This window comes from Pseudomonas profundi, assembly GCF_008638305.1.
In the GTDB taxonomy this organism is placed as follows: domain Bacteria; phylum Pseudomonadota; class Gammaproteobacteria; order Pseudomonadales; family Pseudomonadaceae; genus Halopseudomonas; species Halopseudomonas profundi.
The window spans coordinates 286,691-344,361 of record NZ_VTPZ01000003.1 but is presented as its reverse complement, the minus strand read 5'-3'; the positions used below and the strand labels follow the sequence as shown (position 1 = coordinate 344,361).

At 58.4% G+C, this 57,671-nt stretch carries 51 protein-coding genes and 1 tRNA gene (1 of these 52 cut by a window edge); 20 read left to right on the top strand and 32 right to left on the bottom strand.

Going from position 1 to position 57,671, the window contains the following annotated elements; translation table 11 throughout:
- Window positions 1–257 precede the first annotated feature (257 nt).
- A tRNA-Arg gene (locus tag FZE95_RS06615) sits at window positions 258–334 on the top strand.
- Between the two features lie 154 nt (window positions 335–488).
- Window positions 489–1,148: a lysoplasmalogenase gene (locus FZE95_RS06610; protein WP_150300043.1), complete on the top strand. Its 660-nt coding sequence runs from the start codon at window positions 489–491 to the stop codon at window positions 1,146–1,148.
- 141 nt (window positions 1,149–1,289) lie between these two features.
- Here FZE95_RS06610 and FZE95_RS06605 read toward each other — a convergent pair whose 3' ends face one another.
- On the bottom strand, window positions 1,290–4,421 hold the full coding sequence (locus tag FZE95_RS06605; protein WP_150300085.1) for a DEAD/DEAH box helicase: 3,132 nt from the start codon (window positions 4,419–4,421) through the stop codon (window positions 1,290–1,292).
- A 422-nt stretch (window positions 4,422–4,843) separates the two neighbouring features.
- On the opposite strand from FZE95_RS06605, the gene FZE95_RS06600 reads away from it, so the two are divergent.
- The 3 genes from FZE95_RS06600 (at window position 4,844) to FZE95_RS06590 (ending at window position 8,625) form a co-directional block, all read left to right on the top strand.
- Window positions 4,844–6,580 carry a S8/S53 family peptidase gene (locus FZE95_RS06600; protein ID WP_150300084.1) on the top strand — a complete coding sequence of 579 codons (1,737 nt, stop codon included), beginning with the start codon at window positions 4,844–4,846 and terminating at the stop codon, window positions 6,578–6,580.
- A 191-nt stretch (window positions 6,581–6,771) separates the two neighbouring features.
- Window positions 6,772–8,241, top strand: coding sequence for an ATPase domain-containing protein (locus FZE95_RS06595; RefSeq protein ID WP_150300042.1), 1,470 nt, complete (start codon window positions 6,772–6,774; stop codon window positions 8,239–8,241).
- Window positions 8,242–8,625 carry a response regulator gene (locus FZE95_RS06590; protein WP_150300041.1) on the top strand — a complete coding sequence of 128 codons (384 nt, stop codon included), beginning with the start codon at window positions 8,242–8,244 and terminating at the stop codon, window positions 8,623–8,625.
- Between the two features lie 110 nt (window positions 8,626–8,735).
- Here the strand turns inward: FZE95_RS06590 and FZE95_RS06585 are convergent, their stop codons facing one another.
- From FZE95_RS06585 to FZE95_RS06550, 8 genes are all read right to left on the bottom strand, one after another.
- Complete coding sequence (locus tag FZE95_RS06585) at window positions 8,736–8,939, bottom strand: hypothetical protein (protein ID WP_150300040.1); 204 nt, start codon at window positions 8,937–8,939, stop codon at window positions 8,736–8,738.
- 200 nt (window positions 8,940–9,139) lie between these two features.
- Window positions 9,140–10,018 carry a metallophosphoesterase family protein gene (locus FZE95_RS06580; protein ID WP_150300039.1) on the bottom strand — a complete coding sequence of 293 codons (879 nt, stop codon included), beginning with the start codon at window positions 10,016–10,018 and terminating at the stop codon, window positions 9,140–9,142.
- A 180-nt stretch (window positions 10,019–10,198) separates the two neighbouring features.
- Window positions 10,199–12,184, bottom strand: coding sequence for a PhoX family protein (locus tag FZE95_RS06575; protein ID WP_150300038.1), 1,986 nt, complete (start codon window positions 12,182–12,184; stop codon window positions 10,199–10,201).
- Window positions 12,185–12,194: 10 nt separating this feature from the next.
- Complete coding sequence (locus FZE95_RS06570) at window positions 12,195–13,010, bottom strand: energy transducer TonB (RefSeq protein ID WP_150300037.1); 816 nt, start codon at window positions 13,008–13,010, stop codon at window positions 12,195–12,197.
- Between the two features lie 3 nt (window positions 13,011–13,013).
- Complete coding sequence (gene tolR, locus FZE95_RS06565) at window positions 13,014–13,454, bottom strand: protein TolR (RefSeq protein WP_150300036.1); 441 nt, start codon at window positions 13,452–13,454, stop codon at window positions 13,014–13,016.
- A gap of 3 nt (window positions 13,455–13,457) precedes the next feature.
- Window positions 13,458–14,144 (bottom strand): protein TolQ, encoded by a 687-nt coding sequence (gene tolQ, locus FZE95_RS06560; protein ID WP_223824988.1) that lies wholly within the window; start codon window positions 14,142–14,144, stop codon window positions 13,458–13,460.
- An 11-nt stretch (window positions 14,145–14,155) separates the two neighbouring features.
- Window positions 14,156–16,120: a phytase gene (locus tag FZE95_RS06555; RefSeq protein ID WP_397387102.1), complete on the bottom strand. Its 1,965-nt coding sequence runs from the start codon at window positions 16,118–16,120 to the stop codon at window positions 14,156–14,158.
- Between the two features lie 64 nt (window positions 16,121–16,184).
- The gene (locus tag FZE95_RS06550) at window positions 16,185–18,710 is read right to left on the bottom strand and encodes a TonB-dependent receptor (protein ID WP_150300034.1); all 2,526 of its coding nucleotides are present in this window, start codon (window positions 18,708–18,710) and stop codon (window positions 16,185–16,187) included.
- Between the two features lie 363 nt (window positions 18,711–19,073).
- On the opposite strand from FZE95_RS06550, the gene FZE95_RS06545 reads away from it, so the two are divergent.
- From FZE95_RS06545 to FZE95_RS19595, 3 genes are all read left to right on the top strand, one after another.
- Window positions 19,074–19,994 carry a GGDEF domain-containing protein gene (locus FZE95_RS06545; RefSeq protein ID WP_150300082.1) on the top strand — a complete coding sequence of 307 codons (921 nt, stop codon included), beginning with the start codon at window positions 19,074–19,076 and terminating at the stop codon, window positions 19,992–19,994.
- A complete protein-coding gene (locus FZE95_RS06540; protein WP_150300033.1) occupies window positions 19,991–21,019 on the top strand; it encodes an AraC family transcriptional regulator ligand-binding domain-containing protein in 1,029 nt (342 codons plus the stop codon). Before FZE95_RS06545 ends, FZE95_RS06540 begins: the two co-directional genes overlap by 4 nt.
- Before the next feature lie 242 nt (window positions 21,020–21,261).
- Window positions 21,262–21,435 carry a hypothetical protein gene (locus FZE95_RS19595; RefSeq protein ID WP_163982061.1) on the top strand — a complete coding sequence of 58 codons (174 nt, stop codon included), beginning with the start codon at window positions 21,262–21,264 and terminating at the stop codon, window positions 21,433–21,435.
- A gap of 92 nt (window positions 21,436–21,527) precedes the next feature.
- Here FZE95_RS19595 and FZE95_RS06535 read toward each other — a convergent pair whose 3' ends face one another.
- The 3 genes from FZE95_RS06535 to FZE95_RS06525 are packed head-to-tail and all read right to left on the bottom strand — an operon-like array spanning window position 21,528 to window position 25,634.
- Window positions 21,528–23,402, bottom strand: coding sequence for a glycosyl hydrolase family 79 C-terminal domain-containing protein (locus FZE95_RS06535; protein ID WP_150300032.1), 1,875 nt, complete (start codon window positions 23,400–23,402; stop codon window positions 21,528–21,530).
- Between the two features lie 28 nt (window positions 23,403–23,430).
- Window positions 23,431–24,999 carry a phospholipase D family protein gene (locus tag FZE95_RS06530; RefSeq protein ID WP_150300031.1) on the bottom strand — a complete coding sequence of 523 codons (1,569 nt, stop codon included), beginning with the start codon at window positions 24,997–24,999 and terminating at the stop codon, window positions 23,431–23,433.
- Window positions 24,999–25,634, bottom strand: a complete 636-nt coding sequence (locus FZE95_RS06525; protein ID WP_150300030.1) for a TetR family transcriptional regulator — start codon at window positions 25,632–25,634, stop codon at window positions 24,999–25,001. Before FZE95_RS06525 ends, FZE95_RS06530 begins: the two co-directional genes overlap by 1 nt.
- A gap of 186 nt (window positions 25,635–25,820) precedes the next feature.
- Between FZE95_RS06525 and FZE95_RS06520 the strand changes: the two genes are divergently transcribed.
- From FZE95_RS06520 to adeC, 3 genes are read left to right on the top strand one after another with little or no spacing between them, the layout of a single operon-like run.
- Window positions 25,821–26,963, top strand: a complete 1,143-nt coding sequence (locus tag FZE95_RS06520; protein WP_150300029.1) for an efflux RND transporter periplasmic adaptor subunit — start codon at window positions 25,821–25,823, stop codon at window positions 26,961–26,963.
- A gap of 6 nt (window positions 26,964–26,969) precedes the next feature.
- A complete protein-coding gene (locus FZE95_RS06515; protein WP_150300028.1) occupies window positions 26,970–30,122 on the top strand; it encodes an efflux RND transporter permease subunit in 3,153 nt (1,050 codons plus the stop codon).
- Entirely contained in the window at window positions 30,119–31,531 is a 1,413-nt protein-coding gene (adeC, locus tag FZE95_RS06510) for an AdeC/AdeK/OprM family multidrug efflux complex outer membrane factor (RefSeq protein WP_150300027.1), read from the top strand. Before FZE95_RS06515 ends, adeC begins: the two co-directional genes overlap by 4 nt.
- A gap of 68 nt (window positions 31,532–31,599) precedes the next feature.
- Here adeC and FZE95_RS06505 read toward each other — a convergent pair whose 3' ends face one another.
- Window positions 31,600–32,295: a tellurite resistance TerB family protein gene (locus tag FZE95_RS06505; protein WP_150300026.1), complete on the bottom strand. Its 696-nt coding sequence runs from the start codon at window positions 32,293–32,295 to the stop codon at window positions 31,600–31,602.
- Between the two features lie 138 nt (window positions 32,296–32,433).
- On the opposite strand from FZE95_RS06505, the gene FZE95_RS06500 reads away from it, so the two are divergent.
- The 3 genes from FZE95_RS06500 to FZE95_RS06490 all read left to right on the top strand — a co-directional run bounded on the left by FZE95_RS06500 (window position 32,434) and on the right by FZE95_RS06490 (window position 35,043).
- On the top strand, window positions 32,434–33,066 hold the full coding sequence (locus tag FZE95_RS06500) for a tetratricopeptide repeat protein (RefSeq protein WP_190324512.1): 633 nt from the start codon (window positions 32,434–32,436) through the stop codon (window positions 33,064–33,066).
- Window positions 33,032–33,274 carry a histidine kinase gene (locus tag FZE95_RS06495; protein WP_150300024.1) on the top strand — a complete coding sequence of 81 codons (243 nt, stop codon included), beginning with the start codon at window positions 33,032–33,034 and terminating at the stop codon, window positions 33,272–33,274. Before FZE95_RS06500 ends, FZE95_RS06495 begins: the two co-directional genes overlap by 35 nt.
- Window positions 33,275–33,384: 110 nt before the next feature.
- Window positions 33,385–35,043: a long-chain-fatty-acid--CoA ligase gene (locus FZE95_RS06490; RefSeq protein ID WP_150300023.1), complete on the top strand. Its 1,659-nt coding sequence runs from the start codon at window positions 33,385–33,387 to the stop codon at window positions 35,041–35,043.
- A gap of 114 nt (window positions 35,044–35,157) precedes the next feature.
- Here FZE95_RS06490 and arsB read toward each other — a convergent pair whose 3' ends face one another.
- Window positions 35,158–36,219, bottom strand: coding sequence for an ACR3 family arsenite efflux transporter (arsB, locus tag FZE95_RS06485; RefSeq protein ID WP_150300022.1), 1,062 nt, complete (start codon window positions 36,217–36,219; stop codon window positions 35,158–35,160).
- Window positions 36,212–36,571 (bottom strand): ArsR/SmtB family transcription factor, encoded by a 360-nt coding sequence (locus FZE95_RS06480; protein WP_150300021.1) that lies wholly within the window; start codon window positions 36,569–36,571, stop codon window positions 36,212–36,214. The genes arsB and FZE95_RS06480 overlap by 8 nt, the downstream gene beginning before the upstream one ends.
- Window positions 36,572–36,789: 218 nt before the next feature.
- Here FZE95_RS06480 and FZE95_RS06475 point away from each other — a divergent pair, with 218 nt between their 5' ends.
- From FZE95_RS06475 to FZE95_RS06455, 5 genes are all read left to right on the top strand, one after another.
- Window positions 36,790–37,722, top strand: a complete 933-nt coding sequence (locus tag FZE95_RS06475) for an alpha/beta fold hydrolase (protein ID WP_150300020.1) — start codon at window positions 36,790–36,792, stop codon at window positions 37,720–37,722.
- A complete protein-coding gene (gene tsaA / locus FZE95_RS06470) occupies window positions 37,722–38,420 on the top strand; it encodes a tRNA (N6-threonylcarbamoyladenosine(37)-N6)-methyltransferase TrmO (RefSeq protein WP_150300019.1) in 699 nt (232 codons plus the stop codon). The genes FZE95_RS06475 and tsaA overlap by 1 nt, the downstream gene beginning before the upstream one ends.
- Before the next feature lie 68 nt (window positions 38,421–38,488).
- Entirely contained in the window at window positions 38,489–38,851 is a 363-nt protein-coding gene (locus tag FZE95_RS06465; RefSeq protein ID WP_150300018.1) for a DUF3301 domain-containing protein, read from the top strand.
- 187 nt (window positions 38,852–39,038) lie between these two features.
- A complete protein-coding gene (locus FZE95_RS06460; RefSeq protein WP_150300017.1) occupies window positions 39,039–40,010 on the top strand; it encodes a CobW family GTP-binding protein in 972 nt (323 codons plus the stop codon).
- A 29-nt stretch (window positions 40,011–40,039) separates the two neighbouring features.
- Window positions 40,040–40,405: an NADH:ubiquinone oxidoreductase gene (locus FZE95_RS06455; protein WP_150300016.1), complete on the top strand. Its 366-nt coding sequence runs from the start codon at window positions 40,040–40,042 to the stop codon at window positions 40,403–40,405.
- A 31-nt stretch (window positions 40,406–40,436) separates the two neighbouring features.
- Here FZE95_RS06455 and FZE95_RS06450 read toward each other — a convergent pair whose 3' ends face one another.
- From FZE95_RS06450 to mnmG, 17 genes are all read right to left on the bottom strand, one after another.
- Window positions 40,437–40,898 (bottom strand): DUF192 domain-containing protein, encoded by a 462-nt coding sequence (locus FZE95_RS06450; protein ID WP_150300015.1) that lies wholly within the window; start codon window positions 40,896–40,898, stop codon window positions 40,437–40,439.
- 20 nt (window positions 40,899–40,918) lie between these two features.
- Window positions 40,919–41,188, bottom strand: a complete 270-nt coding sequence (locus FZE95_RS06445) for a PilZ domain-containing protein (protein WP_150300014.1) — start codon at window positions 41,186–41,188, stop codon at window positions 40,919–40,921.
- A 244-nt stretch (window positions 41,189–41,432) separates the two neighbouring features.
- Window positions 41,433–42,617 (bottom strand): C17 cyclopropane fatty acid synthase CfaB, encoded by a 1,185-nt coding sequence (gene cfaB, locus FZE95_RS06440; RefSeq protein ID WP_150300013.1) that lies wholly within the window; start codon window positions 42,615–42,617, stop codon window positions 41,433–41,435.
- 248 nt (window positions 42,618–42,865) lie between these two features.
- Complete coding sequence (glmU, locus tag FZE95_RS06435) at window positions 42,866–44,230, bottom strand: bifunctional UDP-N-acetylglucosamine diphosphorylase/glucosamine-1-phosphate N-acetyltransferase GlmU (RefSeq protein WP_150300012.1); 1,365 nt, start codon at window positions 44,228–44,230, stop codon at window positions 42,866–42,868.
- Between the two features lie 189 nt (window positions 44,231–44,419).
- On the bottom strand, window positions 44,420–44,863 hold the full coding sequence (locus FZE95_RS06430) for a F0F1 ATP synthase subunit epsilon (protein WP_150300011.1): 444 nt from the start codon (window positions 44,861–44,863) through the stop codon (window positions 44,420–44,422).
- A 42-nt stretch (window positions 44,864–44,905) separates the two neighbouring features.
- Window positions 44,906–46,282: a F0F1 ATP synthase subunit beta gene (gene atpD, locus FZE95_RS06425; protein ID WP_150300010.1), complete on the bottom strand. Its 1,377-nt coding sequence runs from the start codon at window positions 46,280–46,282 to the stop codon at window positions 44,906–44,908.
- A gap of 50 nt (window positions 46,283–46,332) precedes the next feature.
- On the bottom strand, window positions 46,333–47,193 hold the full coding sequence (gene atpG / locus FZE95_RS06420) for a F0F1 ATP synthase subunit gamma (RefSeq protein WP_150300009.1): 861 nt from the start codon (window positions 47,191–47,193) through the stop codon (window positions 46,333–46,335).
- Window positions 47,194–47,268: 75 nt separating this feature from the next.
- Window positions 47,269–48,813, bottom strand: coding sequence for a F0F1 ATP synthase subunit alpha (gene atpA, locus FZE95_RS06415; protein WP_150300008.1), 1,545 nt, complete (start codon window positions 48,811–48,813; stop codon window positions 47,269–47,271).
- A gap of 15 nt (window positions 48,814–48,828) precedes the next feature.
- Window positions 48,829–49,365, bottom strand: a complete 537-nt coding sequence (locus FZE95_RS06410) for a F0F1 ATP synthase subunit delta (protein ID WP_150300007.1) — start codon at window positions 49,363–49,365, stop codon at window positions 48,829–48,831.
- Between the two features lie 12 nt (window positions 49,366–49,377).
- Window positions 49,378–49,848, bottom strand: coding sequence for a F0F1 ATP synthase subunit B (locus tag FZE95_RS06405; protein WP_150300006.1), 471 nt, complete (start codon window positions 49,846–49,848; stop codon window positions 49,378–49,380).
- Window positions 49,849–49,939: 91 nt separating this feature from the next.
- A complete protein-coding gene (atpE, locus tag FZE95_RS06400) occupies window positions 49,940–50,179 on the bottom strand; it encodes a F0F1 ATP synthase subunit C (RefSeq protein ID WP_150300005.1) in 240 nt (79 codons plus the stop codon).
- Window positions 50,180–50,242: 63 nt separating this feature from the next.
- Window positions 50,243–51,097 carry a F0F1 ATP synthase subunit A gene (gene atpB / locus FZE95_RS06395; protein WP_150300004.1) on the bottom strand — a complete coding sequence of 285 codons (855 nt, stop codon included), beginning with the start codon at window positions 51,095–51,097 and terminating at the stop codon, window positions 50,243–50,245.
- A 14-nt stretch (window positions 51,098–51,111) separates the two neighbouring features.
- The gene (locus tag FZE95_RS06390; RefSeq protein WP_150300003.1) at window positions 51,112–51,516 is read right to left on the bottom strand and encodes a F0F1 ATP synthase subunit I; all 405 of its coding nucleotides are present in this window, start codon (window positions 51,514–51,516) and stop codon (window positions 51,112–51,114) included.
- 201 nt (window positions 51,517–51,717) lie between these two features.
- Window positions 51,718–52,578: a ParB/RepB/Spo0J family partition protein gene (locus FZE95_RS06385; protein WP_150300002.1), complete on the bottom strand. Its 861-nt coding sequence runs from the start codon at window positions 52,576–52,578 to the stop codon at window positions 51,718–51,720.
- A 21-nt stretch (window positions 52,579–52,599) separates the two neighbouring features.
- Window positions 52,600–53,403 (bottom strand): ParA family protein, encoded by an 804-nt coding sequence (locus tag FZE95_RS06380; protein WP_150300001.1) that lies wholly within the window; start codon window positions 53,401–53,403, stop codon window positions 52,600–52,602.
- Window positions 53,404–53,427: 24 nt separating this feature from the next.
- Window positions 53,428–54,072 (bottom strand): 16S rRNA (guanine(527)-N(7))-methyltransferase RsmG, encoded by a 645-nt coding sequence (gene rsmG / locus FZE95_RS06375; RefSeq protein ID WP_150300000.1) that lies wholly within the window; start codon window positions 54,070–54,072, stop codon window positions 53,428–53,430.
- A gap of 4 nt (window positions 54,073–54,076) precedes the next feature.
- Entirely contained in the window at window positions 54,077–55,975 is a 1,899-nt protein-coding gene (mnmG, locus tag FZE95_RS06370) for a tRNA uridine-5-carboxymethylaminomethyl(34) synthesis enzyme MnmG (protein ID WP_150299999.1), read from the bottom strand.
- A 503-nt stretch (window positions 55,976–56,478) separates the two neighbouring features.
- On the opposite strand from mnmG, the gene FZE95_RS06365 reads away from it, so the two are divergent.
- Window positions 56,479–57,671: the 5' portion of an amidohydrolase gene (locus tag FZE95_RS06365; RefSeq protein WP_150299998.1), read on the top strand. The gene runs 142 nt beyond the window's last position; 1,193 of the gene's 1,335 nt are visible here — the first part of the coding sequence; the start codon lies at window positions 56,479–56,481; the stop codon falls past the right edge of the window.

Below are 57,671 nucleotides of genomic sequence, written 5' to 3'. Positions count from 1 at the left end.
CATTGCCGGCGGTCAGAGCAAGCATGGCCGCAGTGGCCGCCAGAAGTTGTTTCAGAGTCGTCACCTTATACATCCTCATCATGACCATAGGTTCAGCCCAAGTACCATGCCCGGACAATGTGCGCGAGTATACCGGTAAACCCCCGGCCGTTAAAATAGCCTCCGCACAATAGGGACAATGCGTCGCGCCCGCAAAAGAGCTTGCCGCAGGGCATGGACGCCGGACGCATCAATGCGTATTATTGCGACCCTGCAACGCACCCGTAGCTCAGCTGGATAGAGTACTGCCCTCCGAAGGCAGGGGTCACAGGTTCGAATCCTGTCGGGTGCGCCATTTCCTCTCGTTGTAATCACTTTCTCAGCCACACCTCCAGCTGCTCCCTGTGCTCATATCAAGCGTTGTAGGCGAACTGCGGCCGACGACTTGACCGCCCGTGCATCAGGCGCGAGCATGCAGGCATAACAAGAACAGTTTCAGGGAATCATTCATGTCCGCCTTCGAGCGCCGGTGTTTTGCCGTGGCCGTTGTACTGGGGCTCATTTACCTCGCCTTACTTCCACTCCAACCCTACCCGCTCAGCTGGCTGCTCAAGCCAATCCCCATGCTGTTGTTTGCTGTGCTCGCCTGGCGCGCATATCCCGGCAAGATCGGCGCATGTCTGGGCGTGGGATTTGTTGCCGCAGCGGCGGGAGACTTCTTTCTCGACTATGGTGCCCGGGACGGCCTGTTTATTCAGGCGCTGAGTGCGTTTCTGATCAACCAGCTGGCATTTATCGCTGGCTTTGCGCTGATGGCCAGAGGCAAGCCCTGGCTGCGCTGGCGCATGCTACCCGTCACGCTGTACAGCCTGCTGCTCGTCCTGTGGCTGGTTCCCGCCGCTGGGGCCTACCAGATACCGGTAGCAATCTATCTATTGTGCCTTTACACCATGGCACTCATGGCCTGCCGGGTGGAAGACAAGGTAGGTATGCTCTGGCTTGGCGCCATGCTGTTCGTGATTGCCGATTCGTTGATTGGGGTAAACAAATTTGCCCAGCCCTTCACCTATGCCATCCCGGTAATCGTGATCTGTTACTTCACAGGGCAAACGTTGATTGTTTTGGGGGTGTTGCGGGTGAAAAGACGAGGTAACGCTATTTGCAGGTGAGGTAGCTGGGGCTAGCGCACCCCGGCCGCTAGACCGGCTATGTTGACCTACTGCGGAAGCCAGTTCTCTTGGGCCTGCTCGAAGGTTAGGAATTGATACTGGGCGGAGAACTGTTGGGCGTGTTTGTTGAGAAGACGACTGTCATGCTACCGCCAGTTTTGCAGCCTGTTGCCACATAAAACTCGGCATTGGCGTGCGGAGTTCCCAGGTGATGCTCATGGGTTGCGAACCGGTGTGCGACACATAGTAGACCTCGCCGTAGTTCACAAACCCCATCGTGCGAACGTGCTGGTCTTTGGTTTGCTCCCTTACGAACAGGAAAAGCCGTTTTCTGATGGACTCGTGCTGAATGTAGTTTTTCCCTCGGCCGCGTTCCGGGCGGGCGCTGTTTTGCGATTGCCAGTGGAACAGCTGCTCATTTATGGCGTAGTCGTGATACATGGTGGTCGGGGAAAACTGCTTTTCATTTTTGTCCAAGGTGACAAATAGCAGCTCGATGTTCTGATCCTGGATGACATAAACGCCTTCTCTGGAGGCCGGCTGGTGGTCGAAAGTTATCGCACCAAACCCCACCAGAATCTGCTCTCGGGAATAGCGAGCATGCAGGCGCAGTGGTACTTCCTGCAACTCCGGCATAGAGGGCTGCGCATGCTTGGTTTGCGCTAACTTCCAATCAAGTACGTCAATTAGCTCCTGAGTAATTTCCAACTTGTTGAGCTCCGCCAAGCTCTGAGAAAGCGACTCAAACTCCAGATCCGGCCCTGCTTTTTGCCAGAAATCATAATGGCACATCAGCGCCCGACGATTATCTGCCTGACCCCAAACAAAGCCTGCCTGGCACAGCTCTTTAAGGAACAGCAGGTACTGGTGATCGTCACAAATCAAGATTCGATTGTAGACTGCCTTCTTTGCCATTTTGAACGGCGAGCCATCAGCAACGACCTCATCTTTAGCTTTGCTAACCAGCTCCGACCAGCTGACGCGCCTATAGAGCTCATTGAGGTCAATGTGAGGATGCTGTACCAGAAAGTTTCTCAGGGTCAGTGGCTGCGTTGAATGCTGAGGAAACTGGCGAACCAGAGATACAAGGCGTTTCATCGTCAGGGTCGCCTGCCGTATGTTGCTCAGCACCATTTCCTGAGTTTTCCTGGTGAGTTCAATCCGGCAACCCAGCGGCGCATGGGGAAAGCCTTGTTTCAGTTCCTCTGTAATCGATCGTTCAGACTTGCCAACCAGCGCCCTGAATTTGCTCGCAAAGTCGTATTCAGGTCGTGAGTTGCCCACGAAATCCAACACTGTGCAGCAATCTTTGCCATCTGAAAGGCGAAGACCACGGCCAAGTTGCTGCAAGAAAATGGTCAAGCTCTCCGTTGGGCGCAAGAATAACAAGGTATCCACTTCTGGAATATCAATGCCTTCGTTGAAAATATCGACCACACACAAGACATTGATCTGCCCTGAGCGAATGGCTTGCTGCTTCTGCTGCCGCTCATGACTGTTGTCGCTGGTCAGCACATCAGCATTAATACCGTGTAGCAGGAACTGCTGCACCATGAAGTTTGCATGGTCACGGCTCACACAGAAGGCCAAGGCTTTCATGTTTCCTATATCGGTGACAATTTCCAGTAAGTTACGCGTTATATTTTTCACACGGCCGTGGTTGTGCGTGTACAGGTTCGTCAGCTGAGCAATATCGTAACGACCACGACTCCACGGAATACTGCGCAGGTCGGTGTCGTCATCAATTCCGAAGTATTGAAACGGGCACAGGTGCCGACGGTTGATTGCTTCCGGCAACCTAAGTTCAGCGGCTATGACGCCGCCGAAGTCACTGAGAATATCTCCACCGTCATGCCGTTCCGGCGTAGCCGTCAGTCCCAACAGTATCGAAGGCGAGAAGTGCCGAAGCACCGCTCGGTAACTTGAGGCGGCGATGTGGTGCACTTCATCGATCACGATGTAGTCGTAGTAGTCCGGTGTCAGATTCAGTTTATCAAGCTGGTTGTTTAAGGTCTGGATAGACACAAACAACTGGCGGTAATGATCAGGTAGCTGGCCACCAACCCAAAGCTCACCGAAGGCATTGTTTCTCAGTACGCCTCGATACGCTTCGCGAGCCTGCTTCAGAATTTCTTCTCGATGGGCAACGAATAGAAAATTGGCGTTAGGTGACGTCTTCAAGAACTCGTGAAAATCAAAGGCGGAGATAAGTGTCTTGCCGGTGCCGGTGGCGGCCACCACGAGGTTTCGAAAACGCTGGTGTATATCCCTCTCAACAGAGAGCTGCTCCAGAATATCCTTCTGATGTGGGAAGGGTGTGATATCAAAAAAGTACGATGTTCCGGTGTAGTCCCACCCCATCTGCTGTTTTAGGGCTCGCTTGAGTTTCTCTACACTTTTCGTTTGACCATCAAATCGCTCGAAGTCGTCTGATGCCCAGTAGGTTTCAAAGGTACTAAGTGACTTGCTGATGATGTGTGGAATTTCCTGAGAGGTGATCTTCAAGTTCCATTCAAGGCCGTTGGTCAACGCTGAACGAGAGAGATTTGATGATCCGATATAGCCGGTGTGAAAACCCGAATTCCGAAGGAATAAATAGCTTTTGGCATGCAACCGCTCGCGCTCGGTGTTGTAGCTCAGCATCACTTCAGCGTTCGGCAGGCTGGCCAGATACTCGACAGCCTTGGCGTCCGTCGCACCCATATAGGATGTGGTGATGATTTTGAGCTCGCGGCCACTGGAGGCAAACGTTTCCAGCTCTTTCCGGAAAATACGAATCCCAGCCCACTTGATGAAGGACACCAGCCAGTAAATTTTGTCTGCGGAAAGGATTTCGCGCTTCAGCTCAGACTCCAGCGACAGACCGGCGTTACTGCCTGAGAACAACTCGCTCTGGGTGAGCCCGGTGAGAGGAAATATCTCTTCGACGTATTGCTTTAGGTTAGCTGCAACAGGGTTTTCCAGATCGTATAGGGCGGTGAGGATCCTACCCTGGCTATCAAGAAGATTGTCTTCTAAAAATCCATTGTCCTGGATCTGCCCCTTCAGCCACATTAGCAATTGGTTAGATAACTCAATTTGGCCTTGTAGCCGGTCGTCACCCGCGGGCACTGACTCAATGGCAAACTGGAGAACATTCGACAGAAACCGAGATAACCAAACAGATGCTTCTGCACCGCCAAGTTGTCGCTCGCCGATATAAAAGTGATCCCGATCCAAGCGACTTTCGATGAGTTTTGTAATCAACTGCTCATAAATACCGATCTGCCGCATCATTCGAATTCCATGTTTCGCTAAATTGCTAGGACCTATAAGGTTTAGCGCTCGAGATGTCGCCTATCCGGAAGATGGTCTCCAAGAAACTTGGAATCGCATTCATCCCTCCCTTGATGGGTTGTCGCATTATGCATGCTTTACCCGACCAGAGCAGGCTCGTCTCATGCGCTACGCATTCGATGCAGCCGAGCCACNCTCGTCTCATGCGCTACGCATTCGATGCAGCCGAGCCACGGTAATCGCAACGATATTGCATACACGATCCTACTTTTTCGCTCCCCCCCCACAGCCCATCGGCTCACCCCCCCCAAAAAAAACGAAACCTCCTCCCTTTTCCAGGTCATACAAAGGCAAGCGGCGGCGTTGGGTCGCCAGCAGTATTGCCAGAGAGCGTGATAGTGAAGCGTACCAAGTCCCATATTCCGGTTTTCCTGGCTGCGGCGTGTTTGTTTGCCGCTTCCGTTGTTGCGGCCGAGCCGCTGCGTATTACCCAGCTGCAGCGCTGCGGGGATGTGCTGGACACTCAGCAGCCGACGTTCTGCCTGCAGGCCAGCGGTTTAAGCGGGGGTGACTGGCAGGCCAGGTTGAACGGTGCGCGGATCGAGCAGCGTAGCGGTGCCGACGGGTTGATTCGGTTTCAGCTGAGCGCGGATGATGTCGAAAGCGGTCCGCTGTGGCTGGAGCAGAACGGTGAGACCAGCAACCCGGTATGGCTGAGTCTCGGTTCGAGCTATGTGCTGGCAGCTGGCGACGATGAAGTCGCTGACAATTCCGATGGGCTGACCACCTATCTGAATCTGGTCAGCGTGATTATCGAGGAACAGCACGACGGGGCTGAAGAGGCGCGCCGACTGGCAGATAAATACGACGCCGAGGTAGTCGGCGCAATCCCGCCGCTGAACACCTATCAGCTTCGGTTACCGGCCGGCAATCTGGATGAGCGTGACGCTATGGTGCTGCGCCTTGGGAACGAGGTGAGCGTGGACGCGGTTGTGATCGAAGAGTCCGGGGCGGAGAAAAGTATTGAGCGCGACACGGATACCGCTTCTGCGAAGGAAAATGAGGAGTGGGCATCCAATCGGTTCATGGATGCAGTGAACTTCTATCAGCGTCGGCTGAAGGCGCGCGATGGCAGGATCAAGACTCACCCGGTCCGCCTGGGTGTGATCGAGCGGGATGTGGATTTCGATACCCCGGACTTTGCCGGTTACTCCGGCGATTGCCGCAAGAACACAACCCGCACCTGCGTATATGCCCGCGATGCAGGCAAAGCCGATGGCCACGGCACTACGGTGGCCGGCGTTCTTGCAGCCGGGTGGGACGATGGCGGAAACAGCGGCTTTCTGAGCGCGCTGGACAAGGTCGGGCCGGGCTTTGATGTGATCGTTGATCGCGGGTCGGATGCGGGAATCACTGCCAATATCGCTGCGTCGGTCAATCTGGTGCAGGACGGTGCGCGTGTTCTGAACTGGAGCTGGGGCATTCATCGTGTAGGCGCGATTGATGTTAACGGTGACCCGATTGATTCACTGGTCCGCTCCGGAATTGCCATGAGCGGCTATGAAGAACTGCTCGAAGAATTCTTCCTGTGGCTGCGCAGCGAGCACCCTGGTGTCGTGGTGGTGAACTCCGCGGGGAATGGATCATCCTTTTCCGGGCGCGATGAATACCGGCTGCCCTCGTCCTTTATTACCGACCAGCTGTTTGTCGTGGGCGGTCACCAGCGCAGTGACGAGGATGTCAACGTAGAGGACCCGCAGTACGCCACTCGCCGCAAGGCCTCAAACATCGATATGCGGGTCGATATTACCGCTGCAGCCTGCGTTCAGGGCTCTACTTCAACGCCCCACGAAGAAGGCGCCGAGCACTGCGGTACGTCCTACGCCACGCCATTGGTCGCCGGGTTGCTAGCGGCGATGCTGTCCATCAACCCCGATCTTGAGCCGGACCAGTTACGCATGTTGCTGCGGCGCAGCGCCATGACGATCGGTGAAGAACACGATTTCGAACCGATGGAAGCTGACGACCTGACCGCGCCGATTCTGCCCTCCGAGCGTGGCAATGATTTGAACAATCCTGAGGTAGGCCACTCGGCCAGGCTTGATATGTATAAAGCACTGGATCTTGCGGTGCAGAGTCTGGATAGTGTGCGGTGAATTTGAACGAACGGCCGAGCAGATCTGGAACCCGTGAAGCATTTCGGGCTTTCCAATTGGTATTGTCGAGACCTGTCCCGTGTACGCGACAGACGCTTTGAACCTATCGCGGGATCATCCACTCGAAAACCCGGGCACATAGCTCCCTCGGCCAGCACTTTACGCCACTATTTTTGCCTTCAGGAACACCCATGAGCGAATCAGCCCCTCGCAAATCCCCTCGCCCCCGTTTCACCACTGGTGTAATAGGCCTGGACACTGTTTTGCGTGGAGGCATGATCCCCGCTGCCGTCTATATCGTTCAGGGCTCCCCTGGCGCAGGCAAGACGATCCTGGCGAACCAGGTGTGCTTTCATCGGGCGACTCTCGGCGAGCATTCTCTGTATGTGACCTTACTTGCCGAGTCCCACGACCGCATGGTTGAACACCTGAGCGGGTTGAGCTACTTCGATGAAGATCAGGTGCCAGCGTCGGTCTACTATGAAAGCGCATTCAGCGTGCTGGAACAGGAAGGGCTCGACGGGATACTTCGGCTACTGAGTCGCGAACGCAAAGCCCGCAGCGCGTCGCTGATCGTCCTCGATGGGCTGTTCGTGCTGGAAGAGAGCGTCCACACGGAAAGCGACTTTCGCAAATTCGTCAATAACCTCTCGACCTTTGCCAACCTCACCGACACCACCATCCTGTTGTTGACCAACAGTGCGCGCGGGCCGCATAGCCCCGAATACACCATGGTCGATGGCTGGTTCGAACTCGGCAGGCAGCAGATTGACTACCACAGCCACCGTTATTTTCAGGTGCACAAGTTCCGGGGTAGCGGCTTTATTTCAGGCAACCACATGGCAAGTATTTCCGACGAAGGGATACGTGTGTTTCCTCGACTCGAAAGCAGCCTGGGGCGCGTGCGCGGGCCGGTAACCGACAGAACGAATCTTTCAACGGGTATCCCCAGCCTGGACCGGATGATGGGCGGCGGCGTTCGAACAGGATCTGCCACGCTACTTGTAGGTCCGTCCGGAATCGGTAAAACAACGCTCGGGCTGCAATTCATCGCGCAGTCCGCACCGCACGAGCCGGGATTGATCTTCAGCTTCTATGAAAGCAAAGATGACCTGATCGACAAGGCGCAGTCCCTCGGTATTGAACTCGAGGCCCTGATCCGCGACGGTATTGTTGAGGTGGTCTGGCAACCGGCTACCGAAAATACGCTTGATGAACTCGGCTATCGATTGCTGGAGGCCGTACGTCGGCGCAACGTCAAACGCCTTTTTGTCGACGGCATCAATGCGTTCCAACAGTCTGTGGCATACCCCGATCGGATCGGACGCTATCTGGCCGCATTAACCAACGTTCTCCATACGGAAGGCGTTACCGTGGCCTGGACCATGGAAACCGAGGAGCTGATGGGCGGAGAAATTCGCTTGAAGTTCGGGTCTATTTCGGCGGCAGCTCAGAACATCCTGTTGCTGCGCTACCTTGAACTCGACAGCTCGACCCGGCGCTCGATCTCCGTGGTGAAAGTACGTTCCAATGCCTTTGATCCGGCCATTCGCGAATTCTTCATTACTGAGGAGGGTGTCGTTATTGACGAGCGGTTCCGGCGAATCGACGACGTCCATACCGAGCATGGGCATCCACGCCGGATCCAAGGCGACAAATAGATGAGCCACTCTCAGCTCACCGAAAACACCCCATGCATTCTGCTCGTTGATGACGAACCCAGCATCCTTTTCACGCTAGCGATATTGCTGGAGGAAGAAGGGTATCGGGTAATCAGTGCCGACCATGGGCGCGATGCGCTGAGTCGTCTGGCAGAAGAGCTACCCGACCTCATTATCACTGACTTCATGATGCCCTACCTGACTGGAGCGGAGCTGATCGAGGCGGTGCGCGCTGAGCCGAAATATGCGGGCATTCCGATTCTGATCATGAGTGCTGCGTTACCCGCCGGCATCGACCCTCACGAAATCGCCGATGCCTATTTGCAGAAGCCTGCCGACCTTGACGAGCTGCTCAGCGTTATCAAGCGATTGCTCCAGGCCTGAGGCACCCCGGGCTCAGTACTGCAAAATGCCTTTTCCCGATCGGGCTAATCTGCTGTTGCTTGACATCAACTCAGCGTCAAATATCAACCTTCTCTTTTACAACCCGGTTCTCAGACTTCTATAACGACGGCATCAATCGGCCAGAAATTCAGGCCTTCGCTGATGAGCACACCGTTACTCAACGTATGAAGTTTGCCGTGGTGGATAATCTTGAGCGGTTTACGACCCAGTATGACCGCGCCCGAAGCGATCATCTGGTCGACATAGGCACGCATCTTGGGGTCCTGCCGGCGCTCGGCCCTGGCTCTGGTCATGCTTGATTCCCTGGATCTGGATGAAGACGTAATATTGGCGATATCAGTTCGCCACTATATATCCAAGCATTAACCGTGCCAGTGCTTTTCAACGAAAACCACCAAGCCACTGATGCGCTTCGTTAAACGACGCGTCAGGTGTAGGGCATTCCACAACACGCTCAGCTGCGTACGCAGCGGCCACTGCATTGACGCGACGGTCACTCTTGCAATGTGCGGCTCAGCTCAAACCGATAATCATGCCGCTCCAGCGGTCCGTCCAGGCCAACCTGGTAAGTATCGACTATCACCTGGTCATCATCCATCACCGTCAGCAACCGGAACATCGGCACGTGGTGGTCTTCGTTCGGAATCTTGGTGCGTTCCAGCGCGGGGATATGCAGGTGGTGCACGCCATCGAGCTGTTTGGAGTGGTCGGTGCGGTCCATATCCATGTGCAAATCGCCTGAAATCATGGCGATCAGGTTGGGCTGGGCGCTGATCTCGGCGAAGCCGGGGTGGTGGATGCCCTTGTCTTGGTTTTCCGGGAAGGTGCCGGCGGGGGCGCCGTGGGCCACTAACAATACCGGCTTGGGATGCAACTTCTGGATCTGCTGTTTGACCCAGGCCACGCCCTCATCGTTGAAGTCTCGACCTTCATCCGGTGACGCCATGACCAGCGCCAGTTGTTCGAATTCCATCACGTAGCTTGGACCCTCGATCTCTACCTTGCCTTCATTCCAACGCTGGGCGTATCCCATATAACGTTCGACGGTGGAGCCATGCTCTTCATTGCCCATGATCGGGTAGAACGGCAGGGTCAGGCGTTGCAGGACCGGGGTGACGGCTTCGTACTGCAGCTCGGTGCCTTTGTGGGCTATGTCACCGACGCCGATCACGAAGTCCAGATCAAGGGTATCGCTGAGGTGATTGACGTGGCCGACCGCGGCAGCGAGGCCGGGGAATTCAGCCTTGGGCTTGGGTTCGGCGTCGCCAAGAATGGCGAAGCGCAGTATCGGTTCAGCGGCGCTGGCCTGCGCCGGGGCTAATGCGCTGCTGGCGAGCAGCACGCAGGCGGGAATCAGGGTGCGGAGTTTCATGGTGGTTCCTTATCAAGTGGATAATCAAGCGTGTGGTTTTGAGGCCGTTCATCGAGCTGGTGCTCGACGTTCCCAGGAGTTGCCCCGCGGGTCCCTTGGGCGTTCAGCGTTCCTGGGGGGATCGAGCACCACGGGCCGCGATCGGACTCGACTATTCGGTGCCGGGTACAGCGCCGGATTTCAGCTGCCGATCACCTTGCCCTGGTCATGGGTAATGACAACGGTGGTGGACCGGGGACGGCTGTGGCCGTCGCTGGCGGGATAGCTGATATCGGGATGCTGGACGTTGACCCATAGGGTGCGGTAGTCAGGTGTCCAGGTGATGCCGGTGATTTCCGCCCCCCGCGGACCGACCAGGAAGCGGCGCACTTCCCGGGTCTGTGGGTCGGCGCAGAGCAGTTGATTGCATCCAGTGTTGACCGTGTGCGCCGCCTCTTCATCGGAATCGGTCTGGATCCACAGCCGCCCGGCGCTATCGAAGGCCAGGCCGTCGGGGGAAGAAAAGATGTCGCCGTTAATATTGCCGATCAGATTATCCGGTAGCGGCTGGCCGTCAGCGTCCGTTGCGCCGGGCCGGTCGCCGGCGAGCAGAAACACATCCCACTCGAAATGCGTGGCGGCGGGGTCGGCATTGGCTTCCCGCCAGCGCAGTATCTGTCCGTGCTGGTTATCTGAACGGGGGTTAGCGGCGTCGAGTGGAAAGCGTTCGCCCCGCTCGCTGTTGTTGGTCAAGGTGACGTAGACCTCACGGCTCTCCGGATGCACCGCGACCCATTCCGGGCGATCCATGGGCGTGGCGCCCAATACGTCAGCAGCGCCCCGTGCGTTCAGCAGCACCGCCTGTTGGTCGGCAAAACCATTGTCAGGCGTCAGTCCGTTCGAGCCCCACATCAGCGGCAGCCACTGGCCCTGCCCGTTTGCATCAAAGCGCGCGGCATACAGAGTGCCGCTATCGAGAAGCTGGCGACTGGCTTTGGGATTGGCCGCATCGTGGCGGCCATCGGGTACGAATTTCCACACGTACTCACCGCGGGCATCATCCCCGGAATAGATCGCCATGCGTCCGTCGTCGCCCAGCGAGACGACCGAACATTCACGCCCCAGCCGGCCCATGGCAGTGCGCTTGATCGGTGTACTGTCGGGATCGAAGGGGTCGATTTCCACTACCCAGCCGAAGCGGTTTGGCTCGTTCACATGGCCTAGATAGTTCTGCGCTGGATCCGGTGTCGCATCGAAGCGCGGATCCACCGACTCCCAGGCGTAGTAGGCACTGCTCTGGCCCCGGCCGATGCCGTAGCGCTGATGGGTTGGGCGGGCGGCATGGTCTGCGGCGTCGCGGTTAACGAAGTAGTTATGAAAGTTCTCTTCGCAGGTCAGGTAGGTGCCCCAGGGCGTGACGCCCATGGAGCAGTTATTCAGCGTGCCCGACACCTGCATACCGCTGGGATCACTGGCGGTGCGCATACGCAGATCGCCAGCCAGTGGGCCGCTGATGGCCATGGGTGTCATGGCGCTAATACGGCGGTGCAGGCGCGAGCCAGGCACCCGCTGCCATTGGCCGTCGGCGGCGCGGTGGATTTCCAGCACGCTGACACCGTGGGCAGCCTGCTCCTTGCGCACCTGATCGACCGGGCGCTGACGGCGACCGTCATCCAACTGAGTGAAAGTCAGGCCATCTGTATGCAGGGTGGGGTTGATGTATTCATGATTGATTACCAGCAGGCCATGCTCGTTGGGCGCATCCTCGAAGGGGAAGAAGTGCATGCCGTCGTGGTTATCGCCCGCTTGTAGCAATTGCGCCTGCCAATCCTGGGAGGCGTCGTCCAGCCATTCGGGTGCAGCATCCAGCACCGCATCGCCCCAGCTGAAGAAAGGTCGCGCGCTGTAACCCTCGGCCACCAGAATCTGATCGAACGCCGGCGAGGTCTGCGCGGCGACGCCGGTAAAGCCCAGCAGCGGGCCGGCCAGCTGCACACCGGCGCTGCGCTGGCAACCCAGCAGGCTACCGCCAAACAGCCCAAAGGCAGCTAGCGCCAGTCCGCCCTTGAGCACCTGCCGCCGGCTGCGGCTGATGATGGTATGCAGATCCGCAGCCTCGCTCGGGTTAAGCCGGCGGTCGTCAACCGCCTGCAGGTCGGCGTGATAGTGCTGATGTCCCTGTCTCATGTTATGTCCGTCATTGAATGCGATAGCGAAAGGTGTTGCGTACATCGGATACGGCAACCGCCTGGCCATTGATGATGCGTGGCTGGTAGCGGAAGGACTTGGCTGCGGCCAGCGATGGGCGAATAAACATCGGATCATCGCAGGCGCCCTCCACCACCTGGGGGTCGCTGACCCGGCCCGAACGGGTAACCGTGTAGGACACGGTGCAATCCCCTTCCAGTGCCTGGTCGAGCGCGCGACGCGGATAGGCTGGCGGCTTCTTGCTGATCGGCTGGTACTGGGCGATCTCCGCCGCTTCAGCAGCGCGGCGGGCTGCTTCGGCTTCTGCCAGGGCATTGGCTTCGGCCTGGGCGGCGAGGCGCTGCTGCTCTTCACGGGCGCGTTGCTCGGCCAGCTCACGCTCCTGTTGTTCGCGGCGGGCCTGCTCTTCCCTTTTTTGCTCTTCCCGCTCCTGTTCACGGCGTTGTTCAGCCAGACGCTGTTGCTCCTCCCGCTCACGCTGCTGTTTTTCTAGCCGCTTGCGAGCAATCTCGGCTTGGTCTATCTGCGGCTCGGGGGCGGGTGCTTCGGCGACGACTGGCTCGGGCTCCGGTTCGGGTAGCTGTTCTGGCAACGGGGCAGGCGGCTCGGGTGCCGGACTGGGCATGGTGATCAATTGTGTGACCATGACCGGTTGCGCGGCGCTGGCCGGAGCCTGCGGTGACCAGCTGTTCCACAGCATCAGCAACGCAGCGGCATGCAGCAGACTTGTGCCCAGCGCCGGAACCAGCCAGCGCTCCCCCCGGCGAGACGGGCGTGAAGGGGTGGTGTGTATCGGCTCATTCATTCTTCAGGGCGCCTCGGTTATCAGGCCCAGTCGACTGACACCACCCTGCTGCAGGGCGGCCATGCCCTCTACCACCAGGCCATAGTCGGCATGCTGGTCGGCGCGGATGAACACCTGGGTGTCCGGCCGAGCGACGACCAGCGCGCTGATGCGTTGGCGCATTTCGTCCAGGGACTCGCTGCTGTCGGTGTATTCCTCAGTGTTGACCGTATCGTCTTCATTCCAATGGTAGTGGCCTTGCTCATCAATCGACAGGGTGACTATGTTCAGCGGGTCGTCGCTGGGCAGCGCCTCACTGGCAACCTTCGGCAGTTCGAGCTGAATGCCCTGGGTCAGCATGGGTGCGGTGACCATGAAGATCACCAGCAACACCAGCATGACGTCGATATAGGGCACCACGTTCATATCCGAGTTGAGCCGCGCCTTTTTACGAACCGGGCGCATGGCTCAGCTCCCCTTCCGGTTGTGCATCCGGCGATGCAGGATGGTAGAGAACTCCTCAGCGAAGGTGTAGTAGCGGTTGATCAGACCTTCGCTGCAGGCGGCGAAGCGGTTGTAGGCAATCACCGCCGGAATCGCTGCAAACAGGCCTATGGCCGTGGCGATCAGTGCTTCGGCAATGCCCGGTGCGACCGTGGCCAACGTCGCCTGCTCAGTCTGCGACAGGCCGATAAAGGCATTCATGATGCCCCACACGGTGCCGAACAGACCGATATAGGGGCTGACCGAACCGACCGTGGCGAGGAACGGCAGATGTTTTTCCAGTCGTTCCTCCTCCCGTGCGATGGCGATGCGCATGGCTCGCTGCACGCCCTCCATTACCGCTTCCGGTTCGGTTTCCTGGTGGCTGAGCTGGGCAAATTCGCGGTAGCCGACATGGAAGATCCCCTCCACGCCGGGACTCTCTGTTTCCTGGGCACGGTACAGCTGGCCCAGATCGGTCCCCTTGGTCCAGAAGCTGCTCTCGAACCGCGCCAGCGAGCGGCGCGCCGTGCCCATCAGGCCGCTGCGCTGAACGATGAGATACCAGGAAGCGAGCGAGGCGAGGACCAGAATCAGCATGACCAGCTGTACCAGCAGGCTGGCATCAGTGATCAGGGCCCAAGGTGTCATGGTGTGACCGGTAGTTGGCATAGGTATTTCCCTCAGTCCAGTTGCAGTGCGGCGGCGATGTCCTGCCACGGCACGTATTTGTAGTTCTGGTTGGTTTCCGGCATGCGTTTGCGGCCGTCCTGCACCACCAGCATGCCCTGGCTCCATTGGCCACCGAGGTTGGCCGAGGTCACTTCCAGGCCGTCCGTCTCGGATACGCCGTCGATACCCAGCTGGCTGTTGAGACCCAGGCGGAAGCTGCCACGCAGCGCAAAGGGCGGCTCGGCATCCAGCACCACATAGCTGTCGTTACCCTGGCTGGAGATCACCAGATAGGGATGCTCGGGATGCTGATAGAGGGCCAGGCCTTCGATGTCGGCCTTGATCGGCGCGTCGACGCCGATCACTCGGGTCATCTCGGTGGAGGCATCCTCCCCTGCATCCAGGGCCCATACCGCTGCGCCCTCCTCGCCAACGAACAGGCGCTGGCGCTGATCGTCCATCACGCAGCCCTCCGGCTGGCTGGCCACGGCAAATTCGCGGACCAGTTCGCCGCTGATCTCGCCGCTGCGGCCATCCAGGCGGTATTGCAGGAAGCGCCCATCCTTGTCGTTGGGAATGGCATACAGCGTGCCGTTCGGACCCTGGCCCATGCACAGGCCGTAGATTTCCTGCAATGGCGTCGCAATCTGACCCAGGTCGCGCAATTCGCCCTGCTCGGGATCGATGGCAAACAGATGCAGGCTGTTGTGATCGCGGTTGCTGGCCACTGCCAGGTCAACACGCTGTTCACCCAGCTGGAAACCGCCGCGCACATCGACATTATTCAGGCGACCAACCGACAGATACTGCAATTGCTTGCCGTCCAGGTCGTACACCGCCAGGCCGTTGCGCTTGTCGGTACCCAGTACCCGTGAGGCGCCAGGATTGCTCGGATGCAACCAGATGGCCGGATCATCGGCAGCGTCGCCGACACTGGGGATGGGGTCGGTCTGCACGCTGGGCAGCAGTACCGGCACCGGAGTTTCGGCGGGCCGGGCTGCCAAGGGCGAGTCAATAACGCTCTGGTAGAACGTGCCGTCATCACCGTCGACCATCAGCAGTTGAGCCTGGCCGTCCTGAACGCGCGCAGTCAGTCGCTCCGGCTCGATCACACCTTGCAGCGCAATCGGTGCCAGGCTATTCCAGCCGTCGTCACTCAATTGATAGCTATGCAGCTGGCGGGCGTCCGGGTCCAGCGCCAGCAGTCCACCGGGTATCACCGCCAGACCGGCAACCATGTCCTGAAGGCCGCCGAAGGGCGCAACCATATCCACCGGCTGGCGGCTCAGTTCGGCCTCGGGGTGGGCACCATAGGCCCAGATGCCGACGCTCTCCTCGCTGACATACAGCAGGTGCTGCTGGTCATCCACCGCGCAATGCTCGCTTTTCGGCGGCAGACGCAGGCTACGCACATGGGCGGCAGAACCCAGCAAGCCGTTGACGCTGCCGACCAGCCACTGATCGCCCATGCCTTCTTCACCCACGATGAACAGGTGCAGATTCTGCGACTCATCCTGGTACAGGCACAGGTTCTCGATGCGGTAGTCACTGCTGGGCAACACCAGCTGGCGCTGCACGACCAGGCTGCCGGCATCGGTTTGCAGCAGGTTTGGCTGCTGGCTGGCGGCCTCCGTGGTGGCGATCAGCAGCTGATTGTTCTGGTGGCGGACATCCAGGGTGGTGAAGTTGCCGGGGTGCTGCGCCAGGCGCTCGCCGCTGGCGTCCAACAGCGAGATGCCATCGGCGTCGGCTGCAAGCCGGTTGGCGGGTAGGCCCCCCTCGGTCGCAAACAGATGCCAGGACTCGGCGCGGGCAGCGTTGCCGGGTGCCCAGTGTTCGAGTGCCATGCCAGCTTGGTCTACAGCGATGTGAGTAGGCGCCGCATCGCTACTGTCGCCGGTAGCTGCGGAGCAGCCCACCAGCAGACTGGACAGGGCCAGCGCTGCGAGGGGCTTCAAATGAAATCCTTGGTACATATGCAATCCCGTGCTGTGAGGATGGGGCAGCGCCAGCATGATGCAGGCCGGCGCTGGCGCCGATTCAGAAGTGGGTAAGGGTCAGGCCAATCTTGTAGCTGGGGCCGTATTCCTCGTACTGGCTGTTATAGCGAGGCGAGCCGGTGTAAACGTAATAGGACTCGTCAGTAAGGTTCTGCGCCTCGAAGAACACTTGCAGGTTGTCGCGCAGGAAGTAGCTGGCGCTGAAGTCCAGGAACATCTGGTCATCGACTTCGGCGTCGTAGCGTGCATCCAGCACATCACCCACCTCATACAGGTAGTCGGACTTGTAGTTGGCCGACAGCCGCAGGCTGGTGCGGTCGTTCTCCCAGCCCAGCGTCAGATTGCCGGTGACATCGGATTGGCCGGGCAGGCTGATGCTGCGGCCGCGCATGGCGCCGAGATCCTGGTCAAACTGTTCGATATCCGCGTCCGAACTAGTGAAGGTGGTGTTGGCATTCACCAACAGGCCGTTCCAGGGTGCGGACAACCAGTCGAACTTCTGCGAGTAAGCCAGCTCCAGCCCGTAGACCTTGGCGCTGTCGCCATTTACCGAGGTAATGGCCTCGCTGAATCCGGTGTATTCCCCGGTGCCAGCAATATCGGCGGTGTAGACGAAGTTTTCGATGTCCTTGTAGAACACAAAGGCAGACACAGCTCCGGCGCGGCCCAGGTAGTGCTCAATACCCAGGTCGAAGTTGGCCGACTCCATGGGGTTGAGGTCGGGATTACCGAACTCGGCCTCATCGTCATCCAGCACGAAGCCGGGGAATAGCTGACCAAAGGTCGGGCGCACGACACTGTTGGTCCAGGCGGCGCGGACCTGGGTTTTGTCGTTGAGCTGGTAGATGGCATGCAGACCCGGCAGCCAGTGGTCGTAGGTGTTGCTGGTGTCGTTGGCGACAAACTCACCCTGGTCCAGACCGGTGCCGCGTGCGGTCAGCTCCGTACCCTCGTAGCGCAAACCAGCGATGATGCGCAGGTTGTCGATATCCAGCGTATTCATCAGATAGGCGGCGTTGATGTCCTCTTCGATGGTGAAGTCGTTGATGCGCGACTCCTCCTCATCGTAGAAGTCAGCCCGATCGAGGCCACTGATCAGATCCTTGACCGCGCGGTCGGAGATCTGCGGCCCAAAGCGACCCAGACCGTAGTCGGTAGTGCCGCGGGTAAAGCTGGACAGGTTCAGTTGCTCATCACTGAAGCCCTGCTCGTCGAAGTCCTCGTAGATCCAGACTTCCAGATCATTATCCTTCTCCCGGCGGCTGAGCTTGCCGCCGAAGGCAAGCTGCGAGGGCAGGCCGCTCAGATAGAAGTCGCGGGTCAGGTCGAGCTTGATGTTCCGCTCGGTATCGGTCGTGCGGGTCTTCTCCCACTCCACTTCGTCCAGCGTGAAGTTGTTCGGATCATGGATGTCCTGCCCGGCTTGTAGCCGCGGTTTGCGCCTACCGCCGAAGCCGATATCACTGAAATCGTCATTCCCTGCGAAGGCAGCATTGGCAATCCCGCCGGGACTTTCTTCTCCGGCCTTGCTGTAGCCGGCCTGGGCGCTGAGACCCCAGTCACCTAGCTGGCGTTTGCCGCCGAGCACGAAGCTCTCGACCTCCTGGGTATCTGTCCGCGCCTTGAGTTCACGGCTGAGCTCGGCATCCCCCAGCTCACCAGCCAATTGCGGGTCGGCAAACTCGGTCACCATCCCTTGGCGAACTTCATCGTCCTTGAAGCGGCTATAGAGGCTGCGAAACCAGATCTCGCTGTTTTCATCGGGGCGGTAGTCCAGGTTCAGGCCCAGGCCGGTGCGCTCACGGGTGATGTCGTAGCGGCGTTGCTCCAGTTCTTCCAGCCGGTCACCGTCATCGAAGTCCCAGGCGCCGCCGGTTTCGACGTTGTCTGAACCAAATTCGCGTTCCTGCCAGCTCAGCGCAGCGGCGACGCCGAAGTTATCGACCCCATCACCAATGCTGAAGCGGTTGCTGAAGGCGCCCGACAGTTTGGGACTATTCTCGCCGGTGTTCTCGTCGTGACTGCCTTCAGCACTGAGGCTGTAGAACTGCCCGTCATGGTCGAAGGCCGAGAGGCTTTCGACTTCAATGGTGCCACCCAGCGAGTTGGCGTCCATGTCCGGGGTCAGTGTCTTGACCACCGACAGCGACTGGATCAGTTCGCTGGGCAGCACGTCCATGGCCACCGCGCGGCGGTCATCCTCAGGTGCCGGCACCAGCGTGCCGTTAATGGTCACGCTGTTAAGGTCCGAGCTCAATCCCCGCACCCGCACGAAGCGACCTTCACCCTGGTCTCGTTCCACTGACAGGCCGGGAATGCGCTGCAGCGCCTCGGCCGCATTGTCGTCCGGCAGCTGGCCGATGCCGTCGGCATGCACCACGCTCTTTATAGTGTTGGCGCGGCGCTGGTCGTCCAGTGCCTGTTCGAGCTGAGCCGCCTGGCCAATGACTTCAACCACCTCCGGCTGCCGCTCCTGGGCAACCAGCGGTGCGCTTACAGCGATGGCCAACGCCAGCGCGCTGAGGCGAAATCCGGTACTGCGAGTCGTAACGTTTTGCACAGACATGGTTGGTCCTCCCCTGGAAAAGAATGCGACCGCAGCCGGGCCGTCCTGGAGCTGCACGTTAGGTGGACCAGATGTCAGTTATGTGACGGTTGCGGGGCGAATAGTGGCAAACAGAGCCGATCTTGGGGATAAACGTCAGGGTTTGAGCTGATTTGACCTTGGCGGCGGAGCGGAACCCCCAAGACCAGCGCTGCACAGCTCCCGGTTTACCCAAGGCGCAATGACCATCGCGGCGCCGGGTAGTGCGCAATACGCTGCCAGCATCCCACTACCCTGAGCTGATATGACTCCCCTCCCTGCCACCGGATTGTCATATTCAGCTGGTTAGCTGGCGCCCAAGGAAGGGAGATCACCGTGAAATCCATGTTTGCAACTCACCGCGTCAAGCTCACTGCACTGCTGGTCGCAGCCAATGCGGGTCTGATCCTGCATCTACTGGTGGGGGAGATAAAGCCTGTCTTGGCGTGGGATTGGCTGGATATTGCCGGCGAAGGTGGCTCGGCGCTGCTCCTGCTGTTGTGGACCTGTCTGCTGTTGAAGAGCCGACCGGCAGGTCACGTAACCAACCTGTTGTTCCTGGGCCTGGCGTGTCTGTTCTTCAGTCTGTTCATGGACAGCGTGGATGAATTCGTTGCCCTGCCCGATGTAATAACCTGGGACGGCTGGCTGGAATCAGGCCCGATGCCCATCGGCTTTGTCCTGCTGACCATGGGTATTTTTCACTGGCACCGTGAACAACTGGCAATCAACGAACAGATGCGCAACCGCGAGCGGGTTTTTCGCGAGCATCGGCAGTTCGACAAGGTCACCCCGCTGGGCGACGCCACCTACCTGCGCACACAGTTGCAGTTGGCGCTTAGCGAGGCCGCAGAAGAACACCAGCCTTTATCCCTGATCATGCTGGATATGGACGGCTTTTCCCGGGTGAATCACGGCTACGGCTACGCCGAGGGAGACCGCTTGTTGCAGGTGCTGACGCAACTGATGCTGCTCAACCTGCGCCAGCATGACCTGCTGTGCCGGCTGGCCGGCGACCGCTTCGTGATAGTCCTCCCGCAAACTGGAGAGCGACAGGCGCAGGTGCTGGCCGCCGAACTGAGCGAGGCCGTGCGCAGCCTGGCCTATAAAAGCAGCCGTCACGGCGAGCGCATCAACCTGAGCGCCACTGTAGTGGCGTTGATGGCTCGTGAGGAGCACTCCGAAGCGCTGCTGCAACGCTTGAATCTCACCATGGCCCGGACCAAGCAGAGCCTGACCATGCACAGTGGACGGCAGACCGGATGAACAGCTGGCTGGAGTGCGACACGCGGTTCATCCCGGCACACTTTCAGCCCGCCAGTCTTATCGACCTGGCGCTGGGCCGGGGCGTGAATGTGCATCGGCTGATGCAGGGCACCGGCCTTTTCCATGACGATATTCTTGCCGGCAATCGACTGATCAGCCCGCAGCAGTTTTTACAGCTGATCGCCAACCTACAGCAGCAGATGCAGGCCGACGACACCAGCTTCCTGCTCGGAGAACAGTGGTTACCTGGGCATTACGGGGCGGCCAGCCACGCCCTGCGCCACGCAACCAATCTGCATGAGGCACTGGAGCGGCTGGTACGCCTGCAACCGCTGCTATGGCCGTTACTGCGCCTGCGCCTTCGAGTCGACGAGCATCATCTCTGGCTGGATTGGGGCGACAGTTTCGGAGCCGGCAAGCAGAGCGTATTTTTGATCGAGGCAGGGATGGCCGCGGTGACCGGCATGAGCCAGTGGCTGTCCGGCCAGCGTCTGCCCTGGACGTTCCACATGGCCCATGCACAGCCGCGCTATATCGAGCAGTACTGGGTGCATCTTGGTGAGCAACTGCGCTTTAACAGCCCGCTGAATCAGATGTGCCTGCCACGAGCCCATCTGCACCAGCCCTGGAGAAGCGCTTCGGCCACCGCCGGGCAAGTCGCCGAACGCGAGGGCCAGACCATGGTGGCGGGGCTACCAGCACCACGGAGTCTGCTGGATGCTCTGCATGATCACTTCGTAGCGCAGGTTCGCCAGCCACTGCGCCTGGAAAGCGTGGCCGAGGCCTTCGACATGAGCCCGGCAACCTTGAAACGCAAGCTGCAAAAGCATGGCACGCATTTTCAGCAGCAGCTTGACCACGCTCGCTCCAGCGTCGCCCTGGAGCTGTACCTGAGCCGTGGGTATTCAAGCGAAGAGGTCGCTGACTATCTCAATTTCAATGACCGGGCCAATTTTCGCCGCTCGCTACGTCGGTGGACTGGGCTATTACCGGGTGAGCTAAAGGATTGGTTGAGCAGGGCATAACCGAAATACGCGGAATCCAACGGAGTGCTGGCGATAGATCTGGACGAGCTACAAACAGAAGGGTGCTATAGGCCGAGCGGCCGGCAGCCCTAGATCAGCCAACCTCGGTACCCTGTCGCTATCGTTGCGCTTGCTTCATACTTCGAGTTCGTGGCCCGTTCATATCGGCTGATATTTCAACGATCAATAGCGCCCTGTACAGCCAATCGGCTCGATGGGTAGCGCGTCAGGAAGTACGTTTAATGGATATTCTGTTTTTCTGGCCGACGTTCGCCATTTTCATGCTGGGGTTCATTCTGATCGGCATTGGCTTCAGCCTGAGAGAGAAACCGGCCGGTATTGCGCTGCTGTGGATGGGTACGCTGTGCATGCTGGCGCTGGTGTTTTATCACGTGAGTAACGCGGTGGCTCTCTGAAACAGTCCCGCCGGCAACGGAACTGATCGGTCAGATGTAGCCGTACTACCACATAGCAGCAGACGCCCACTCGGGCACACCTTATGCGGCCGTTATCTATTCAGGGTCAGCAGCACCGCACTGGCAGGGCCTACAGCGACAGTAAAAGTACCGTCCTGTGCTTCGATCAGCTCTCGATACTCAGTGCCCACCGGGCGGCCGTCGGGGCTGCCGTCAAAGGTTTGCCCGCCGAGAGTGATGCCCTGCTGTGCTTCGAAGGACGGCGCCAGCAGGCGCTTCACTTCGCCGATGGCGTAACCGGGGATGGTTACCCGAACTGGACCTGACGCGGCTGGGTCCTTGTTGATCAGCGCGAGTGAGATCCGGTTGGTGTCAGGATCGCGGGTAGCCCAGGCCTTTACGTTTACATCACTGGCCAGCGAGATCGGCAACATTTCTGCCTGGTTGCTTGCCACTTCGGCGAAAAACAACATGCCGTAATATACCGGCAGCACTTTTCTCAGCGCGTAACCGGTCGGGAATCGCGCATCAGCAGGCGGCTGAGCCTCGGTGTCGGATGCCTGATATTGCGCCTCGGGAACATCAAACAGAAACGCGCCATACAGATCCCAGCTATGCGTGGTGTTCCAGGTATTGCTGTGCACATTGACCCCGTTGATGCCTGCATAGGCGTATTCAAACAGGGCGTCTGCGGCCCACAACGTAGCTTCGAAGGCGTCGCTGACGCCCGGCTCGCCCGCGCAGGTGATCGAGTTCATCTCGGTCAGGCGGTACGGCTTGGCCATCTTGGTAGCGACCTTGATGTAAGGCTCGGCGGCCTCGCGGTTGTCAGTAACGGCATCAGGCTGCAACAGGAACCCCGGCTGGGGATCGCCACCGCAGGCAGAGCTGCCGCCGTTATAGGCGTGCTGACTGACGATGCCGATGGTCTGATGCTCCTGGGTGAGCAGTCGCTCCAGCTCCAATGGCGTACCGAAATCCGATGCCTCAACGAGGGGAAACGGCGCGCTACCGGCGAATCCGGCCATCGATGGAGCCATCAGGGGCGGGCCGCCGGGAATGTTGCTCATGATCTGGCGGGCAAAGAAGCGGAACTCGCCCATGTAATCTTCAAAATCATAGCCACTATCGCGATGGTCGTTGTGCACGAACAAATCAGGCTGGTTGCCCAGCTCGAGTGCCTCGATCGAGCCGACCGGCATCTCCTGCACATAGGTTCGCGCCTGCAGCGCTGCCAGCCCGGGCACACCGGCACCCATGTTAAGCCCCATGAAAAAGGATACGCCCTCCCCCGCAGCATTCAGGTCGCGCGCAAGCTGCGCCATGGGGGTGACGGTGTTCGGCGCCGGTTCGCCAGTACGGTCGGTACTGCTGCCGCCGATACGCAGCGATAACGGACTGCCGCTGCGCTCGATCAGGTTGGTCAGCAATTGACGATAGATGGGGTTGGTCCCGATTGCCGGGTCGCCCATCATCATCTGCGCCTGCCCCCATTCATGGGACAAGCCGAGGAATCCCTCGGGAATACGTGGCCCGGTCTGTTCAGGATCAATCGAGACATTCGCCAGTACGCTGGGGCCTTCGTCGACGTTGACGGTCACCTCATATTCAACGGGCTCGCCCTGCGCGTTAATGGCAGACAAGGTATAAGTCGTGGTCTGCGCTGGCGCAACGATCGCAGAGGATTCGGGGGTAGCGGTCAGTTCACCCAGCTTCACAGACTGAACATTGCCAAGCTCCCAGGCGAGCTCGGTCGTCTGACCTGCGGTAATGGATGTTGGCGATGCGGTGAACTGCTGAATGGCGCCGACCGTTTCAGCCGGGGCATCCGGCCCGCTGGCGGCGCATCCGGCCAGCAACATCGCACAGCAGGCCGACATGGCTATCTGCAGTGTTGAGCCTGTCTGGCGAGATGCGCCAACTGTTGCCTGGCCGCGCAGCAAGTCCCGTGTGCCAGTCTCGTCCATAGTCCTTAACCCCTTGGGAATATAAAAATCACAATAACCACTCGATCGGCAGTATGGAGAGTATCAACACGCCAACGCGTCTTAATAAACCGGTGTGCGGTTCGCTGTCATAGCGCCGCAGCTGATCGCCCCGCTGTTCTATCCAGACGAGTTGGCCATCATCGTCCAGCTGAACGACATAGGCATTGGCGGGAATACTGGTATCGAAGGCGCGGCTTATCTGCCTGGCCATCGTTGGGCTATCAATGACAAAGCCTAGCTCAGTATTCAGGTTTGCCGAACGCGGATCAAAATTGAACGATCCAACGAATATACGATCACGGTCTACTGAAAAAGTTTTCGCATGCAAACTGGAAGCAGAACTGCCGAAGGGCCCAACGCTTTCGTTACGTTCCGCTTGCGGCGACATCCGGCGCATTTCAAACAGCTCTATTCCGGCGTTGAGCAAATCCTTGCGGCGCTTGGCATAGCCTGCATGCACGGCGGTGACGTCAGTCGCATTCAGGGAATTGGTCAGTACCCGAACGCTTACGCCCCGGGCTACCAGATCAGCAAAAGCGTCAACACCTGAAGCGGTGGGTACGAAATAGGGGGAAACCAGCGCAACTTCAGTAACCGGGTCATCCAGTATCTCGCCCAACTGATGCGTCAGCAGGCCTTCACCTTCTAACGCGCCTTGTCCCTTGGCCGGATCATCGCTGACCATGCGGGTCTTCGCCCACCCCAGCTCTAGTGCACCATCAAGCAGCTGGGCCATGAATTCCGATTGCTGTACGGCTTGCAGATACACCGCACCCATTGAACCTGCTTGCGGTTGTAGCGACCCTTCAGTCAACTTTTCCAGCTGATGGTTCCCCACCGCGGGCAGGATACCTTCCACCGGATAAGCCGATTCACTGGCCCAGTAACGATCGAAATCGGTGCCAACGTCCCCGACTATCGGTCCCACTGCCAGCACATCCAGATCTGCGAATAGCACGCCTTCCGCTGCGCCGAAATACTCATCCCCGATATTGCGCCCACCGACAATGGTCGCCTGCGCATCGGCGGTAAAGGACTTGTTATGCATGCGCCGATTGGCGCGTGAAAAATTTGTCAGAAAGCCAATCCACTTGGGACTTCTGACCGCGAAAGGATTGAACAGACGTACTTCGATCTGCGGATGCGAATCCAATGCAGCCAACTCGGTATCCAGGCCCGCCGTACCGTTATCGTCAAGCAACAGGCGCACCCGAACCCCACGCTCCGCCGCGTCATGCAAGGCGTCGAGCAAAAATCTGCCACTGTTGTCGTCATGCCAGATGTAATACTGCACATCCAGTGTGCGCTCTGCTGCCTGCGCGAGAAGCATGCGCGCAGCAAATGCATCGTAGGGGTTCGCCAGCGGATAAATACCACTTTCACCAGGATGCGCGTCGACGCGAGGAGCAATCGCCTGTCCCAGGCGCGTTTCGCGGGCATCTGCTGCCAATAGGACAGAAGAGACGCTACGCCCTTCGAGGGTTGGCAAGGAACATCCGGCGAGTAGGCCAGCACTGCAGATCACCAGCAGCACGCTGGCAACATTCCCCAACCTCCGCCAGCTTGGATACGCCATCAGCTCAAACGCAGCGCCGGACTCAACCTGAGCATGTCGAGCACTCCGTCGACCAATATTGGAGCTTTGTCCGGCAGATCGAGACCCTCCGGGTTCATTAGCCATTGATCAATGGTCCCACTGATAAAGCTATGCACGCAGCGGCTGGCAAGTGCAGCATCCAGATTGGCCGGCAACTGCCCCTTGGCCATGGCGAGGCGCACTGCGCTTTCGGTATTTTGATCACACAAGCTGCGGAAATCCCGAATGCGCTGACGCAAGCCGCACATTTCGTCGGTATATTCACACTTGTGAAAAATGATCTCATTGATACGTCGGATTCCAGGATCAAGCGCTACACGCTGGAATATCGTCACCAACAACTCCCGGAGCCGTCCAAGGGGATCGGGTTCGCCCTCGTTTCGGCTAGCTTCGCCGAGTGGTTGCAACGGCATGTGAGCCGTTTCCAGCAGCGCAGCCAGCAGTTCGGTTTTATCTTCGAAGTGCCAGTAAATCGCGCCACGCGTCACACCGGCAGCCGCCGCTATCTCGGCCAGCGAAGTGCGCGATATGCCCTTTTTATGGAAGCATAATTCCGCCGCCTGGATGATCTGGCTACGGGTTTCCTGTGCTTCCTCTTTTGTGCGTCGAGCCATGTGGCGATCTCGCTTGGTGCAGGATCTTCGGCCCTTTTATTGCAGGGGCAACGAGGATCAATAATGTTAACGAAGCTAAAAACGCTTACAAACATACGCGAATGTAAGTATATTGTCGCCCATTACCGACCAGTGCCCTTTCGGGCTGGTTTAATCATTTTGTGCAATTGTCCATGGGGTTCATTCATGCCAGCCAAGCCAGCCCGCGCAGCTCTGCTTCCGGTCCTGCTCATCGCCGCGTTGTTAAGCGCCTGCGGAAACGAAGAAGAGACTGCTCCCTCCGCTGCCGAGCAGGCGACGCCTGAGGTCGGCATTGTGACGCTCGAAGCCGAGCCTTTCACCCTGACAACCGAGTTGCCCGGCCGCACTGCGGCTTATCGGGTAGCTGAGGTCCGGCCCCAGGTAAACGGCATTATCCAGAAGCGTCTGTTCAAGGAAGGCAGCGATGTGAAGGCTGGCGACCAGCTCTATCAGATCGACCCGGCTATCTACGAAGCCGCACTGGAAAGCGCCAAAGCGGCCCAAGCATCAACCAAGTCGCTGGCCGACCGCTACGATGTGCTGGTCAAGGAAAATGCAGTGAGCCGGCAGGCCTATGACGAAGCCCGCGCCTCAAACATGCAGGCCGAGGCCGCGTTGGAGCGCGCCCGTATCGATCTGCGCTATACCAAGGTGCTTGCCCCCATTTCAGGACGGATAGGCCGTTCCGCTGTGAGCGAGGGCGCCCTGGTAAACAATGGCCAGGCGGCCGCCATGGCGACTATTCAGCAGCTGGACCCGATTTATGTCGACGTTACCCAGCCAGCGCGGGAGCTGTTGCGTCTGCGCCGCGACCTGGCGGCGGGCCGGCTGGAGCGCGCTGGTGACAACGCCGCCAAGGTCAACCTGACGCTGGAAGATGGCACGGTTTACGAGCATGACGGCACCCTTGAATTTTCCGAGGTGTCAGTCGACGCGGGCACTGGCTCGGTAACCCTGCGCGCCGTATTCCCCAACCCCGACAAGATCCTGCTCCCCGGCATGTTCGTTCATGCAGAATTGATATCCGGCACCCGCAGTGAAGCCATTCTTGCACCACAGCAGGGCGTAACCCGCACCCCGACAGGTGCTGCCACGGCTCTGGTGGTCAACGACCAGAATATAGTCGAGCTGCGCAATATCCAGGTAGACCGTACCGTCGGCAACCTGTGGTTGGTGAGCGAAGGCCTCAATGCAGGTGATCGCCTGATTACAGAAGGCTTCCAGTTCATCCGCCCCGGTGCCGAGGTCAAGGCCGTTCCTGCTGGTAACGTTGACCAGCCGGCACCGCAACCCGGTCAGGAAGGTTAATCATCCATGCCACATTTCTTTATCGACCGACCCATTTTCGCCTGGGTTATCGCCCTGGTGATCATGCTGGCTGGGGGGCTGTCTGTTCTCAGCTTGCCGGTCAACCAGTATCCAAGCATCGCACCGCCCGCCGTGCGGATTTCCGTCAGCTATCCTGGCGCCTCAGCGCAGACCGTGCAGGACACGGTCGTCCAGGTGATCGAACAGCAGATGAACGGGATCGACGGACTGCGCTACATCAGTTCGCAGAGCAACTCCGACGGCAGCATGCAGATCAACGTGACCTTCAACCAGGGCACCGATCCCGATATTGCCCAGGTTCAGGTACAGAACAAGTTGCAACTGGCAACGCCGCTTCTGCCGCAGGAAGTACAGCAACAGGGTATTCGTGTTACCAAGTCGAGCAGCAACTTTCTGATGGTAGTGGGTGTCGTCTCGACTGATGGCAGCCTGACGCGGGACGATCTTTCCGACTATGTCGTGTCCAACATTCAGGACCCGATCTCACGTACCGATGGTGTAGGTGACTTCCAGGTGTTTGGCGCGCCCTACGCCATGCGCATCTGGCTGGACCCCGCCAAGCTGAACAACTTCGAGCTCATGCCATCGGACGTCAGCGCGGCGATTCGGGCGCAGAACGTGCAGATTTCGTCCGGCCAGTTTGGCGGCTTGCCGGCGGTGCCCGGCCAACAGCTGAACGCGACCATTATCGGCAAAACGCGGCTGCAGACCCCCGAGGAATTCCGCAACATTCTGCTGAAGGTCAACAGTGACGGCTCGCAGGTCCGCCTGGAGGATGTCGCACGGGTTGAAATGGGTTCGCAAAGCGCAGCCATTACCGCGCTCTATAACGGCATGCCTGCCACGGGCATCGCGGTCAACCTGGCCACCGGCGCCAACGCGCTGGACACCGCCAACGCGGTCAAGGAGACGATCGCAGAACTCCAGCCGTTCTTCCCGCCGGGCATGGATGTGGTCTATCCGTTTGAAACAGCGCCGGTGGTGTCGGCGTCGATCGAAGGCGTGGTGCATACGCTGTTCGAGGCGATCGTGCTGGTGTTCCTGGTCATGTATCTGTTCCTGCAGAACTTCCGCGCCACGCTGATTCCGACCCTGGCTGTACCGGTGGTACTGCTGGGTACATTCGGTGTGCTGGCGGCCTTTGGCTTCAGCGTGAACATCCTGACCATGTTCGCAATGGTGCTTGCCATCGGCCTGCTGGTGGATGACGCGATCGTCGTGGTGGAAAACGTCGAACGGGTCATGGAAGAAGAAGGTCTGCCACCGGTCGAGGCGACCCGTAAGTCCATGACCCAGATTCAGGGCGCACTGGTCGGTATCGGCCTGGTGTTGTCCGCGGTATTTGTGCCCATGGCTTTCTTCGGTGGCTCCACCGGGGTGATCTATCGCCAGTTCGCGATCACCATCGCGTCAGCCATGACCCTATCAGTGCTGGTTGCGCTGATCTTTACGCCTGCGCTCTGCGCCACCATGCTCAAGCCCATCCCGAAGGGCTCGCATCAAGAGAAGCGCGGATTCTTTGGCTGGTTCAACCGCACCTTCAATCGCGGCGTGAATCGATACGAGCGGGGCGTGTCCTCGATACTGCGTCGCAAGGCCCCTTATCTCCTGCTGTACGTGGTGATAGTGGGCATCATGGCGCTACTGTTCACCCGCCTGCCTTCAGCGTTCCTGCCGGACGAGGATCAGGGCGTCCTCTTCGCCCAGGTGCAAACGCCGGCCGGGTCGACCGCCGAGCGTACCCAGGCGACCGTGGACCGGATGCGTAACCACCTGCTCACGGAAGAAGGCGACATCGTCGAATCTGTGTTTACCGTAACCGGGTTCAGTTTCGCCGGACGAGGCCAGAACTCCGCCATCGCCTTCGTCGGTCTCAAGCCCTGGGATGAGCGCCCAGAGCCGGAGCAGAGCGTCTTCGCCCTGGCTGAGCGCGCGCAGCAGGAATTCAATACGTACCGCGATGCCAAGGTGTTTGCTTTTGCTCCGCCTGCCGTTATGGCGCTGGGCAACGCGACGGGTTTCAATTTCTTCCTGCAGGACAATGCCGGTGTTGGGCATGAGACCCTGATGCAAGCACGCAACCAGTTCCTAGGGATGGCTGCAGAACATCCGGTGCTCACCGCCGTGCGGCCCAACGGCCTGGACGACGAACCGCAGTACCAGCTGATTGTGGACGACGAACAGGCGCGCGCACTGGGCGTATCGCTAAGTGATGTTAACGCTACCCAGTCAGTCGCCTGGGGTTCCAGCTACATCAATGACTTCATCGACCGTGGCCGAGTCAAACGGGTCTACGTCCAGGGCGAAGCCGAAGCACGCATGAATCCGGAGGATCTGGACAAATGGTTCGTGCGCAACAGCCAGGGTGAGATGGTGCCGTTCAGCGCCTTCGCCACCGGCGAATGGATCTACGGTTCACCAAAACTGGCACGCTACAACGGCGTTGCGTCCATCGAAATCATGGGCGAGGCAGCTCCCGGCTACAGCACCGGTGATGCCATGGCAGCGGTCGAAGAGCTGGCCAGTCAATTGCCCCCCGGCGTAGGCGTTGCCTGGACAGGCCTGTCCTTCGAAGAGCGGCTCTCCGGCGACCAGGCACCCATGCTGTACGCGTTGTCCTTGCTGGTGGTCTTCCTGTGTCTTGCCGCGCTATATGAGAGCTGGTCGATCCCGCTGGTCGTATTACTGGTAGTGCCGCTAGGCGTGATCGGTGCATTGCTGGCGACCCTGGGTCGCGGCCTGTCCAATGACGTGTTCTTTCAGGTCGGGCTGCTTACCACGGTCGGGCTGACGGCGAAGAACGCCATTCTGATCGTCGAGTTCGCCAAGGATCTGCATGAGCAAGGCATGAGCCTGGTCGATGCGGCGGTTGAGGCCTGCCGGATGCGTTTGCGCCCGATCATCATGACCTCGATGGCATTCACCCTCGGCGTGGTCCCCTTGGCATTGGCCAGCGGTGCCGGTGCCGGCAGCTCGCATGCGATCGGTACCGGTGTTATCGGCGGCATGCTTACCGCAACCGTTCTGGTCATATTCTGGGTGCCGCTGTTCTTCGTTATGGTGTCCTCGGTATTCAGTCGCCGGAAGCAGGACGAACCCGACAGCGAAGCTGCGACCACCGAGGAGCCTGCACAGTGAAAAGAACTTTATTAAGCGTATCGCTGGCAGTCACGCTCAGCGGCTGCTCGATGATTCCTGATTTTCAGCGGCCCGAGTCCCCGGTAGCAAACACCTGGCCTCAGGGCGACGCCTACTCGGCAAGCACCAACGAACACACCGCCGATCTGGGTTGGGGTCAGTTTTTCCAGGACCCTGCGCTACGTGAGTTGATTGGCATAGCCCTGGAAAACAACCGCGACCTGCGTATTGCCGCGCTGAATGTCGACGCGACGCGCGCGCTGTACCGCATCCAGCGTTCGGATCTGTTTCCCTCGATCAGCGCTGACGGCGGCGGCAACCGCAGCCGTACGCCGGCGAGCCTGAACCCAGGGGGCGAAGCGGGCATCAGCAGCCAGTACAGCGCCACCCTGGGCATTGGCTGGGAGCTTGATCTGTTCGGCCGCCTGGGTAGCCTGCAGGAGCAGGCCCTGGAAGAATATCTGGCCACCGAAGCGGCCCAACGCAGCGTCCAGATCAGTCTTATCGCCGCCGTGGCGAATACTTATCTGACCTGGCAGGCAGACCAGGCGCTGCTGGAGATAACCCGAGGCACTCTGGAAACCTACGACGAAAGCCTGTCGCTGACCCAGCGCAGCTTCGATGTCGGTGTGGCGTCATCGCTGGAACTGACCCAGGCTCGCACCGCCGTGGAAACAGCGCGTAGCAGTCTCGCGCGTTATACCCGTCTGGTGGCTCAGGATCGCAACGCACTGGCCCAGTTACTCGGCCAGCGCATCCCCTTCGCGGGCGTGGACCCGATCGACCTGCAACGCAGCTATCTCACGGATTTGCCGGTGGGCTTGCCGTCGGAGCTGTTGATCAACCGCCCGGATATCGTCGAAGCTGAACGTCGCCTGCGCGGTGCCAACGCCAATATTGGCGCGGCACGGGCAGCCTTCTTTCCGAGCATCAGCCTGACCGGTGCGGCGGGTAGCGCCAGCAGTGATCTGGACGGGCTGTTCGAAAGCGGTTCGGATTACTGGAGCTTCTCGCCAAGCATCAGCCTGCCGATCTTCAACGCCGGCCGTCTGCGTGCGAACCTTGAGTATGCAGAGATCATTCGCGACGCCCGCGTAGCGGAGTATGAGCGCTCCATTCAGGAAGCCTTCCGTGATGTATCGGATGGCCTCGCTGCACGCGATACCTATGTGCAGCAGGTAGAGGCTCAAAGTGATCTGGTGGAAGCCAGCGAAAGCTACTTCCAGATTGCCGAACGTCGTTACCGTACCGGTGTGGATAGCTACCTCACCCTGCTTGATGCCCAGCGTCAGTTGTTCACCGCACAGCAGCAGCTGATCGGTGATCGTCTGGGCCAGCTGGTCAGTGAGGTCGAGCTGTTCAAGGCGTTGGGTGGTGGTTGGCAGGCTGAGGTTTCAGCCACGCAATGAGGTGACCCTTGCCGGCCCTAGCTTCAGCTAGTGCCGGCGGGGCGCGTCTTGTCTGAACGATCAACGCATCATGCGGCTGACTGTTCGGCCTGACGCTCCAGTTCGGCTTTCAGTTCCGGATCCAGTTTCAACTGCCGCGCCAGCTCGTCCAGATAGGCGCGCTCCATATAGTTCTCTTCGTCCACCATCAGCAAACTGGCCAGATACATTTCAGCGGCCATTTCCGGCGTGCCGGCGGCCTTGGCAATCTCGGCCGGATCAAGCGGTCGACGCAACTCCTGATCGAACCAGTTCTGCAACTCCCGGTCCTCAGTCAGTTTGTTGATTTCTCCTTCGATCAATTCCCGTTCGCGATCATCAACGTGCCCGTCCGCCTTGGCCGCACCTATGACCGCACGCAGGATGGCCTGGCTGTGCTCTTCAACCTGTGGCGGCGGCAGCCGATCAATTGTCCGGGGCTCCCCCGCCGAGCTGTTGCCGGTACGTTGTTGCCAACTGCCGTAGGCCTTGTAGGCAATGACACCGAGGGCAGCCAGACCGCCGTAGGTCGCGACCTTCTTGCCGACCTTGCGGGCCTTCTTGTTGCCCATGAGCAAGCCTATCGCCGAGCCGCCCAGGGCGCCTCCGCCGACGCCAGACAACAAACCGCCCAATGGCGAGTCACTGCGCCCGGCGGATTGCGTGGATGATTTCGCGCCGGCTTGCCCTTGCAGCAGATCGGAACCGGACTTCAATAATTGATCGAGCAGACCACGGGTAATCATGAGTAAAGCCTCAAATTCAGGGGGTTTAAACCAGCTGCAGCGCCAGGCTGCCGCCAGTCTGAAGGCAGGTCGGGAGTTGCTGATGCTCTGATAGACTCTGGCTCAGAGGAGCGGTTCAGGCGATAACGTATCTGCTAATTGCCGCATAATGGCACCTTGCCCTACCCTGATGATTGGCTGTTCAGCCGGGATGACCCGCAGGAGGTGGTTAGCGCCTGTCGCATGATGATCCAGGCGCAGCTGCGACTCGCCCCGCTATGTCAGCGTTATCTGGCCGATGCGCTGGCGCAGCTTGCCCAGGATACGGAGCTGGAATCGCTATTGAATGGGCTGGTCGGCGATCGGCCACTGCCCTGGGCACTTGTCGCACAGGGCAATCATTTGCGCAGCAAAGGAAGGCTCGATGAAGCGCAGGCTCTATATGAAAAAGGTATCGAGCTGTTCCCGATGCTACCCGCCCTGTTTGATGGGCTGTCAGCCATACATGACGCACGTGGCGATAGCCTCGCTGCTCAGCAATACCTCGAGAAGGGAATACGGATTTCGACCCACGCGCTGCAACGTCAGGTAGAGCTGGGCAAGCTGGCGCGGCGCAACGAGGATTATGCCCAGCCGAAAAACGATCCCGCTTTGATTGCCCGCTCAAATCTGCTGCAAGGAAGCGCACTGGCTAAAAAATGGCCAGAAGGGCGAAGCGGAGCGCTATGCGCGCTCCGCGATACAGCTGCACGCCGGTATGCGCGACGGCCAGCTGGCGATCGCCATTTGTGACGACGGTGAAGGCTATCCTCCGGCGATGATCGAACGGCAATCGGAGTATGTGATGGGCATCGATCTGAGCACCGGTAGCACCGGGCTCGGGCTGTACTTTGGCGAACGCATCGCCCGGCTTCATCAGCGCAACGGGATACAGGGTCGTATCGAGTTAAGCAATGACAGTTCCCTGGGCGGCGGCAATTTCCAGATCCTCTTGCCCTGACTCCCTGATTGCTTATGATGCGTCAACAGCGCGGTTGTTAGCGGTTTCCAGAGTATCCGGCTCCGACTACTCTCGGTAGTCAGCATTCAAGCACGCCGGAGAATAACAACATGTTCGAACGACACTACGATGTCTGGCCCGCCCTGGTTCCGCACTTTCTCGACTTGCCCAGAACCAACCTGTACTGCAATTTGACGGTGTCTGCGCTGCGCTACCCGGACCACCCAGCCATTCTCTACTACGGCACCGAACTCAGCTACCGCGAGCTGGAGCATCAGGCGCAGAGCCTCGCGGGGCACCTGCAGCAAAACGGCGTGAAGGCCGGCGACAGGGTATTGCTCTACATGCAGAACAGCCCGCAGTTTGTGGTGGGCTTTTATGCCATCTTGCGCGCCAACGCGGTGGTCGTGCCGGTCAACCCGATGAACCGCCGCGCCGAACTGGAATACCTGATCACCGATACCGAAGCCGACGTTGCCCTGTGCGGCCTCGAACTGCTCGACAACGTCACCGGGTTACTTGAGGAAGGTTTGCTGCGCCACGTAGTCGTTAGCGCCTATAGCGAATATGTCATTGAACCGCCGGTCGCAGAGCTGCCCGATGCGGTAAAGCTATCCAGTGAGATTCCGCGGCTGCCGGGTCTGGTGGCCTGGCAAAACGCACTCGCGGCAAACCACGTCCCTGGCCCGCTAACAACCGGCCCGGACGACCTCTGCGTGATCCCCTACAGTTCCGGCACCACCGGCAATCCCAAGGGCTGCGTCCATACGCACCACAGCGTCATGGCGACAACCGTGTACTGTTCGGTATGGGGCAACGCCCAGCACCACAGCGTGCAGCTGGTGTCTGTGCCGCTGTTTCACGTGACTGGCATGCAGGTGTGCATGAACAGCGCGATCTATATCGGCGGCACTCAGGTGATCATGACCCGCTGGGATCGCAAGACCGCCGCACAACTGATCGAGTGCCACCGGATCACCAGCTGGCGAAACATCTCGACCATGGTGGTGGATCTGCTGTCAGAGCCAAGCATCGACGACTATGACCTGAGCAGCCTGCAGTCCATAGGCGGGGGCGGGGCAGCCATGCCGGCCGCGGTGGCAGCGAAACTGGAAAACAAGACCGGACTGCAGTACTCCGAGGGTTATGGATTGTCGGAAACCATCAGCGCCACCCACATGAATCCGCCCCAGGCGCCCAAGCCGCAGTGCCTGGGCATACCGATCATCGGCGTTGATTCACGGGTCATCAGTGTCGATACGCTGGGGGAGCTCGGCCCGGGTGAAAGCGGTGAAATCATCATGCACGGCGAGCAGATATTCCAGGGCTACTGGCGACGTGACGAAGCAACCGCAGAGGCCTTTATCGAACTGGATGGCAAGCGTTTTTTCCGCTCCGGCGACATCGGCTATTACGATGAAGAGGGCTATTTCTTCCTGGTTGATCGGGTCAAACGGATGATCAATGCCTCTGGCTTCAAGGTCTGGCCGGCAGAAGTCGAATCGCTTCTTTATGGACACCCGGCGGTGCAGGAAGTCTGCGTGATTTCAGTACCCGACGAGCGCCGCGGCGAAACCGTCAAGGCGGTGGTTGTCCGCGCTGCAGGTCAGCAGGCGAACACAGAAGATATCCTCGCCTGGTGCCAGGAGAACATGTCCGCCTACAAATGCCCCAAGCTGATCGAGTTTGTGGACAGCCTGCCGAAATCGCCTACAGGAAAGATCATGTGGCGAGCACTGCAGGAGCAGGAATGGAGCAACGCAGGCTGAGCCGCGCTTCATCGGCCTATACTGATGCACCCTGGTTGGAACAGCACGGCGGGAGCTGAGCCAGCTCCCGCCAGCCAGCCAGTTAGTTAGTTAGTTAGTTAGTTAGTTAGTTAGCTAGCTGTCTGCGGCGGGAAACCAGTGTCGGGTGCGGTTGGCAAAGGCCACCAGCGAAAGCATCACCGGCACTTCAACCAATACCCCAACCACGGTGACCAGTGCTGCACCGGAATTCAAACCGAACATGCCAATGGCCACCGCTACCGCCAGTTCGAAGAAGTTCGATGTTCCGATCATGGCGCACGGCGCCGCGACGTTGAACGGCACCTTCCAGAGTTTCGCTGCGGTATAGGCGAGCGCGAAAATACCGTATGACTGGATCAGCAGCGGAACCGCTATCAAGGCGATCAGCACCGGTTGATTGAGGATAACCTGGCCTTGAAATCCAAACAGCAACACCACCGTTGCAAGCAGACCCAGCACCGAGAGCGGCTTGACCCGCGCGTTAAAGCGCTGCAGCGATTGCTCGGCTGTCTCAGGGGAAACGCCCGCGCTGAGTCTGACCCGCGTGATGATTCCGGCTAACAAGGGAATCACCACATACAGCCCCACCGACAACAACAAGGTCGCCCATGGAACGTCTATTTCGGTAACGCCGAGCAACAGCGCCACGATTGGCGCAAAAGCGAAGACCATGATGACGTCGTTCAGAGCCACCTGAGCCAGGGTATAGGTGGCATCGCCCCGCGTTAGCTGAGACCAGACAAACACCATGGCCGTGCAAGGCGCTGCGCCGAGCAGAATCAGCCCCGCGATGTACTGACCCGCATTGGCAGGATCAATCAGATCAGCGAACAGGTACTCGAAGAACAGCACACCCAACAGCGCCATGCTGAACGGTTTGATCAGCCAGTTGACCGTGAGCGTGATGACCAACCCCTTGGGCCGCTCGTGCAATCGACGCAGGCTGGAAAAGTCCACCGAAACCATCATCGGATAGACCATAAACCAGATCAGCACCGCCACGACGAAATTCACCGAGCCGTATTCAACCGCTGCCAACAGCTCGACGGCGCCAGGAAACAGGCTGCCCAGTACAATGCCTGCGATGATGCCCAGGGCTACCCAGAGCGATAGATAGCGTTCGAACGCAGAAATGGCCTGCGGCACGTTACTCATGGGATACTCCCTGTGGATTACATGGCCCATCCGCAGCGCAAAGCGCGCCATGTTGCTGTACCTTTTCAACCGTTGGCCGCAGCCAGCCTGATAGCAGCTCCAGGCCGTCCGGGGTCAACGAATAACACACATGTGGCCGCTCTATTTCGCCACACACAATGTTTGCCTGCTTGAGAATGCGCAAATGCTCGGACACGGTGGACTGAGCAAGGCCAAGCGCTTCAACAATCTCGCCACCGACGCACACGTGGCGCTTCAGAAGCAACTCTACTATACGCAGCCGTGCCGGATGACCCAGCGCGCGCGCAACTTCAGCTACCTCAACGAGAATATCCTGCATATCGGTTTTCATCGGAGCCCCAGCGGAACACTGAACAAGCATGACAGTCTCTTATCGTATATCGTCGTTTGGCGATAGTACCCGCGGAACGTCATTGTGGAAAGCAGGTGACCGGCCCAGTTTGGTGCTCTAACACGCGAGATTCCATCGAATCTGTCGCCCGCATGGGTGAATCTTTTGAACCCTAATTCCTTTACGCTACTCGCGCGATTACTAAGGGCTAGACACATATGGAAATGCTGATTGGACTTATCGGCCTGGCAGTGCTGATAGTCGTTTATGTTCGACGTTTTTTGCTTCGCAGGGAAACTCCACCGCTACAGGCGGCTACCTTTGAAGGGGAAATCTTCAAGGTGGGCAAAGCTGCAATCGCCAAACGAGCCAGCGGTCACACCCGATCCAGCGTGGTGGTGGTGCACGGCTTTGCCGAAAATTTCACCTACTTCAGCCGCTATTACGCAGCACCTCATCTGGAGCTGATCAAACTCAGCTGCGCCGATTATCATCTACCTGTCGAGAACCCGAATTACGTGGCTGCAGAATGGACCTTCGTTCCCAAGCATCAGCCGGGAACGATTGCCTACGATGCGGCGGTATTGAATCTCGCCATTGAGCACCTGGTAAGCCACAGCTCGCTGCGGGTACATGGCCATTCGCGCGGCGGTGCGGTAGTGCTGGAGGCGGCACGCCAGCGTCCAGACCTGTTCGTCGACGCCGAAGTGATCCTAGAAGCGCCGATGTTGCCGCAGGCCCGGCCGGTCCAGCAGATCTCGCCAATCATCGCCTGGCTGCTGCCGTTTTACCTGGCAGCCTGGCAGCAGCAGCCTATCTCGGATAAAAATCGCTCGCGATGGGGCTCGCTGGAGGATCCGCACAAGCGTGACCTGGTTATGGGTTTTCCCTTCAACGCCCGGCACCTGTCGACGATGGTCACCAACATACAAGACATGGCGGACTGGACAGCGTCCACCGGCCCTGATATTTACCGCCATGTCCGTTGCGGCGCTGTGCTGGTGCCTGCAGAGGATCGTATTCTGGACACCGCTTCGATGCGTGTCAGCGCCCAGCAAGCCGAGAATCTTCAGGTTATTGAGATAGAAAATGGGAGCCATTTTGTGATTCACGATCACCCGTCTTCAGTCCCGCCGGTCCTGCAGGCCTGATGAGTTACAGTTTCGAACCTGTCGGACAGGTCCATTCGTGTTTCCGGGAAAAGTTCGGCATTCCTCGCCAGCCCGCCCTGGCGCCCGCTTCACAAGCCGTCATCGAGTTACTTCCGCCCTATCATCAAGCCGAGGCAACGGAGGGGCTGGAGTCGGTCAGCCATATATGGATTCTGTTTGTTTTCCACGCCGCACCATCCGGTGAAGCGCACCTGAGAGTGCGGCCACCTCGGCTCGGCGGCAACCGTAAAATCGGCGTATTTGCCAGCCGGGCAACCCACAGGCCAAACCCGATCGGTCAGTCGGTAGTGAAACTGGACGCTGTAGAACCAGGCAGGCTGCTGATCTCCGGGCATGACCTGCTCCACGGCACGCCTGTACTGGACATCAAACCCTACGTGCCATACGTCGATGCCGTAGCCGGAGCGACCAATGCGCTGGCATCGGCGGCGCCTGGTTTGATCGAGGTGCAATGGTCCTCGGAGGCACTGGCTCAGGCACAGGAGCATGCCAGCCGGTTAGAACAACCGGTGGTCGAACTGGTGGAACAATGTCTGGCGCAGGATCCCAAGCCGGCCTACCAGCAGCCCGGACCGGACCGCCAGTACGGCGCTCTGTTCTGGGATTTCAACGTCACCTGGCATTACCCTTCAGCCGACCGCATTCGCGTGCTCATGCTGTCAACTGCATCCGCGTGAGATGGCGTGCTCTGCGCTTCTCACCATGCAATAATCGCCTTGACTGAAACCTACGGAGCGTCCAACTGATGATCGATCTGGGCCATGTCGTCCTGCTGATTCTGGCGCTCTGGGCCGGCACCTGGATATGGCGGGGCATGGGCCTGCGCGACCGGGCGCTGAGCCTGGTACGCAGCCATTGCAGCAAAGCTGACGTTCAGTTGCTGGATGAAAGTATCGCATTGGCCCGACTCAGGCCCGGTCGCAATCGCAGCGGACGCATCGGACTGATCCGCCGTTATGGTTTCGAGTTTACTGTCACCGGCGAACGGCGCTATCCGGGCTACATCGAGCTTCACGGCGCGCAGCTACTCAATCTGGAGCTGGCGCCTCATCCGTTCCCCGGGAAAGGGCCGGACGAACCGCCGTCTAACGTCCACTACCTACGCTAGGACAAGCACTGTTCCACACTGGGAGAAAGCGGTGTAAGTGCCGCTTCGTTCCACGTGGAACCTGTCGGAAAGCCTGCCATCACAGCATGACAGGCTGAGAACGATTCGACAGATCCTCAGGCGATTTTGCTCCAATCTGTACCCTGATCGCGCCAGCGCTTCGACTACCACCTTCCAGGGCGTGGCTATGCTTGAACAGATCCCTACCCACCTTATCGCCGGCCCATTGGGGTCAGGCAAGACTACATTGATCCGACATCTGATTTCCGAGAGACCGGATGGCGAGCGATGGGCCATTTTAATCAACGAGTTCGGCGAGGTAGGCATTGACGCGGCGTTGCTGCAAAACGATGACGATGGCGTAAGCCTGGCAGAAGTGCCCGGCGGATGTTTGTGCTGCGTGAACGGCCTGCCCTTCCAGGTCGGATTGAGCCGATTATTGCGTCGTACCCGGCCTGATAGACTGTTCATAGAAGCTTCGGGGCTCGGACATCCTTCGACTCTCCTGGCGCAGCTTCGCGGATTCCCATGGAAGGACGTGCTCGCATTGCAACCCATGTTGATGGTGCTGGATGCCCAGGCTCTGCATACCGGTAGAGAGTTGGTAGATGCTCAGCGTTCAGCCCTGTCGCAAGCAGGACTGCTGATACTCAATAAATCGGCCGAACTTGGCATGGCGGATCGCAAAGCGATTCTTTCCAGGCTCCAGACTATTCCGCCGGTTTACTGGTGCCAGCACAGCCAATTGCCGTGGGAGAACGTGCCGCGGCAAACCGAGCCGTTGTCTATCGCGCCTGGTCTGGATGATTTGCCCGATGCTCCCGCCGGGCCAGCTACCCTTTGGCGCAGCGTGGATGACTGGCACTGCCGTCAGTCCAGTCGCGATGTCTGGTACAGCATCGGCTGGCAGATTCATCCTGCGCAGCAATTCAAACGTGAAGCGCTGGAGGATTGGCTAAGCCGGTCAGACTGGCAACGTGCCAAGGGTGTTGCGCATACCGAGGATGGGTGGATGAGCTTCAACGGTACAGGGGGAAAATCTCTGAACTGGCAACCCAGCCCCTGGCGGAGCGACAACCGGATCGAATTGCTGATGACGCAAAGGCCAGACTCTCAGCAATTGGAAAGCGGCTTGCAAGCAGCGCGGCGTAAACAGTAAGGTTGGCTTTTTGACATCGCCGATACCCTATGAAGTCGATACTGCTTGCGCCTGTTCTCCTGGGCATCATCGTTGAAGTTCATGCTGGCGCCTGCTTGATCGAATCTGACGACGGTCATGAACCGATACGTTTGTGTCAGGAAAACATGACCATCCCTCAGAATCTCTTCGAGAACAGCTTCTGTCAGCCGGATATCCCCGAACGTAGCTTCAAGATTGAGATGGTCGATACCTGTCCAACCGGCGCCTATGGAATCTGTGAAGGCTCCCGTACGGACGGGGTCGGCTACCAGCAGTCCATTTATTACTACTCAAACGCCAGCGATGCGCCTGTACTGAAAGCGTATTGTGAGAAGATCAGCCGGGGCAGATGGGTTGAGCCGAGGGCTCAATGAGATTTGACGCGCTGGCATCGACGAGCCGGGTTCATCGTACAGGCGCTGGCTGTTCAGAAAGGGGGCCGAGATCCAGGAACATGCCCGACTCAAGCTCCAGCCGCGCTGCTGTCCCGGCTGCGACCTCAATGACAAACCGCACGGGGCGTTCCACCCGATAAATCTCGCAGGGCGTGTCCTCACACGGCGGAACATCGGCAAAGACTTTCATCAGTTTGCTTTGATCATCGACAAACAGCAGATCGAGGCTGATCAGCATGTTGCGCATCCAGATTGCCGGCGTGGTGTCGGGCGGAAAGTCGAACAACATCCCTTCATGGGGCGCAAGAGATGCCCGCCCCATCAGCCCCTGACGGCGACTTGCAGGGTCATCTACCACATCCAGGTAAAAACGTTCGCCCCCCAGGGTCACTTCCAGAGGGTCGGCGTGGGCAGCGGCCGTCGCAGACAGGATCATCAGGGGAACCACCAGCCACATCCAGAGATTTTTCACAGGGTGTCCTTCAGCAGGTTCTAATAGACCACCGTCGTCAGATACAACCGCTCCTGTTCGCCCAGGTCGGTAAATTCGACGCCGGTGGTAACCCGTCCTGAGCCTGCGTCATCTTCCTGGACGGCGCGCACTTTTGCTTTGACCGTCACGTATACCTCCATCCCCGCAGGGTTAACGCGAAAGGACAGTTTCAACTCATCGCTTTTTTGCGCAAAAACAGCAGGAGAAATCATCCGCGCCCCGCCAACGCTCAGGTCGGCGATCTTCCGGCGCCCCATTTCCGGCGACATCCAGCTTTTCCTCTGCAGGTGAGCATTGGCTGGCTGTCAAGCATCCGCGATTGTTCGACTATGATCCGTCCTTCGGCATCCGTTACGTTCCAGGGCAGCGGTGCTCCAATTGCGATTTCATCTTCTTTAAGCGGTATCAGCAGCACACCACGTCTCCAGTCAGGGCCGGCTCAGAGACAGGGTAACCTGAGAATGTAACAGCAGGGATAGCGTTTAGCTATCAACCGACAATGCAATGGTCCGCTCAATCATACAGGTCCGCACGGGTCAACGGCAGGAAATGTCCGCCGTCTGCGCGCGGTTTTACGGCCAGAATCTGATGCAGGTTCATCCAGTTGCGTTTGAAGCCATAGGCACAACCTGCCAGATAAATCCGCCAGATCCGCAATGTCTTGTCCGGGACGAGCTGTGCCGCTTCTGCAAGGCGCTCTTCGAGGTTGCGGCTCCAGTGCTCCAGGGTCAACGCATAGTGCAACCGCAGGCTTTCGACATCGACCACTTCCAGTCCTTGGTCACTCATGTTGGCGATGGCTGTGGCTAGGTGTGGCAGTTCTCCGTGCGGAAAAACATAGCGGCCAATGAACTTGCCCGCGCCCCGGCTGACAGGCCTGCCATCGACATGTCTGGAGGTTATGCCATGGTTCATGGCTAACCCGCCGGGCTTGAGTTGCTCGAACAGGATGCGAAAATACTCAGGCAGATTGGCGTGGCCGACGTGTTCAAACATGCCGACGCTGACCACTTTGTCAAAAGAACCATCTGGCGGCAGGTCCCGATAGTCCAGTAACTCAAGCTGGATCTGATCGGTCAGCCCCTCACGGCTGATTTTTTCATTCGCCAATTCAAGCTGCGATCTGCTGAGGGTGATGCCGTGTACCTGGACCCCGTAATGCCTGGCTGCGTGTCTGGCCAATCCGCCCCAACCACAACCGACATCCAGCAGACGTTCACCCGGCTTGAGTCGCAGCTTGCGACACAGATGGTCCAGCTTTTGAACCTGCGCCTGGGCTAGCGCGTCGTCAGGCTTTCGGAAATAGGCGCATGAGTACACCATTTCCGGGTCCAGCCAGAGTTGGTAAAAGTCATTGGAAAGATCGTAATGGTAAGCAATGGCCTCGGCATCGAGCTGTTTATCGTGCGCCGTGCGTTCCGGAGGACGCTCCGATGCTTCACCCAGCAGCCCCTTGCTTAACCTGTCGGCCACTTCAATCACATCCATTATGTTTCCGCGCACTTCGATTCGCTGGTTGATATATGCCTCGCCGAGCTTGTCCAGGCTCGGCTCCTGCAGCTCTGCCAGCAACGAAAGATCATTGATCTCGAGCGTGACGGTAGGCGCCGGGCCCAGATCCATGCTGGGTCCGCCCTTGATCTCGACCCTCAGGGGCAATTTCAATCCGCTGAGGGTTTGGGATAGCTGCGCAAACATCCGGAATATCTCCTGGCCAGGTTGGATATACCCTTTGAATATAGATTAGCCTGCGGAAATATCTATTTATTGGGCTGCCGCGAACAGGTGAACCGCACTGGCGGCCTAATGACGGACGCAGTCCGGTTGCTGGCAGGAACAATGACCTGAGATGGTCGACAGGCGTGCATGGCCTGGAGGAAGGATGCCGCTGCGCTTGTACAACAAGGAACAGGCGGCCCGCACCCTATCAGGCGCGAGCCTTCTGATCATTTTTTGCGGGTCGGGCGCTTCCAGTCTTCGATATTGCGCTGGCGACCCCGGGCAACGCCCAGTGATCCCGCAGGAACATCGCCGGTGATAGTCGACCCGGCTGCGGTAGTGGCTTGGTCACCGACGCTGACTGGCGCCACCAATGCCGTGTTGGAACCGATAAAGGCTCCCTCACCAATCAGCGTCATGAACTTGTTCACGCCGTCGTAATTGCAAGTGATAGTACCGGCGCCGACATTAGCGTTTTTGCCGACTCGCGCATCCCCAACGTAGGACAGGTGGTTGATCTTCGCGCCCTCACCCACCTCGGCCTTCTTGGTTTCGACAAAATTGCCCACCTTGGCCGTGCGCTGAAGTACTGTGCCGGGTCGTAGCCGTGCGTAGGGTCCGACGTCGCAGTCTTCACCAACCAATGCGCCGTCCAGATGGCTGAACGCTTTGATGACTGTGCCCGCCTCGATATCACAATCCTTGAGCACGCAGTTCGGTCCGATATGAACGTTGTCACCGATGTTTACGCGGCCCTCAAGCACCACGTTGATATCCATGAAGATATCCCGCCCGACCAGGACTTCGCCACGCACATCCAGACGTGCCGGGTCCGCCAGGGTGACCCCTGATTCCATCAGCCGCGTTGCTTCCTTTCGCTGCCAGGCGCGTTCCAGCACGGACAGCTGTTGCCGATTATTGGCACCCATCACTTCGAGCTCGTCGCCTGGCTGGGCTACTTCGACGGCAACCGACTGCGAGACAGCCAGGGCGACCACGTCTGTCAGGTAATATTCGCCCTGGGCATTGTCATTGGACAGGCTACCTAGCCAGTCAGCCGCCTTGCAGCCGGGCAGAGCCATGATGCCTGTGTTGCCTTCGCTGATGAGCAGCTGCTCGGAGCTGGCGTCTTTCTGCTCGACGATCGCCTGTACCTGCCCCTCTGAATCGCGAACGATACGGCCGTAACCCGTCGGATCTGCCATCTCCACGGTCAGCAACCCAAGGCTACTGCTGCCGGCTTGCTGACTCAGCCTGTTTAATGTCTCGCTGCGTAGCAACGGCACATCACCGTAGAGCACCAGAATCTGATCGGCGGCCGAGATGTGGGGCAGAGCCTGTGCTACTGCGTGGCCGGTACCCAGCTGCTCGCTCTGCATAACCCAGTTGATATCCGCAGCGTCCAGCTCCTCGCGCACCCGTTCAGCACCATGACCGATCACCACGTGAATTTTCGCCGGTGACAAATTCCGGGCGCAATCGATAACGTGGCCGAGCATGGGCTTGCCAGCGACCGGATGAAGGACCTTCGGCAGAGCCGAGCGCATACGAGTGCCTTGTCCGGCAGCGAGGATGACTACGTGCAGATTCATTGATCCGTTCCTGGGATGTGTTATTGACGAGGGGCAATGATAGAAGCCGCGAGCTGACAGTCGCAAGCAACTCCGATAAAGGGATAGTGATCAAGGGCGATCAGTTCACTGATGCCAGAGGGAGCGTGCCTGGCTTGAGGGGTGTTTAACGAACAAGAAAAAAGGCAGCCGAGGCTGCCTTTTCCGGGCTCAGCGGTTGTTGACCGCTGGGCCGCCATACTTCTTGCGAAGCTCCTGCACGGTACGCAGTTGCGCAGCGGCCTCGGCAAGTCTTGCAGAAGCGGAGCCGTAATCGAACTCGGCACCTTTCTCGCTAAGCGCAGCCTCGGCAGCTTTCTTCGCCTCAACGGCGGCTGCCTCGTCGATGTCACCAGCACGGATAGCCGTGTCGGCAAGCACCTTGACCATGCTCGGCTGGACTTCAATGAAACCACCGGAAATGTAGAACACTTCCTCATTGCCGTCCTGCTTGATAACCCGTACCGGGCCAGGCTTGAGATCAGTCAGCAGCGGCGTGTGACCGGGCAAAATACCCAGATCACCCATATTGCCGTGTGCCACGACCATTTCCACCAGGCCGGTGAACAGCTCTTCTTCCGCGCTGACGATATCGCAGTGCACTGTCATAGCCATTTCATTGCCTCGGTTATGCGCCCGCTTGCGCGGGCGCTACCATTACATTTTCTTCGCTTTCTCGATTGCTTCTTCGATGCTGCCGACCATGTAGAACGCCTGCTCGGGCAGGTGGTCGAACTCGCCATCCAGGATGCCTTTGAAAGCACGAATGGTGTCCTTCAGCGAAACGTACTTGCCAGGCGCACCGGTGAAGACTTCGGCAACGAAGAATGGCTGCGACAGATAGCGCTGGATCTTACGAGCGCGGGCTACCAGTTGCTTGTCTTCTTCGGACAGCTCGTCCATACCCAGAATCGCGATGATGTCCTTCAGCTCTTTATAGCGCTGCAGAACATACTGAACGCCACGTGCGGTGTCGTAGTGCTCCTGACCGATAACCTGCGGGTCAAGCTGACGAGACGTGGAATCCAGCGGGTCAACCGCAGGGTAGATACCCAGCGATGCGATATCACGCGACAGTACCACGGTCGCATCCAGGTGGGCGAAGGTGGTGGCTGGCGAGGGGTCAGTCAAGTCATCGGCAGGTACGTATACCGCCTGGATGGAGGTGATGGAACCCTGTTTGGTGGAGGTAATGCGCTCCTGCAGAACACCCATCTCTTCGGCCAGTGTCGGCTGATAACCTACCGCAGAAGGCATACGACCCAGCAGTGCCGATACTTCGGTACCGGCCAGGGTGTAACGGTAGATGTTATCGATGAACAACAGTACGTCACGGCCTTCGTCACGGAATTTTTCGGCCATGGTCAGGCCAGTCAGGGCGACGCGCAGACGGTTACCCGGCGGCTCGTTCATCTGACCGTAAACCAGCGCTACCTTGTCCAGTACGTTGGAGTCCTTCATCTCGTGATAGAAGTCGTTACCTTCACGAGTCCGCTCACCCACACCGGCAAATACGGAATAACCGCTGTGCTCGATGGCGATGTTACGGATCAGCTCCATCATGTTCACGGTCTTGCCGACACCGGCACCGCCGAACAGACCAACCTTACCGCCCTTGGCAAACGGGCAGATCAGGTCGATAACCTTGATGCCGGTTTCCAGCAGTTCATTCGAACCTGCCTGCTCGGCATAGGAGGGCGCCTGGCGGTGAATACCCCAACGCTCTTCTTCACCAATCGGGCCCGCTTCGTCAATCGGGTTACCCAGCACATCCATGATCCGGCCCAAGGTCTTGATACCCACCGGTACAGAAATGGCAGCGCCAGTGCTGCTCACGGCCAGGCCGCGCTTGACACCTTCGGTGGTACCCATGGCGATGGTGCGTACGATGCCATCACCCAGTTGCTGCTGGACTTCCAGGGTCAGACCCTTCTCGTCAACCTGCAGCGCGTCATACACATTCGGTACGTCTTCGCGTGCGAATTCCACGTCGATGACGGCGCCGATGATTTGAACGATACGTCCGCTACTCATGTTTGGTTCCTCTAAGTGGTATGAAACCGTAATCGCTAGACCGGGTCGCGTCAGACCGCGGCGGCGCCGCCGACGATTTCCGAAATTTCCTGAGTGATTGCTGCCTGACGCGCCTTGTTATAGATAAGTTGCAGGTTATTGATGATGTCCCCTGCGTTATCCGTAGCGCTCTTCATGGCAACCATTCGGGCAGCTTGCTCACTGGCATTGTTCTCGATCACCGCCTGATAGACCTGTGATTCGATATACCGCACCAGCAGTCCGTCGAGCAGCTCGCGCGCGTCCGGTTCGTAGACATAGTCCCACTGCTTCTGCAGTTCTTCCTTGTCAGCCGGAACGAGCGGTATCAGCTGCTCTACCTGGGGTTGCTGCACCATGGTGTTAACAAACTTGTTGGATACCAGAAACAGACGATCGATACGCCCTTCATGGTAACCGTCAAGCATCACCTTAACGCTGCCGATCAGGTCATTCAGTGTCGGTTGCTCGCCGAGGCCATTGATGGCCGCTACCACGTTACCGCCATAACTGCGGAAGAACGCGGCGCCCTTGCTGCCGATAACGCACAGCTCGGTCTCAACGTTGCGGTCACGCCACTCTTTCATATTCTGAACCAGCGCCTTGAACAGGTTAGTGTTCAAGCCACCAGCAAGACCACGATCCGTGCTGACCACGATATAACCCACCCGCTTGGTTTCACGCTCTTGCATGAACGGGTGGCGATACTCCGGGTTGGCATTGGCCAGATGGCCAATTACCTGACGGATACGCTCAGCATATGGACGGCTGGCAGCCATGCGCTGTTGAGCTTTGCGCATTTTGCTGACCGCCACCTTTTCCATGGCGCTGGTGATCTTTTGCGTACTTTTAATGCTCGCGATCTTACCGCGAATCTCTTTTGCGCCTGACATGTCACACCTCTGAGGTTATCCCGTGGCTGCATCGCACGATACGGGATGCGACCTGCGTCGCACCCCGCAATGGGCTTACCAGCTCTGGGTCGCCTTGAAGTTCTCGATGCCAGACTTGATACCGGCTTCGATCTCGTCGTTGTAGTCGCCCTTCTCGTTGATCTTGGCCAGCAGATCGGCCTTGTCACGCTTGAAGTAAGCGAGCAGCGCCTTCTCGAACGCGCCGATCTTGCTCAACTCGACGTCGGTCAGGAAACCTTTTTCCGCGGCGTACAGGCTGATAGCCATATCCGCGACTGACATGGGCGCGTACTGGCCCTGCTTCATCAGCTCGGTAACGCGCTGACCATGCTCAAGCTGCTTGCGGGTCGCTTCGTCCAGGTCGGAAGCGAACTGGGCGAATGCTGCCAGTTCCCGGTACTGAGCCAGCGCGGTACGGATACCACCGGACAGCTTCTTGATGATCTTGGTCTGAGCAGCACCACCCACACGGGATACCGATACACCGGCGTTCACCGCAGGACGGATACCCGAGTTGAACAGGTTCGACTCAAGGAAGATCTGACCGTCAGTGATCGAAATCACGTTGGTCGGAACGAAGGCGGATACGTCACCCGCCTGGGTTTCGATCAGCGGCAACGCGGTCAGCGAGCCAGTCTTGCCCGTCACAGCACCATTGGTGAGCTTCTCGACATACTCTTCCGAGATGCGCGAGGCGCGCTCAAGCAAGCGGCTGTGGAGATAGAACACGTCACCCGGATAGGCTTCACGGCCCGGCGGACGACGCAGCAGCAGGGAGATCTGACGATAGGCAACAGCCTGCTTGGACAGATCGTCATATACGATCAGAGCATCTTCGCCACGGTCACGGAAATATTCGCCCATGGTGCAGCCGGCATAAGGTGCCAGGAACTGCAGCGCAGCCGGATCGGAAGCAGAAGCAGCGACAACAATGGTGTGACCCATTGCGCCGTTTTCTTCCAGCTTGCGCACCACGTTGGCGATGGTTGAACGCTTCTGACCAACCGCGACGTAGACACACTTGATGCCCGAATCTTTCTGGTTGATGATCGCGTCGATCGCCATGGCGGTCTTACCGGTCTGACGGTCGCCAATGATCAGCTCGCGCTGGCCGCGGCCGATCGGAATCATCGCGTCGACTGATTTGTAACCAGTCTGGACCGGCTGGTCAACCGACTTACGCCAGATCACACCAGGAGCGACTTTCTCGACCGCATCAGTCAGCTTGGCGTCAATGACACCCTTGCCGTCGATCGGGTTACCCAGCGCGTCTACAACGCGGCCGAGCAGTTCGGGGCCGACTGGAACTTCCAGGATACGACCTGTGCACTGGGCAGTCATGCCCTCGCTCAGGCCCAGGTAATCACCCAGTACAACCGCACCGACGGAATCGCGCTCCAGGTTCAGGGCCATACCGTACAAGCCACCGGGGAACTCGATCATTTCGCCGTACATTACATCAGCTAGGCCGTGGATACGCACGATACCGTCAGATACGCTGACGATCGTGCCTACATTCCGGGCCTGCGAAGTCACATCGAGTTTCTCGATGCGCTGTTTGATAATTTCGCTAATTTCGGAAGGATTCAATTGCTGCATGCCATGTCCCTCAAATCAGGATTTCAACGTTTCGGCCAGCTTTGCAAGCTTGCCGCGGACCGAACCGTCGATGACCAAGTCACCCGCACGAATCAACACACCGCCAATAAGGGCCGGGTTGATGGTCACATGGGGAGTTACTGTGCGGTCTAACCGCTTCGACAACGCGGTAGCCAGCGTTTTCTGTTGATCGTCATTCAGTTCGAAGGCGGTTTCCACCTCCACTGCAATGCTGCGATCGTGTTCCGCCTTGTGCTGCTCGTAGAGCTCGGCGATAACCGGAATCAGGAGCAATCGATCGTTATCAGCCAAAGCCCGGACAAAATTGCCGAACTCCGCGTCGAACTGACCTTCGCCAACCATGAGCAGGTCTTCAGCCTTGCGCTCTGCGGTCACTGCCGGATTGCGCACCCTATAGCCAAAAGCTGCATCGGAGACCACCGCACCCGCCAAAGCCAGCATGCCTGACCAGGCATCCAGCTTATTGGAGGATGAAGCGACTTCGAAAGCAGCTTTTGCATAAGGTCGAGCTAGCGTATTAGTAGTAGCCATAGCTCGCCTCGCTTAGAGTTGTGAGGCCAGTTTGTTGACCAGCTCACTGTGGGCCTTGGGATCCACTTCGGATTCCAGAATCTGCTCGGCACCCTGGATAGCCAGTACGGCAACCTGGGCACGAAGTTGATCCTTGGCGCGGTTCATTTCCTGCTCGATTTCGACCTTGGCAGCCGCAATCAGGCGCTCACCCTCGGAACGTGCCTGCTGTTTCGCTTCCTCGACAATGAGGTTGGCACTCTTGTTGGCCTGCTCGATGATCTGAGTAGCCTGTTCCTTGGTCTCACGCAGAGTCTGGGAAGCCTTTTCCTGGGCCAGGCCCAAGTCACGCTGGGCGCGGCCAGCCGCATCCAGACCTTCGGCGATTTTTTTCTGGCGTTCCTGCATGGCCTGGGTAATCGGCGGCCATACGTACTTCATGGTAAACCAGACAAAAATAGCGAAGGCAATCGTTTGACCAAACAGCGTCAGATTAATATTCACAGCGATTTACCTCGTGCTATTTCGTTGTATCCCGATGAACGAGACGATCATCTCCGGCAGGGGTTGCCTGCCGGGTTTCCGAATCGTCCGATCAGGCGCCCATACCAGGAGCGACAACGAAGATCAGGTACATCGCGATACCAACACCGATCATCGGCACGGCGTCGAGCAGACCGGCCATCAGGAAGGTCTTGGTTTGCAGGTTAGGCCCCAATTCAGGCTGACGTGCAGTGGATTCCAGCAGTTTGCCGCCCAGCAGGGCGAAGCCAATACCAGTACCCAGAGCGCCCAGACCGATCATGATGGAGGCAGCAATGATAACGAGTTCCATAATTACTCCTAAGGTTCAAGTTGAAGTTCAAGTTTATCGTTGGTTGAACACGGTTCCGGCTGCTCAGTGTGAATCCTCATGAGCAGCACTCAAATACACCACGGACAGCACCATGAAGATGAAGGCCTGTAGCGGAATTACCAGGATGTGGAAGATAGCCCACGGCACGTTCAAGCCCCACTGCAGATAGAAGGGCAACAACGCGATCAGAATGAATACCACCTCGCCAGCGTACATGTTGCCGAACAGTCGCAACGCCAGACTCAACGGCTTGGTCAGCAGGCCGAGGATTTCGAGGAACAGGTTAAACGGAATCAACGACCAGTGCTTGAACGGGGTGAAGGACAGCTCGTGAACGAAGCCGCCAACGCCCTTGATCTTGATGCTATAGAAGATAATCAGGATGAATACACCCAATGACAGCCCGAAGGTACCGTTCGGATCGGCTGTCGGGACGATCTTGAAGTAATCCAGACCCAATGCGTGGGCCAGACCCGGAATATAGTCCACCGGAATCCACTTCAGGGAGTTCATCAGGAACACCCAGACAAATATGGTAAGCGCCAGGGGTGCCACCAGGGGGCTTTTGCCGTGGAAGGTATCGCGCACGATGTTCTGGATGAATTCGACAACCATCTCGACCATGTTTTGCGCGCCAGTGGGCGTGTCGACCGTGGCCCGGCCAGCTACATAACGGAACAGACCGAGGAAGATCAGACCCATAAAGATGGACCAACCCAGGGTGTCCACGTGCACCGCCATGAAACCCATATCGGTTGCTTCGGCGCCGCTCCTGGCCAGGGTCCAGGTTGTTTCTTCGACGACACTGCCGTCCGCACGAACGTAGCCACCAGGCAGCTTACCGAAGGTAAGGTTCTGCAAATGGTGCTGGATATACTCAGCTGATGAAGTTGCCATATTTGCCTCAGACACTAATGCTTTGGAAAGCTTCTGACGATCAGCATTGCGCTGGCTCCCACTGCCAGCACCGCGAGGTAGCCGGCAAATAGCGCGGGGACCTCAAGCGGTTTCACTGCCAATAGCACCAGCACAAAAAGCGCTGCCGTCAATATCAGTTTGCCTGCCTCGCCGGAATACAGTTCGCTGACGATGGCACGGGCCGATCGAGCTCCGCTGTAGCGGTACACCCGATAGGCAAAATAGGCGTTGGGCACGAGGGCTATCATCCCTCCCAACAAAGCCGAGCAGGCGGAAACAGGGCCCTGGAAAATCCACAGGGTCAGCGCAACCAGCCCAGCCATAATTGCTTGTGCTACCAAAACCGGAAATGCGGGCAACCGATGAAACGGGGTTCTGTTGGGCGTTCTTGCGTCCATTTTCCCGCCTCGGTGATTAGCCTCGGCCTGATCTCCGGGTTAATTAATGCAATAAACTGGTGCAATTTGCTCCAGTCAAAACAGCGCGAGGAGTATAGGTGGATTAAACTCTGGGTTCAACAGGCACAGGGGAAATCCGTTTCGATTGCAGCAACCCTGCATTTCGTTGAGAAACTATTCCACCATCCGTGGCGCTACAACTCATTTAATGTGCATCAATACGCCATCAAGTTCGTCCAGCGAACTGTAGCTGATAACGAGCTTCCCCTTGCCCTTGGCGCCGTGCTGGATGCTGACGTTTGCGCCGATCCGCTCCGCCAAATCCTGCTGTAGACGCTCTATATCGGGGTTTTGACGCGTTTCGGATGCTTCACGCCGCGGATTCAACAGCTGCCTGACCAGTGCTTCGGCCTGGCGCACGGTCAAGCCCTTGGCCACTACCTGACGCGCTGCCTGGGTTTGCTGTTCCGCAGGCAAACCCAGTAATGCCCGGGCGTGACCCATCTCGATATCGCCACGCTCCAGCAACAATTTGACATCTTCTGCCAGGGACATCAGACGCAAGAGGTTGGTGATGGTTACCCGGGACTTGCCCACCGCGTCTGCCACCTGCTGCTGGGTAAGCTCGAATTCCTGTTGCAGGCGCTGTAGCGCGATCGCTTCTTCGATGGGGTTGAGGTCCTCGCGCTGGATGTTTTCGATGAGCGCCATGGCAATGGCGGCTTCATCGGGAACCTCGCGGATAACCGCAGGAATCGCATCCAGGCCAGCCAGCTGTGTAGCTCGCCAGCGGCGTTCGCCGGCGATGATTTCGTAACGGTCGCCTTCAATGGGACGCACCACGATGGGTTGCATGACGCCCTGAACCCGAATCGAGTTGGCCAGTTCTTCCAGCGCCTGGGGGTCCATGTCACGGCGGGGTTGGTACTTGCCGCGCTGAATCAAGTCAATCGGAATTTCCTTGAGCTGCTGGTCCTGACTGTCGACATCCTGGTTGGCGGGCAACGGTTGCCCCAGTAGTGCGTCGAGCCCTCGTCCCAAGCCGCGTTTCTTGACCGCCATGCCTGTATCGTCCTTTTCCTGTTATTCGGTTGCGTCTGTCACGGCTCGGGCTTTATCAGCCTGTTTACTGCGTCGGATCAGCTCACCGGCCATGGCCAGGTAGGCGACCGCGCCCCTCGATTGCTTGTCATAAGCGAGTGCTGGCATGCCATAACTGGGTGCCTCAGCGAGACGCACATTGCGCGGAATCACCGTTTTGTATAACTGGTCACCAAAATGCGTCGTCAGCTGCGCAGATACTTCCCGGGTAAGGCTGTTGCGCGGATCATACATGGTGCGCAGCAGGCCTTCGATTTGCAGCGACGGGTTCAGCTTCGCACTGATACGCTGAATGGTATTGACCAGAGCCGATAACCCTTCCAGTGCGTAATACTCACACTGCATCGGAATGATTACCGCATCCGCAGCCACCAGCCCGTTCACGGTGAGCATATTCAGCGAGGGCGGGCAGTCAATAAGAATGAAATCATACGCGTCGCGCACGGAAGCCAGTGCATTGCGCAGGCGATGCTCCTTGACCTGCGAATCCAGCAGCTCCACCTCCGCCGCTGTGAGGTCGCCGTTGGCTGGCAACAGGTCGTATTTACCATATTCGGAGTGACGCAGAGCTTCGCTCAATTCGCACTGACCGGTCAGCAACTCATACACCGAGTTCTCCAGATCAGCCTTGTCCACACCGCTACCCATGGTGGCATTGCCCTGGGGATCGAGATCAATCAGCAGCACCTTGCGCTTGGTAGCAGCCAGCGAAGCCGCCAGATTGACGCTGGTGGTAGTCTTGCCGACGCCGCCTTTCTGATTGGCCATTGCCAATACCTTTCCCACTCCGACCTCCTATCCGTTTCCAGGCTATGCCAATTCGGGCTGGATCAACCGTCGCAGTATCAGCAGATGTCGACTGCCTTGGCAACCGGGGACTGCTAATTGTTCGCTGCGCAGGACTTCGAAATCATCCGGCAAGACATTCAGCTCTTCATCGGGATACAAGCCTTTCATCGCCAGCCAGCGCGTCTGGCGATCACTCAGGTGGCGGGTCAGGTTGGCAAAATCCGCCATGGAGCTGAATGCCCGGGACACGATCCCATGAAACGCCGGCTCGGCTGAGAAGGCTTCCACGCGGTTATTCACCACCGCGACGTTCGCCAGTTTCAGCTCAACTTTGGCCTGCGTGAGAAAACGGGTTTTTTTGCCGTTGCTGTCGAGCAGGGTGAAATGCGCGTCCGGTCGCATGATTGCCAGAATCAGCCCGGGCATTCCGCCACCGCTACCCACGTCCAGCCAGCGATCGCCTTCCACGAAGGGCAGAATGCTGAGACTGTCCAGCAAATGGCGGCTGACCATTTCCGCCGGATCACGGACGGCGGTGAGGTTATAGGCCTTGTTCCACTTGTTGAGCAAAGCCAGGTACCCGAGCAGCTGCTGCGCCTGGTCGTTGCTCAAGGCGATATCCAGTTGCCGCGCACCTTCGGCGAGCTGCGTCGCGTGGTCGCTCATGCGTTCAGGCCTCCCTGGCCAGACCGCTTTTACCCACAGCGCTGCGTTTTTTCAGATGGATCAGCAGCAGACTCACGGCAGCAGGCGTTACACCCGGTATCCGGGATGCCTGGCCGAGCGTTTGCGGCCGCACGTCGGCCAGCTTGTGCTTGATCTCGTTCGATAGTCCGCTAAGCGCCTGGTAGTCCAGATCGAGCGGCAACGCGGTTTCTTCATTCTGGCGCAGACGGTTGATCTCTTCCTGTTGCCGCTCGATGTATCCAGCGTACTTGGCATGAATCTCGACCTGCTCCGCGACATCGGCAGCGATATCCACCTGGCCGGTGACTTCGCAGAGACCGGGATAGGTCACTTCGGGCCGGCGCAACAGATCGATCAGGCTGTATTCATGATTCAGCGGCGTCGCGAAGCGTTCCGCAAAAGCTCTGCCGCTGTCACTGGTCGGCTGCACCCAGGTAGTACGCAGGCGCTGCTGCTCCAATTCAATAGCGTTTCGCTTGGCACTGAACCGCTCCCAACGATGGTCATCGACCAGCCCCAGTTCGCGGCCTTTTTCGGTCAGACGCAGATCGGCATTGTCCTCACGGAGCACCAGACGGTACTCGGCGCGGGAGGTAAACATGCGATATGGCTCTCGCGTGCCCATGGTGATCAGATCGTCAACCAGTACGCCGATGTACGCTTCATCGCGCCGAGGACACCAGCTTTCCTGACCCTGGGCCCGGCGCGCCGCGTTCATACCTGCCAACAACCCTTGCGCAGCGGCCTCTTCGTAGCCGGTGGTGCCATTGATCTGACCGGCGAAGAACAAGCCGCCGATGACCTTGGTTTCCAGCGAATACTTCAGATCCTGCGGGTTGAAATAATCGTATTCGATGGCATAGCCGGGACGCAGGATATGGGCGTTCTCCATTCCCTTGATCGACCGTACCACCTGCAGTTGTACATCGAACGGCAGCGAGGTCGAAATGCCGTTGGGATACAGCTCGTGGGTTGTCAGGCCTTCCGGTTCGATGAAGACCTGATGCTGGTCCTTGTCGGCAAAGCGATGGATCTTGTCTTCGATCGATGGGCAATAGCGCGGCCCCACACCCTCGATAATGCCGGTGTACATCGGCGAGCGGTCGAGATTATTGCGAATGATCTCGTGTGTGCGCTCGTTGGTGTGGGTAATCCAGCAATTGACCTGTTCCGGATGTTCGCTGACATCACCGAGAAACGACATGACCGGAATCGGTGTGTCACCCGGCTGGGCAGTCATCTGACTGAAATCCACGGTCCGGCCATCGATGCGCGGTGGGGTACCGGTTTTCAGCCGATCGACGCGCAATGGCAATTCGCGTAGCCGTGCCGCCAGGCTGATGGCCGGCGGGTCACCAGCACGGCCTCCAGTGTAGTTATCCATTCCAATATGAATCAGGCCACCGAGGAAGGTCCCAGTAGTCAACACAACGTTGTCGCAATGAAAACGCAAGCCCATCTGCGTGACCACACCGCGAACCTGGTCCTGTTCGACGATCAGATCATCGCAGGCTTGCTGGAATATCCACAGGTTCGGTTGGTTTTCCAGAGCGTGGCGGATCGCCGCTTTGTACAGAACGCGATCAGCCTGCGCCCGGGTGGCGCGGACAGCAGGGCCCTTACGGCTGTTGAGCACGCGAAACTGAATGCCTGCCTGGTCAGTGGCGCGGGCCATGGCGCCGCCGAGTGCGTCGATTTCCTTGACCAGATGACTCTTGCCTATGCCGCCGATTGCCGGGTTGCAGCTCATCTGACCGAGCGTTTCAACATTGTGGCTCAGCAAGAGGGTCTTCGATCCCATACGGGCAGCCGCCAGCGCGGCTTCAGTACCGGCATGGCCACCGCCAACCACGATTACGTCAAATCGGCTCGGGAAATCCAACAGTGCACCTCGTTGCCAGGATGCAGCCCTGGCGTCGGAAAAAGGGGCTGATTATAGGCCCAGTGTCAAAAAAATGCAGCCCGCAGCTGTTTATTTTTTGAGCAAAGGCGTTGGCCCTGTAGAGGCTCCGGTTGTTAATACATATATCAAGACAAGTATTTAAAAAGCTTTATGTTAATACTGTATATGGTGAAGCACTTATCTGTGGATAACCGGATAAATCCTCGATCTATCAGTGATTTGAACGAAGTATAAGGTTGTGGCCGTCCTGCTGGTAACCCTTGTCCGGATGGGTCTGCTTCCTGTGTATAACCAGCGGTCTTATCCACAGGTCAGTTTCACCTCAAGTCATGCACAGGGTTATGGACCGGGCTCAGGCCCGGTTGTACACAGGGTTCAATGCCGCGTTTTCAGGTTGAGTATAAGTATTCAACTCAGCGGTGAAGAGCCATTTGTATCCATGAGCTAAGGTAAACAGACGCTAACCAAGCCGGAGCACTTTCATGATTCCCCATCGATTACTTCCCTTATCAGCCTCCTTGTTTTTGGCTGCCAGCATTTTCGCCGGCCACGCGCAGGCCGCGCCGGAAGAGGTACTGACCGATATCCGCAACCGAACGGACGCTGTCGAACAGCAATTGATTACCTGGCGTCGCGATATCCATCAACACCCCGAGCTTGGCGGTCAGGAGACCCGCACAGCCGCCCTGGTAGCTGAGCACTTGCGTGAGCTTGGTATGGAAGTGCAGACAGAGGTCGGCCGCACCGGCGTGGTCGGGATTCTCAAGGGCGGGCAACCGGGACCAACTGTGGCGCTGCGTGCGGACATGGACGCTTTGCCAATCGAGGAGCCGGACGGCTTACCCTTTGCCTCGCAGGCCACCGGCACGTATTTCGGTGACGAGACCCCGGTCATGCATGCCTGTGGCCATGACGCGCACACCGCGATGCTGATGGCAGCGGCGGAGGTGCTTACGGAGATGAAGGACGACCTGCCGGGAACCGTCATGTTTATTTTTCAACCGGCCGAAGAAGGATCCAGCCTGGTCAGGCCCGGAGAGGGAAAGAGTTGGGGCGCCGAGCTGATGCTCGAGGAAGGTCTGTTCAAGGATCACAAACCCGAGGCAATTTTCGCCGTGCACGTCATGCCCGGGAAGGCCGGGTCGCTGAGCTGGCGTACAGGTGCCAGCCTGGCGAGCAGCGACATGCTGGAGATCAATGTAAACGGGAAGCAGGGCCACGGAGGCATGCCCTGGAACACTGTAGATCCAATCGTGGCATCTGCGCAGGTCATCATGGGGCTGCAACCGGTGGTCAGTCGCAAGGCTAATCTGACCAAATCCCCTGCGGTAGTGACCATAGGCTCTGTCCATGGCGGATCCGGGCCCAATATTGTGCCCGAGCGGGTGGAGATGACTGGCACCATCCGCACCTATGATGAGGATGTTCGCGCGCAGGTCGGCCGAGATATCAAAACCAGTGCAGAGAAGATTGCCGAAAGCGCCGGCGCAACGGCGGAGGTCTCGATCATTCCGATGTATCCCCCCACCGTTAATGACGCTGATCTGGTCGAAATGATGGCACCCGTTCTGGAGCAGGTTGCCGAAAGTGGCACCAGCCAGGCGCCGCTACAAGGCGCAGCCGAGGATTTTGCCTTTTATGCGCAAGAGGTGCCTGGATTCTACTTTTTCCTCGG

Coding starts and splice junctions, on each gene's coding strand:
- FZE95_RS06445 (WP_150300014.1), bottom strand. CDS start 41,188: ATGTCGCCGGAAATGGGGCGCCGGAAGATCGCCGACCTGAGCGTTGGC.
- FZE95_RS06385 (WP_150300002.1), bottom strand. CDS start 52,578: ATGGCGGTCAAGAAACGCGGCTTGGGACGAGGGCTCGACGCACTACTG.
- FZE95_RS06530 (WP_150300031.1), bottom strand. CDS start 24,999: ATGGCGTATCCAAGCTGGCGGAGGTTGGGGAATGTTGCCAGCGTGCTG.
- FZE95_RS06580 (WP_150300039.1), bottom strand. CDS start 10,018: ATGAAACTCCGCACCCTGATTCCCGCCTGCGTGCTGCTCGCCAGCAGC.
- FZE95_RS06550 (WP_150300034.1), bottom strand. CDS start 18,710: ATGTCTGTGCAAAACGTTACGACTCGCAGTACCGGATTTCGCCTCAGC.
- tolQ (WP_223824988.1), bottom strand. CDS start 14,144: ATGCCAACTACCGGTCACACCATGACACCTTGGGCCCTGATCACTGAT.
- FZE95_RS06610 (WP_150300043.1), top strand. CDS start 489: ATGTCCGCCTTCGAGCGCCGGTGTTTTGCCGTGGCCGTTGTACTGGGG.
- FZE95_RS06555 (WP_397387102.1), bottom strand. CDS start 16,120: ATGTACCAAGGATTTCATTTGAAGCCCCTCGCAGCGCTGGCCCTGTCC.
- FZE95_RS19595 (WP_163982061.1), top strand. CDS start 21,262: ATGGATATTCTGTTTTTCTGGCCGACGTTCGCCATTTTCATGCTGGGG.
- atpB (WP_150300004.1), bottom strand. CDS start 51,097: ATGGCAACTTCATCAGCTGAGTATATCCAGCACCATTTGCAGAACCTT.
- cfaB (WP_150300013.1), bottom strand. CDS start 42,617: ATGTTTGCGCAGCTATCCCAAACCCTCAGCGGATTGAAATTGCCCCTG.
- FZE95_RS06465 (WP_150300018.1), top strand. CDS start 38,489: ATGATCGATCTGGGCCATGTCGTCCTGCTGATTCTGGCGCTCTGGGCC.
- FZE95_RS06490 (WP_150300023.1), top strand. CDS start 33,385: ATGTTCGAACGACACTACGATGTCTGGCCCGCCCTGGTTCCGCACTTT.
- FZE95_RS06605 (WP_150300085.1), bottom strand. CDS start 4,421: ATGCGGCAGATCGGTATTTATGAGCAGTTGATTACAAAACTCATCGAA.
- FZE95_RS06590 (WP_150300041.1), top strand. CDS start 8,242: ATGAGCCACTCTCAGCTCACCGAAAACACCCCATGCATTCTGCTCGTT.
- rsmG (WP_150300000.1), bottom strand. CDS start 54,072: ATGAGCGACCACGCGACGCAGCTCGCCGAAGGTGCGCGGCAACTGGAT.
- FZE95_RS06520 (WP_150300029.1), top strand. CDS start 25,821: ATGCCAGCCAAGCCAGCCCGCGCAGCTCTGCTTCCGGTCCTGCTCATC.
- FZE95_RS06505 (WP_150300026.1), bottom strand. CDS start 32,295: ATGATTACCCGTGGTCTGCTCGATCAATTATTGAAGTCCGGTTCCGAT.
- FZE95_RS06595 (WP_150300042.1), top strand. CDS start 6,772: ATGAGCGAATCAGCCCCTCGCAAATCCCCTCGCCCCCGTTTCACCACT.
- FZE95_RS06535 (WP_150300032.1), bottom strand. CDS start 23,402: ATGGACGAGACTGGCACACGGGACTTGCTGCGCGGCCAGGCAACAGTT.
- atpE (WP_150300005.1), bottom strand. CDS start 50,179: ATGGAACTCGTTATCATTGCTGCCTCCATCATGATCGGTCTGGGCGCT.
- atpD (WP_150300010.1), bottom strand. CDS start 46,282: ATGAGTAGCGGACGTATCGTTCAAATCATCGGCGCCGTCATCGACGTG.
- FZE95_RS06390 (WP_150300003.1), bottom strand. CDS start 51,516: ATGGACGCAAGAACGCCCAACAGAACCCCGTTTCATCGGTTGCCCGCA.
- FZE95_RS06570 (WP_150300037.1), bottom strand. CDS start 13,010: ATGAATGAGCCGATACACACCACCCCTTCACGCCCGTCTCGCCGGGGG.
- tsaA (WP_150300019.1), top strand. CDS start 37,722: ATGAGTTACAGTTTCGAACCTGTCGGACAGGTCCATTCGTGTTTCCGG.
- FZE95_RS06495 (WP_150300024.1), top strand. CDS start 33,032: ATGCGCGACGGCCAGCTGGCGATCGCCATTTGTGACGACGGTGAAGGC.
- FZE95_RS06525 (WP_150300030.1), bottom strand. CDS start 25,634: ATGGCTCGACGCACAAAAGAGGAAGCACAGGAAACCCGTAGCCAGATC.
- FZE95_RS06515 (WP_150300028.1), top strand. CDS start 26,970: ATGCCACATTTCTTTATCGACCGACCCATTTTCGCCTGGGTTATCGCC.
- FZE95_RS06410 (WP_150300007.1), bottom strand. CDS start 49,365: ATGGCTACTACTAATACGCTAGCTCGACCTTATGCAAAAGCTGCTTTC.
- atpG (WP_150300009.1), bottom strand. CDS start 47,193: ATGTCAGGCGCAAAAGAGATTCGCGGTAAGATCGCGAGCATTAAAAGT.
- tolR (WP_150300036.1), bottom strand. CDS start 13,454: ATGCGCCCGGTTCGTAAAAAGGCGCGGCTCAACTCGGATATGAACGTG.
- atpA (WP_150300008.1), bottom strand. CDS start 48,813: ATGCAGCAATTGAATCCTTCCGAAATTAGCGAAATTATCAAACAGCGC.
- glmU (WP_150300012.1), bottom strand. CDS start 44,230: ATGAATCTGCACGTAGTCATCCTCGCTGCCGGACAAGGCACTCGTATG.
- FZE95_RS06430 (WP_150300011.1), bottom strand. CDS start 44,863: ATGGCTATGACAGTGCACTGCGATATCGTCAGCGCGGAAGAAGAGCTG.
- FZE95_RS06585 (WP_150300040.1), bottom strand. CDS start 8,939: ATGACCAGAGCCAGGGCCGAGCGCCGGCAGGACCCCAAGATGCGTGCC.
- FZE95_RS06475 (WP_150300020.1), top strand. CDS start 36,790: ATGGAAATGCTGATTGGACTTATCGGCCTGGCAGTGCTGATAGTCGTT.
- FZE95_RS06575 (WP_150300038.1), bottom strand. CDS start 12,184: ATGAGACAGGGACATCAGCACTATCACGCCGACCTGCAGGCGGTTGAC.
- FZE95_RS06545 (WP_150300082.1), top strand. CDS start 19,074: ATGTTTGCAACTCACCGCGTCAAGCTCACTGCACTGCTGGTCGCAGCC.
- FZE95_RS06540 (WP_150300033.1), top strand. CDS start 19,991: ATGAACAGCTGGCTGGAGTGCGACACGCGGTTCATCCCGGCACACTTT.
- FZE95_RS06480 (WP_150300021.1), bottom strand. CDS start 36,571: ATGAAAACCGATATGCAGGATATTCTCGTTGAGGTAGCTGAAGTTGCG.
- FZE95_RS06460 (WP_150300017.1), top strand. CDS start 39,039: ATGCTTGAACAGATCCCTACCCACCTTATCGCCGGCCCATTGGGGTCA.
- arsB (WP_150300022.1), bottom strand. CDS start 36,219: ATGAGTAACGTGCCGCAGGCCATTTCTGCGTTCGAACGCTATCTATCG.
- FZE95_RS06455 (WP_150300016.1), top strand. CDS start 40,040: ATGAAGTCGATACTGCTTGCGCCTGTTCTCCTGGGCATCATCGTTGAA.